The sequence below is a fragment of the Xanthomonas sp. D-36-1 genome (assembly GCF_017746155.1).
Classification (GTDB): domain Bacteria; phylum Pseudomonadota; class Gammaproteobacteria; order Xanthomonadales; family Xanthomonadaceae; genus Xanthomonas; species Xanthomonas cissicola.
In genome coordinates this window covers 57,672-110,633 of record NZ_JAGHWR010000022.1, presented here as the reverse complement: position 1 = coordinate 110,633, position 52,962 = coordinate 57,672, and the positions used below count along the sequence as shown (strand labels likewise).

Annotated in this window: 38 protein-coding genes and 1 tRNA gene (1 of these 39 cut by a window edge); 17 read left to right on the top strand and 22 right to left on the bottom strand. The window is 64.3% G+C overall.

Annotated elements, in window-relative coordinates; translation table 11 throughout:
• Positions 1-17: 17 nt before the first annotated feature.
• A complete protein-coding gene (locus tag J7367_RS07260; RefSeq protein WP_057661137.1) occupies positions 18-1,283 on the bottom strand; it encodes a PAS domain-containing sensor histidine kinase in 1,266 nt (421 codons plus the stop codon).
• A gap of 84 nt (positions 1,284-1,367) precedes the next feature.
• Here J7367_RS07260 and J7367_RS07255 point away from each other — a divergent pair, with 84 nt between their 5' ends.
• A complete protein-coding gene (locus J7367_RS07255; protein WP_057661183.1) occupies positions 1,368-1,736 on the top strand; it encodes a response regulator in 369 nt (122 codons plus the stop codon).
• A 572-nt stretch (positions 1,737-2,308) separates the two neighbouring features.
• Positions 2,309-2,860: a CPBP family intramembrane glutamic endopeptidase gene (locus J7367_RS07250; protein WP_057661184.1), complete on the top strand. Its 552-nt coding sequence runs from the start codon at positions 2,309-2,311 to the stop codon at positions 2,858-2,860.
• A 445-nt stretch (positions 2,861-3,305) separates the two neighbouring features.
• Here J7367_RS07250 and J7367_RS07245 read toward each other — a convergent pair whose 3' ends face one another.
• Complete coding sequence (locus tag J7367_RS07245) at positions 3,306-3,701, bottom strand: H-NS family nucleoid-associated regulatory protein (RefSeq protein ID WP_007975745.1); 396 nt, start codon at positions 3,699-3,701, stop codon at positions 3,306-3,308.
• A 266-nt stretch (positions 3,702-3,967) separates the two neighbouring features.
• Between J7367_RS07245 and J7367_RS07240 the strand changes: the two genes are divergently transcribed.
• Positions 3,968-4,231 carry a hypothetical protein gene (locus J7367_RS07240; RefSeq protein ID WP_131438931.1) on the top strand — a complete coding sequence of 88 codons (264 nt, stop codon included), beginning with the start codon at positions 3,968-3,970 and terminating at the stop codon, positions 4,229-4,231.
• Here the strand turns inward: J7367_RS07240 and J7367_RS07235 are convergent.
• The 4 genes from J7367_RS07235 to J7367_RS07220 all read right to left on the bottom strand — a co-directional run bounded on the left by J7367_RS07235 (position 4,228) and on the right by J7367_RS07220 (position 8,323).
• The gene (locus J7367_RS07235; protein ID WP_139792767.1) at positions 4,228-4,689 is read right to left on the bottom strand and encodes a hypothetical protein; all 462 of its coding nucleotides are present in this window, start codon (positions 4,687-4,689) and stop codon (positions 4,228-4,230) included. The genes J7367_RS07240 and J7367_RS07235 overlap by 4 nt on opposite strands.
• 71 nt (positions 4,690-4,760) lie before the next feature.
• A complete protein-coding gene (locus J7367_RS07230; RefSeq protein ID WP_057661139.1) occupies positions 4,761-6,095 on the bottom strand; it encodes a site-specific integrase in 1,335 nt (444 codons plus the stop codon).
• 251 nt (positions 6,096-6,346) lie between these two features.
• A tRNA-Gly gene (locus tag J7367_RS07225) sits at positions 6,347-6,420 on the bottom strand.
• A 118-nt stretch (positions 6,421-6,538) separates the two neighbouring features.
• Positions 6,539-8,323 (bottom strand): autotransporter domain-containing esterase, encoded by a 1,785-nt coding sequence (locus J7367_RS07220; RefSeq protein ID WP_014090904.1) that lies wholly within the window; start codon positions 8,321-8,323, stop codon positions 6,539-6,541.
• Between the two features lie 187 nt (positions 8,324-8,510).
• Here J7367_RS07220 and thiS point away from each other — a divergent pair, with 187 nt between their 5' ends.
• The 4 genes from thiS to J7367_RS07200 all read left to right on the top strand — a co-directional run bounded on the left by thiS (position 8,511) and on the right by J7367_RS07200 (position 12,476).
• The gene (gene thiS, locus J7367_RS07215) at positions 8,511-8,711 is read left to right on the top strand and encodes a sulfur carrier protein ThiS (protein ID WP_022558627.1); all 201 of its coding nucleotides are present in this window, start codon (positions 8,511-8,513) and stop codon (positions 8,709-8,711) included.
• A 49-nt stretch (positions 8,712-8,760) separates the two neighbouring features.
• Positions 8,761-9,555, top strand: a complete 795-nt coding sequence (locus J7367_RS07210; RefSeq protein WP_007964565.1) for a thiazole synthase — start codon at positions 8,761-8,763, stop codon at positions 9,553-9,555.
• A gap of 222 nt (positions 9,556-9,777) precedes the next feature.
• The gene (gene trmB, locus J7367_RS07205) at positions 9,778-10,536 is read left to right on the top strand and encodes a tRNA (guanosine(46)-N7)-methyltransferase TrmB (protein WP_057661141.1); all 759 of its coding nucleotides are present in this window, start codon (positions 9,778-9,780) and stop codon (positions 10,534-10,536) included.
• Between the two features lie 77 nt (positions 10,537-10,613).
• Positions 10,614-12,476 carry an SLC13 family permease gene (locus tag J7367_RS07200; protein WP_057661143.1) on the top strand — a complete coding sequence of 621 codons (1,863 nt, stop codon included), beginning with the start codon at positions 10,614-10,616 and terminating at the stop codon, positions 12,474-12,476.
• Between the two features lie 58 nt (positions 12,477-12,534).
• On the opposite strand, the gene J7367_RS07195 is transcribed toward J7367_RS07200, so the two are convergent.
• Positions 12,535-12,876 (bottom strand): Rieske (2Fe-2S) protein, encoded by a 342-nt coding sequence (locus J7367_RS07195; RefSeq protein WP_007964568.1) that lies wholly within the window; start codon positions 12,874-12,876, stop codon positions 12,535-12,537.
• A 260-nt stretch (positions 12,877-13,136) separates the two neighbouring features.
• On the opposite strand from J7367_RS07195, the gene J7367_RS07190 reads away from it, so the two are divergent.
• The 5 genes from J7367_RS07190 (at position 13,137) to J7367_RS07170 (ending at position 17,940) form a co-directional block, all read left to right on the top strand.
• Complete coding sequence (locus J7367_RS07190) at positions 13,137-13,412, top strand: hypothetical protein (RefSeq protein ID WP_057661145.1); 276 nt, start codon at positions 13,137-13,139, stop codon at positions 13,410-13,412.
• Between the two features lie 463 nt (positions 13,413-13,875).
• Entirely contained in the window at positions 13,876-14,589 is a 714-nt protein-coding gene (locus tag J7367_RS07185; protein WP_007964570.1) for a fumarylacetoacetate hydrolase family protein, read from the top strand.
• 60 nt (positions 14,590-14,649) lie between these two features.
• Positions 14,650-15,081 (top strand): large-conductance mechanosensitive channel protein MscL, encoded by a 432-nt coding sequence (gene mscL, locus J7367_RS07180; RefSeq protein WP_022558624.1) that lies wholly within the window; start codon positions 14,650-14,652, stop codon positions 15,079-15,081.
• A gap of 123 nt (positions 15,082-15,204) precedes the next feature.
• Positions 15,205-16,623, top strand: coding sequence for a M28 family peptidase (locus J7367_RS07175; protein ID WP_057661147.1), 1,419 nt, complete (start codon positions 15,205-15,207; stop codon positions 16,621-16,623).
• A 264-nt stretch (positions 16,624-16,887) separates the two neighbouring features.
• Positions 16,888-17,940 carry a LacI family DNA-binding transcriptional regulator gene (locus J7367_RS07170; protein ID WP_007964576.1) on the top strand — a complete coding sequence of 351 codons (1,053 nt, stop codon included), beginning with the start codon at positions 16,888-16,890 and terminating at the stop codon, positions 17,938-17,940.
• Positions 17,941-18,309: 369 nt separating this feature from the next.
• On the opposite strand, the gene J7367_RS07165 is transcribed toward J7367_RS07170, so the two are convergent.
• Positions 18,310-21,246, bottom strand: a complete 2,937-nt coding sequence (locus J7367_RS07165; RefSeq protein ID WP_057661149.1) for a TonB-dependent receptor — start codon at positions 21,244-21,246, stop codon at positions 18,310-18,312.
• 139 nt (positions 21,247-21,385) lie between these two features.
• Complete coding sequence (locus J7367_RS07160) at positions 21,386-24,781, bottom strand: LamG-like jellyroll fold domain-containing protein (RefSeq protein WP_254894402.1); 3,396 nt, start codon at positions 24,779-24,781, stop codon at positions 21,386-21,388.
• 289 nt (positions 24,782-25,070) lie between these two features.
• Here J7367_RS07160 and J7367_RS07155 point away from each other — a divergent pair, with 289 nt between their 5' ends.
• On the top strand, positions 25,071-27,035 hold the full coding sequence (locus J7367_RS07155) for a glycoside hydrolase family 97 protein (protein ID WP_007974028.1): 1,965 nt from the start codon (positions 25,071-25,073) through the stop codon (positions 27,033-27,035).
• A 137-nt stretch (positions 27,036-27,172) separates the two neighbouring features.
• On the opposite strand, the gene J7367_RS07150 is transcribed toward J7367_RS07155, so the two are convergent.
• The 8 genes from J7367_RS07150 to cysD all read right to left on the bottom strand — a co-directional run bounded on the left by J7367_RS07150 (position 27,173) and on the right by cysD (position 40,881).
• Positions 27,173-28,678 (bottom strand): carboxylesterase family protein, encoded by a 1,506-nt coding sequence (locus J7367_RS07150; protein WP_057661151.1) that lies wholly within the window; start codon positions 28,676-28,678, stop codon positions 27,173-27,175.
• On the bottom strand, positions 28,678-29,595 hold the full coding sequence (locus J7367_RS07145; RefSeq protein ID WP_057661153.1) for a TrmH family RNA methyltransferase: 918 nt from the start codon (positions 29,593-29,595) through the stop codon (positions 28,678-28,680). Before J7367_RS07145 ends, J7367_RS07150 begins: the two co-directional genes overlap by 1 nt.
• 290 nt (positions 29,596-29,885) lie before the next feature.
• Positions 29,886-30,455 carry a GNAT family N-acetyltransferase gene (locus tag J7367_RS07140; RefSeq protein ID WP_007964589.1) on the bottom strand — a complete coding sequence of 190 codons (570 nt, stop codon included), beginning with the start codon at positions 30,453-30,455 and terminating at the stop codon, positions 29,886-29,888.
• Positions 30,456-30,522: 67 nt separating this feature from the next.
• A complete protein-coding gene (locus tag J7367_RS07135) occupies positions 30,523-33,198 on the bottom strand; it encodes a M1 family metallopeptidase (protein WP_209028904.1) in 2,676 nt (891 codons plus the stop codon).
• A gap of 344 nt (positions 33,199-33,542) precedes the next feature.
• Positions 33,543-36,668: an efflux RND transporter permease subunit gene (locus J7367_RS07130; protein WP_057661158.1), complete on the bottom strand. Its 3,126-nt coding sequence runs from the start codon at positions 36,666-36,668 to the stop codon at positions 33,543-33,545.
• On the bottom strand, positions 36,665-37,735 hold the full coding sequence (locus J7367_RS07125; RefSeq protein WP_007964558.1) for an efflux RND transporter periplasmic adaptor subunit: 1,071 nt from the start codon (positions 37,733-37,735) through the stop codon (positions 36,665-36,667). The genes J7367_RS07130 and J7367_RS07125 overlap by 4 nt, the downstream gene beginning before the upstream one ends.
• 261 nt (positions 37,736-37,996) lie before the next feature.
• On the bottom strand, positions 37,997-39,910 hold the full coding sequence (gene cysN / locus J7367_RS07120) for a sulfate adenylyltransferase subunit CysN (RefSeq protein WP_176215022.1): 1,914 nt from the start codon (positions 39,908-39,910) through the stop codon (positions 37,997-37,999).
• A gap of 62 nt (positions 39,911-39,972) precedes the next feature.
• Positions 39,973-40,881 carry a sulfate adenylyltransferase subunit CysD gene (gene cysD / locus J7367_RS07115; RefSeq protein ID WP_007964555.1) on the bottom strand — a complete coding sequence of 303 codons (909 nt, stop codon included), beginning with the start codon at positions 40,879-40,881 and terminating at the stop codon, positions 39,973-39,975.
• 179 nt (positions 40,882-41,060) lie between these two features.
• Here cysD and J7367_RS07110 point away from each other — a divergent pair, with 179 nt between their 5' ends.
• From J7367_RS07110 to J7367_RS07100, 3 genes are all read left to right on the top strand, one after another.
• Positions 41,061-42,908: an assimilatory sulfite reductase (NADPH) flavoprotein subunit gene (locus J7367_RS07110; RefSeq protein WP_057661161.1), complete on the top strand. Its 1,848-nt coding sequence runs from the start codon at positions 41,061-41,063 to the stop codon at positions 42,906-42,908.
• A gap of 108 nt (positions 42,909-43,016) precedes the next feature.
• Positions 43,017-44,738, top strand: coding sequence for an assimilatory sulfite reductase (NADPH) hemoprotein subunit (cysI, locus tag J7367_RS07105; RefSeq protein ID WP_081027790.1), 1,722 nt, complete (start codon positions 43,017-43,019; stop codon positions 44,736-44,738).
• A complete protein-coding gene (locus J7367_RS07100) occupies positions 44,735-45,460 on the top strand; it encodes a phosphoadenylyl-sulfate reductase (RefSeq protein ID WP_022558611.1) in 726 nt (241 codons plus the stop codon). The genes cysI and J7367_RS07100 overlap by 4 nt, the downstream gene beginning before the upstream one ends.
• 134 nt (positions 45,461-45,594) lie before the next feature.
• Here J7367_RS07100 and J7367_RS07095 read toward each other — a convergent pair whose 3' ends face one another.
• The 3 genes from J7367_RS07095 to J7367_RS07085 form a co-directional block, all read right to left on the bottom strand.
• A complete protein-coding gene (locus J7367_RS07095; RefSeq protein WP_057661164.1) occupies positions 45,595-47,196 on the bottom strand; it encodes a PepSY domain-containing protein in 1,602 nt (533 codons plus the stop codon).
• Positions 47,196-49,199, bottom strand: a complete 2,004-nt coding sequence (locus tag J7367_RS07090) for a TonB-dependent receptor (protein WP_057661188.1) — start codon at positions 49,197-49,199, stop codon at positions 47,196-47,198. Before J7367_RS07090 ends, J7367_RS07095 begins: the two co-directional genes overlap by 1 nt.
• Positions 49,200-49,394: 195 nt before the next feature.
• Positions 49,395-49,832 carry a DUF2946 family protein gene (locus tag J7367_RS07085; protein ID WP_057661167.1) on the bottom strand — a complete coding sequence of 146 codons (438 nt, stop codon included), beginning with the start codon at positions 49,830-49,832 and terminating at the stop codon, positions 49,395-49,397.
• 302 nt (positions 49,833-50,134) lie between these two features.
• On the opposite strand from J7367_RS07085, the gene J7367_RS07080 reads away from it, so the two are divergent.
• Positions 50,135-51,331: a GAF domain-containing sensor histidine kinase gene (locus J7367_RS07080; protein WP_057661169.1), complete on the top strand. Its 1,197-nt coding sequence runs from the start codon at positions 50,135-50,137 to the stop codon at positions 51,329-51,331.
• 850 nt (positions 51,332-52,181) lie between these two features.
• On the opposite strand, the gene J7367_RS07075 is transcribed toward J7367_RS07080, so the two are convergent.
• Positions 52,182-52,463 (bottom strand): hypothetical protein, encoded by a 282-nt coding sequence (locus J7367_RS07075; protein ID WP_022558606.1) that lies wholly within the window; start codon positions 52,461-52,463, stop codon positions 52,182-52,184.
• Positions 52,464-52,471: 8 nt separating this feature from the next.
• On the bottom strand, positions 52,472-52,962 hold the final stretch of the coding sequence (locus tag J7367_RS07070; protein WP_057661171.1) for a LysR family transcriptional regulator. It continues 493 nt past the right edge of the window; 491 of the gene's 984 nt are visible here — the last part of the coding sequence; its start codon lies beyond the right edge, outside the window; the stop codon is at positions 52,472-52,474.

Sequence of the window (52,962 nt, the reverse complement as noted above, 5' to 3'; positions counted from 1 at the left end):
GATTGTTCAGAGTTTCCCTAAGTGCAAGGCACGGCCAGAGTAAAGCAAGCTCCCTGCCCGGGCTTCGATTCCACCTCGATGAATCCGTTGGCACGACGGATAGTGCCGTAGACCTGAGAAAGGCCAAGTCCCGTGCCTTTTCCCGGAGGCTTGGTGGTGAAGTAGGCTTCGAACAGCCGCCCCAGCACCTCTGGCGCTATGCCTTGCCCCGTATCGTGAACCTTCACAAGCACATAGCGGCCAGGCGAGTGGGATGCGCCGTCGGGCACACGCCCGATGGAACAACTCTCCGTAGTAATGGTGATGTTGCCTGCATCGCCGCACGCATCCCGGGCATTGACCACTAGGTTCATGATGGCTCGTTCTAGGCTGTGCAGATCTACCATGGCCTGAGGGAGATTGGGCTCCGTATGAAAATCAAGCGTGATGCCCAGTCCGACAGCTTGGTTCAGTAGAGGCAGCATCCCCTGTACGACTCGGCCTATGTCGACATTCTCAGGCAGATAAGGATGGTGCCGGGCGAAGCCGAGCAGCCGCTGCGACATGGTCGCCCCTTGCTGCAACGCGCTTTCTGCCATCCCTAAGAGTCTGCGATTCTTATCGTCGATACCCTGGCTTAGAAGCACCATCTCCACCGCGCCGGATGCCGCCTGCAGCACATTGTTGAAGTCGTGCACCATCCCAGCCAACAGTTGACCAATCGCGTCCCCCTTCTGCGCCTGCTCCGCGACAGCCTCGGCCAGACGCTGGGCAGCCCTCGCGATGTTGAGCTCCCCCTCTAATTGCTGTGCCCGCTGGTTAGCATTGCCCAACTTCTCATCAATAGCATGGGCCAGCTCGGCGTGGACTAAGGCCAATTCAGGCTGACTACTCAGGCTGTCATTGAGCGTGCGTAGCGCCACTTCAGCCTGGCGGCGTTCCGTGACGTCTCGGTTAACGGCCAGGACGGCCTCGATTTCCCCGTCGACGTTGGTTAGCGGGCTAGTAGAAACTAGCCAGAAACGGCGCTCACCGCTGGGGGTTGTGCAGGCTGCATCGAACTGCCGCCGCTCCCCACGAGAAGCAGCTGAGATGGCCTCTTCAACGGTCTCGCGGACTTCTTCAGGCCATAGAGACGCCCATTGTTGCCCGAGCACGCGCTCGGCGTTTTCCGCAGCGATCCTTGCAACCCCGTGAGAGTTCACAAAGCGAACTCTTCCGTCCAGGTCAATTTCTTTGATGGAGTCCGGAGACAACTCGACGATCTGGCGATATCGGTCCGGGGAGGAAAGCGTATGATTCATTCAGCAAGGGCAGTTCGGCGATCACGCGCATTTTGCACCCTAGGGGCCAATGTGAGTAGCCTCACCCATAATCAGATGACCCAAATGGTTTCTCTTGCTGAATGCGTCATCCTAATCGTCGATGACGATGAGCTTACTCGTGAGTTAGCGAAATTGCTGCTGACCGAACACGGCTACTGCGTGGTGACCGCAGTCGATGCAAGCCAGGCACTTGAGCGGCTCGCTGCTCACCCCACGATAGGCTTGATTTTCACTGACTTGCAGATGCCGGGGGCCATGGACGGGAAGGAGATGCTCCATCACCTCCGGTTGGACGGATGCGACCTTCCTGCCATTCTTACCTCGGGCATTGGCTACATTCCTGGCGACTTGCCCAGTCGAACAAGGTTTCTGAGCAAGCCCTACAAACGCGCTCATCTGGTTAGCCACATTCAGGAATCGCTAGCGGCCTGATTTGACCTTAGGCGCGCTTATCCGTCTCCTCGGCTTACAACAAGGGCAGGACCATGGCAGGGCGACTCTAGCTTAGAGGGCCGAGGGCTCAAACTACCGACATTGAAAGATGCGATGTCGGCCAAGTCACGCGCACACTTCTGACGGCTGCAAGAAACGCGCAAGAACTTAGCAACGTGGGAGTCGTCATCGAGCAGACGGCTTTTTGGGGTAGCGGCATACGTAAAACGTGGCTCTCACCAACTCACAATCATCCAGAGCTTTGGATTTTTTTGCCAAGTTTTTTGACTAAAACATCAGTAGAGCACCGACATTTACAGATAGGTCTTGGCAAGAGGGGACTATGCCAAGAGCATCGAACGTGACCCTGCCTTCTGGCACGGTGCCACTCTTCAGCAGCCCGATACCATCGTGTGCCCACGACGAAATCGTTCGGCATGCCTCACTCTAATCACCCTGTTTCCCTTCCTCGCAACAGCTTTTCCAAGATGAGCCATCCGGTTAGCCGACTCGTGATGATCGGTGCAATCATGGCGCTCGCCTACTTTTCTTGGCTGCCCTTTCCTTGGCGGATGCCAGTCGTCGGTCTGATGGGCCTTGCGCTGGTATGGCTGGAGACCCGAGATCGACATGCTTGCGGCCTAGCATGGCGAGGGGTAGGCCCCACCCTCGGGTGGGCAGCACTGCTGGTGCTCTTCGTCACCGCAATCATCACACCGCTTTTCCAGCCGCTGATCGACTACCTGACAGGCACCAAGACCGATTACAGCGCCTACGGCGCGCTTCGCGACAACGCATCAGCAGCCATGCAGCTGATTGGGTATGCCTGGATCAGCGCCGCCGTTGGAGAGGAGCTTGTGTTTCGAGCGTTTCTGATGCACCAGCTTGAAGCGCTTTTTAACCGCGTTGGACTTGGCCGCATTGGAGCAGCCGTTGTCGGCGGCGTTGTGTTCGGCGTCATGCACGCAAGTCAAGGCGTTTCGGGAATTCTACTGACGGGCCTTGTTGGTGCAGGGTTTGGGTATGCATACCTGCGCTCAAACCGGAACCTGTGGGCGCTCATCTTGGCGCACGGGTTGGTGGATACATGGGGCGTCACGACACTCTACCTTGGGTGGTATTGAGCCTACTCCGGCTTACTTGGAGGGCGAGCCGGTCTCCCAGGAACAAGGGTTCAAGCTGCAATAATGGACATTCCCTTATTTACCGGAGTGGAGCCCCCAGCCCATTGGTGCCATTACTTGACGCATCAAGGTGACCGGGCAATCCTTGGCGCCACACTTCAACATTTCATCGCGTGGCGCAAAAACTGCAGGGCTGCACCCCCAGAACAGCCCTATCTTCAACATGTGGCATTCTGCGGACCCTGCGGTTTGAGCTTGGTCGTATCGCTTTAGGAAATCACTAAACGACCGGCTACCATGGTGCCTGCGAAGTGGTGCGCTGATGCAAAAAAAATTTTCTGCAGCCAAGCAGGCGTGATGTTAGTTGATCGCCGAAAAGAGCCACAGTTAAAGATGAGTGCCCGGAACGCTTTTCGAGCACTCATCGTCTTGGCTTTTGAGAGCATCAGCCCGGGAAAGCCGGAAACTTCTCATCCGGGTGCTTGGCTTTCCACTCCTTGTAAGACGCACTGCCCTGCCAGATGGTGAAGGCCTTAGGTGGACGGCCGCGCCCTGACCATGTCTCTTGGTTGTGGGGCAACCAATACTTGGGCGCTACTTCCTTTCTCGTAGAAGCAGCCTTCTTCGGCTTAGCCACATCAGCACCGATCAGCGCCGCAATCTCCGACTTCTGCTTTGCACTGAAATGCTCGGTGTATTGGTCGAGCAACTTGACGATCTCTGAATAGGCTTCAGATGATTGCTGCTGGCGTAGCTGAGCTTCCTGCTCTTCCAACTTCCGAATTTCTGCTGCCAATTTTTCCTTGGCAGCGGCAAGGGCACTCAGAGACGCGGTTCTCATTCGAAATTGATCCAGTCAATTGATTAGTAAATTATTCGCAAAAATTCGAGCCCAGTAAAGCCCTACTTTTCCGATCACCAAGCTTAACTTGCGTTCTCGATAACTGAAATTGTTACGCAAGCCTTACGCCGCTTGACGCTTTTTTTCTAGGCGAAATGACATTGCATTTCTGTCGCCACTGGAACATACATTATATATAACCAACGGCTTGACATGCTCCATCATTCGATTACAAAAAGCAAACCACCCTCATCGATACCATCCATATGAAAGTTGAACAATTTTGGAATAAGGCATTTCTTGCCGCGCTTACCCGCTTGCCTGCCGACGAAGCAAAGGCAGAAGCCGACAAAGCCACTGATCTATGCATTCAACATTGGCAGTCAAATTACCGCCATTTTGCTCCCCAATACCGGACACGCTGGCAAGACCAAAACATTGCAAGCGTCCCTGGCCCTTTGAAACCTTCGGTCCGACTAAGCGAGGAAGAGCCAGCAGAACCGGCAAGAGAGAAGAGCAAGGTCAACTAGGGCGACCGCCTCGGGGACTTTAGTTGGTTTGAGTCTTGTTTTGGTGAGGAGGCAGCCTTCTCATGTGCCAGAGGTAGAGCATCCTGGAGCAGAACCTTGACTCCACTCACATCGCCATGCTCAAAGCGAACGAATCCTACAGTCTCAGTTTCCAAACTTCCATGAACATACTTAACCAGCCGCCTTACTGTGGTTCCGGAGGATTCGTCATAAAACACGCTCACTGGATCGAAATCCTCAAACGCCGATTGGAACCAATTTTTTGTTACTTGCTCGACGGAAAAATGATTGTCATCCAACTCGAATTTTCTTGAAAGCTCGTCCAGACAATCGATAAAATCTCCGGCAACGGATTCGACATTCATTTGATTGTCATTTGTGATCGCGATCGCCCCAACCTCCTGCCCTTCTTCATCTTGGACGCAAAGCGCGACAGCGCTCGGTTTTTTCTGATCCATGTCCGCTCCTTGAAATAAGTTGATTCGCTGATTAACCCACGGGCAGAGGTTTGGCTCTTCCCCTATTCCGCCTACTTCGTCATATCCGCAAACAGCCAGGGAGTATAGGCAGGGAGAGAAACGGGAGGAGTGAACTTCGCAAGCGTGACCACCCGATCCGGGAGGGTCCGCCGGTCAATATAGAACTTCTCCAACACTCCCTGCCCCCGCGCATGACCTGTGATTGCCGCGATGGCTGAGGCCGATACACCCGCCTCATCCAAACGCGACGCGATGGTGTGGCGAAAGCCATGAAAGCCTTGCCCCTTCGCCATGATCCCTTGACGTTTAATGTAGACCGAAAACTGGCGACTCAACTGTCGACCAAAGCCCAGTCCGGTGCTATTGGGTAGATGCGGGAAGATTTGCGTGTGTCCCGCTTGGCGGACCTCGTCGATGTAGACCAGAAAACCGGCATCGATCACCGGATTGGCTAACGGCACAAAGCGACGACTGTTCTTGTTCTTGACGCTCTGCCCCTTTCCGCCTTGTCGCACGAAGAACCCTGGCACACCATCGATCGTGTCGATGTCCTCCACCCGAAGCTGCGCGATCTCGTTCACGCGCGCTCCTGAGTAGAGTCCAAGCATCGGACCAAACCACCTGTGCGGATACTTCTTGGCCCACGCAGGAAAGGCCACCGGATCGAAGATAGCCTTCAACTGGTCATCGGTGAAGGGCTCACCCGTGTCGTCTGCGTCAGGCGTCGAAATCGCCCGGATACCCGCCAACGGATTGCTCGACAAAAGCCCTGCCGAGACCAGCGACACGAAGAACACCGACAAGCGCTGCCGGTGCTTGGCAACGGTCCAGGCAGCAGGCTCTGGAACTTGATGGGCTCGGGCAAGCGCCACTACATCCATGACTGCAAGGCCCTTATATGGCTCGCGCTTGGTCGCATTCGACGGCCACCACCGCACGACATCGAAAAATGCCCGCACATGGTCTGCCTTCAACTCGGACACTGCCAAGTCTTGCCCCACCGCACCAGCAAACAAACGCAATGAGTGGCGGCTTTCAAGCACTGTCTTGCTGTGGAGCTTCGCGCGACCCAAGTCCCCCAAGTGATCCGCAATCGCTTTGGACAGCAGCGGGCCAGACGCCTTGGCCTTCCCCGTGCGCCAACCGCTTGGCTTGGCAGGTGCGGCAAGCCCGGTGGCAGGCTCACGCAACAACTCAGCAAACAGCGCTGCGTCCTCGGGCGTGTCGATCTGGGCCTTGCCCAGACGCGTGCCATTAGGCAGCGTCACATCGGTCAATGTGAGTTCGCGCAGCCCTTGTTCTCGGATGCGCCGCAGCACTTCGTCCAGATCCACCGGCTTCCCCTGCCTCAATGCTTTGAACGCGTTCGATAGTGCCATCCCCATGCAGGCAGACACCAGACGCGCAGTATCGCCGGGGCGAAGATGGAGAGGACGAACCAGAAAACGCGAGCCGACCTGTTCCCGCAAATCAACAGGAACCAAGAAGCGCACGTAGAGGCCTGACGGCCGATGCAGCAAGAGGGGCTTTGGCAAAACGATACCTCAAACGATACCTTGGGAGGTCGTTCAAGGCGGTCTTCAGTCAGGCGAAATAGTCAGCACAATCAGGAGCTTAGCGCTGAACTTCGCAAGACTGGAGCGGGCGATGGGAATCGAACCCACGTCAGTAGCTTGGGAAGCTACAGCTCTACCATTGAGCTACGCCCGCATGGCGCTGGCAGAGTTTATGCGGGTGCAGGTGTCCGGCGCAATGTGCGCCGATAAGACGAGGGCCGGTTGCCCGGCCCTCGTGTGTTGCGTGTGAGCCAACTGCGGCCTACCGCGCCTCAGAAGTTGCCGCTGAAGTTCACGAACAAGGTGGCATCGCGGGCGCTGCGCTGGGCCGTGGTGGTGCTCAGGCCGATGTTGCTCTGCAGGCCCCACAGCCCGGTACGGGCACCCAGCACGACGGTGGCGTAATTGCGATCGAAGTTCTGCCCCGGGACGGTGTACATGCCCACTTCCGGCATCGACTGCAGCCAGGCGCTGGCTTCGCCGCCGTCCTTGAACTCGTGGTCGTAGGTTGCCTGCAGGTACGGCTTGACCATGGCACCGTCCAGACGCACCTGGAAGCCGACTCGGCCGACCAGGGAATCGATGTCCTGGTTGGCGTAGCCCAGCGCGGTGGCGCTGTCGTTGCTTTCCGTATAGCCGTCGAGCTTGATCTTCTGCCAGGTCAGGCCGGCCACCGGGCCGTACTTGAGGTTGCCTTCGCCCAGCGAATACCCGGCGTTGAGGGCGGCGGTAAGGTTGCTGCCGTCGGGGGAGCCGCTGTGCACGCGGGTCGCTGGCCCAAGCTGGACTTCGCGGTCCACGTCGTAGCTCAGCCAGCTGTAGCTGACCTGGGCATTGACCCACACCGGGCCGGTATACCAGCCGAAGAAGCCGCCCAGCGTGGTGTCGTCCTGCTTGAAGCTGCCGTTGCGGTTGCCGAAGTCGGCGTCCATGCGGCCGAAACCGGCAAAGCCACCGAACACCAGGTCGCCTGCAGTCCAATCCACGCCGAACAAGCCGGCCGGCGCCATGCCGTCATACAGGTCGGCGTGGTCGTAGCGCTGCATGTCGCCACGCACGCTGCCCCACCAACGCATGCCATCGGCGTCCGGCTTGCCGTCCAGATGCCAGGCCACCTGGTCGGCGCGCGCGCGGCCGCCGGCCTGCGCCGAATGCGTCAGCACCTGCTGCAGACGCGGCGCTTCCAGCAACGAGATGGCGTATTCGCCCAGGATCTGGTGCACTGCCGTGGTCGGGTGAATGCCATCGGCGAACACATAGGTGTTCTGCGCATTGGCGGCGACCAGGCTGGTCGGGTTACAGGCAGGCAGCGGCACGGCCGGGTTGCAGGCGGTACTGGTGACATTGCTGAAGCCATAGGTGCCCGGGTTGGCGACGATTTCCTGCAGCATGTGGAAGGTGTCGACCGGAATCACGCGCAGGCCGGCGGACTGCAGGCCATTGAACAAGGCGGTGTTGTAGGCGGTGGCCGCAGCGGTGCCTTGCGCCATTCCCACGGCGCCGCCGGCGCGGAAGCGCGGGGTGAGGCCGACGTCCGGAATGGTCGGCACCATGACGTAACGCGCGCCGGCATTCTGCAAGGTGGCCACGGCACCGACCTGGGCGGTCACCGCGCTGCCGATGATGGCCTGCGCCTGTGCCGGGGCGAGCGACGCGGCGAGCAGGTCGTTGGCGCCGCCCCACACGGTGTACAGCGCATTGGGGTTGGCGCGGCCGCCATTGGCGGTGAGGTAGGTGTTGATCTGGCTGGTTACCGACGGTGCAGCGCCGAGCGCGCTGACCGAGCTGGCCTGGATGCGCGCACCGCCGGCAGCGTAGTTGTCGCCGGTCTGGCCGTTGCCGTTGGGCGCGGCATTGGTGCCGAAATGGTCGCCGACATATTCGGCCCACACCCAACCCGGGTTGGTGGTGAACTTGCCGGTGACCGCGCGCGAAGCGGCCGGCAGCAGCGGGTTGTAATAACCGCTGTCGGTGAGGCTGTCGCCGAAGAACACGGTCTGGTCGAAGGCCGACTCGGCCATGGCCGGGGCGGCCGCGATAGCGATGGCCATAGCCATCAGGGAGCGGATCGGGCGAAGTGTTGAAGCCATCGGAATGCCTGCTTGAGTGAGTGGGACCGGGCCGGCGTGCATACGTACGCTGGCGAATGGCACATGGTTTCACCCTCGCCGCCCGCGCTCACGCTGCATTGCCGCATAACGCAAAAACGCGCGCCGGAGTGGCACGCGATGCAACAATGATGACATGAACATCCAACTCAACGGCACTCCGCGCGCACTTCCGGACAACTTGCCGCTGGCCGCCCTGCTGGAGCAGGAAGGCCTAGCACAACGCCGCGTCGCGGTAGAGGTCAATGGCGAAATCGTGCCGCGCGGACGGCATGCAGAACATGCGTTACGCGAGGGCGATGTGGTGGAAATCGTGCACGCGCTGGGCGGCGGATGATGCGCCGCGCAGGCCGGCGCATCCGCGCCCGATCGGTGATAATTGCCGCATGACGAATCCCGCCCCCTCTGATGCGCTGGTCATCGCCGGCAAACACTACCGTTCGCGCCTGCTCACCGGCACCGGCAAGTTCAAGGATCTGGACGAAACCCGCCGGGCCACCGAAGCCGCCGCGGCCGAAATCGTCACCGTCGCCATTCGCCGGGTGAATATCGGCCAGGACCCCAACGCGCCCAACCTGCTGGATGTGCTGCCGCCGGAGCGTTACACGCTGCTGCCCAACACCGCCGGCTGCTACACCGCCGAAGACGCGGTGCGCACCTGCCGGCTGGCGCGCGAGCTGCTGGACGGCCACAACCTCACCAAGCTGGAAGTGCTCGGCGACGAGAAGACGCTGTACCCGGATGTGGTGCAGACGCTCAAGGCCGCCGAACAACTGGTCGCCGATGGGTTCGAGGTGATGGTCTACACCTCCGACGACCCGATCCTGGCCAGGCGCCTGGAAGACATCGGCTGCGTGGCGGTGATGCCGCTGGCCGCGCCGATCGGCTCGGGGCTGGGCATCCAGAACAAGTACAACCTGCTGGAAATCATCGAAAACGCCAAGGTGCCGATCATCGTCGACGCCGGCGTGGGCACCGCCTCGGATGCGGCGATCGCGATGGAACTGGGCTGCGATGGCGTGCTGATGAATACCGCCATTGCCGGTGCGCGCGACCCGATCCTGATGGCCAGCGCGATGCGCAAGGCGATCGAGGCCGGACGCGAGGCGTTTCTGGCCGGGCGGATTCCGCGCAAGCGCTACGCATCGGCGTCGAGCCCGGTGGATGGTGTGATTGGATGATGGGGTGGTCTGCTGGCGTCGTGCGTGCGACCGGCTGCATTAGGCAACCGCCAGGCAGTGGCCGCTCGACGATGGGCGTGATCGCATCCGGCGCCGCGTCGTCTTTCCCCTCGCACCAACCCCTCTTCTATTGGAAGAGGGGCTTTTCACCTTCTGCGTGGGCGCGCGATGTGGTTGTCGCGCACGCGCGAGGCCTTTGTTTGCTGACCTGACCGACCTTTCATGACCGACCCGTTTACCAGCGACGGCGCCAAGATGCCGCCCAAGCCTTTCACCATCGAAGAGGGGCGCCGCCAGGTGCGCAGCTTCGTGCTGCGCCAGGGCCGCTTCACGCCGGCGCAGCAACGTGCGTTCGATGCGCTATGGCCACGTTTCGGGCTGGATTACCTCGGTAAGCCGCGCGATCTGGCTGCCACCTTCGGACGCGATGCGCACAAGGTGCTGGAGATCGGCTTCGGTAATGGCGCTGCATTGCGCTTTGCCGCGCAACAGGACCCCAGCCGCGATTACATCGGCATCGAGGTGCATGCGCCCGGCGTGGGCCGCCTGCTCAACGCCCTGGATGAAGACGGCAGCACGCATGTGCGCCTGTATCACCACGATGCGGTGGAAGTGCTCGAACACGAGATCGCCGACGGTGCGCTGGACGAAGTACGCATCTATTTCCCCGATCCATGGCACAAGAAGCGGCACAACAAGCGCCGCCTGATCCAGCCGGCGTTCGCGCAGTTGCTGGTGCGCAAATTACGCGACGGCGGCCGCCTGCATGCGGCCACCGACTGGGCCGATTACGCCGAACAGATGTGGGACGTGCTCGATGCCACCCCGGGCCTGGTCAATCGCGCCGGCCCGCGCGGCCACGTCGAACGCCCCACCTGGCGCCCGCAAACTCACTTCGAGACGCGCGGCCAGAAGCTCGGCCACGGCGTGTGGGATTTGCTGTATGACCGGGATTCGGGAATCGGGATTGGGGATTCGTAACGGCGGCATCCCCGGCAACCAGACGCTTCAGCGCTTTTAACCAATTCCCACTCCCGAATCACGAATCCCGGCCCCCAATGGACACCGCGCTGACGCTGACCAACGATATGAAGCTCGTCCTCGGGCTGGTCGGTTTCACGATGGCGATGTTCCTGTTCGAGCGCATCCGCGCCGACGTGGTGGCGTTGATCGTGCTGGTGGTCTTGGGCGTCACCGGGCTGGTGGCGCCGGAAGAACTGTTCGGCGGTTTCTCCGGTAATGCGGTGATGAGCATCATCGCCACCACCATTCTGGGCGCGGGGCTGGAGCGCACCGGTGCGTTGAACCGGTTGGCCACCTGGTTGTTGCGGCGTTCGCACGGCAGCGAGCAGCGCCTGATGATGATGACGCTGGCCATCTCCGGCTTGAACTCGTCGTTCATGCAGAACCCGTCGGTGATGGCCTTGTACCTGCCGGTCGCCTCGCGCCTGGCCGCACGCACCGGGCTCACCTTGCAGCGCATGCTGCTGCCGATCGCCGCTGCCATCGTGATGGGCGGCGCGCTCACCATGGTAGGCAATTCGCCGCTGATCCTGCTCAACGACCTGCTGGTCTCGGCCAACAACAACCTGCCCTCGGGCATGGCCAGCATCGAGCCCTTGACGATGTTCGCGCCGCTGCCGATCGGCGTGGCGTTGCTGATCGCGGCGTTGCTGTACTTCCGCTTCTACGGCGACCGCAAGTTGATCGAAGAAGAACGCCTGATCAACGAAGGCGTGACGCCCTCGCGCACCGAAAGCTATTTCGCCAAGACCTACGGCATCGACGGCGATGTGTTCGAGCTGACCGTCACCGCCGAAAGCCCGCTGGTGGGCATGACTCTGGGCGAAGCCGAAGCCTTGCACGATGCGCCGTTGCTGCTTGCGCTCAAGACCGGCAACGACACCCGCCTGGCACCGCCGGCCGATATGCGCATCTGGGTCGGCAGCGTGCTCGGCGCGATGGGTCCGCGCCAGGAAGTAGCCGATTTTGCGCAAAACCAGTTCCTGCGCATGTCCTCGCGCCTGCGCAACCTGGGCGACCTGTTCAACCCCAGCCTGGCCGGTATCTCCGAAGCATTGATTCCGCCCAACTCGCGGTTGATCGGCAAGAGCGCCGGCCAATTGCGCCTGCGCAAGCAGGCCGGCATCAGCCTGCTGGCGATCAACCGCGACAAGCAGGTCATCCGCGAAGACGTGCGCAACGTGCCGCTGCGCGCCGGCGACATGCTGGTCTTCCACAGCATCTGGCAGGACCTGGCGCAGGCGGCGGAAAGCCGCGATTTCGTGCCGGTCACCGACTTCCCCAAAGGCGAGCAGCGCCCGCACAAATTCAAGATCGCGATGGCGATCTTCGCCTTCACCATCCTGATCGCGCTGACCTCGCGCCTGCCGGTGGCGCTGACGCTGATGACCGGCGTGGCCTGCATGCTGCTCAGCGGCGTGCTGCGCATGGACGAGGCCTACGCGTCGATCAACTGGAAGACCATCTTCATGATGGCCGGGCTGATTCCGCTCGGCTGGGCGATGGACAGCAGCGGCACCGCGGCCTGGGTCGCCGGCCATACCATCGACCGCCTGCCCGAAGGCATCCCGGTGTGGGCGCTGGAAATCAGCCTGGCCTTGCTGACCACCGCGTTTTCGCTGGTGATCAGCCATGTCGGCGCCACCATCGTGATGGTGCCCATCGCGGTCAATCTGGCGCTGGCCGCCAACGGCAACCCGACCGCGTTCGCGCTGATCGTGGCGTTGTCGGCGTCCAACAATCTGATGACCGCGTCCAACCCGGTGATCTCGATGGTGGCCGGCCCGGCCAACTATCAACCGCGCGAGTTATGGCGGGTGGGCGCGCCACTGTCGCTGATCTACATCGTGGTGATGGTGTCGATGATCAACCTGATGTTCTGGTGGGCGGCGCGCTAATCCGGCGTTGCGCTTTCAGCGCGGCTGACAACATGTCATCGGCAATCGTCCTTGGCGCTTACCCAAGCAGCACCTGCTCATCCTCGACCCGTACCGGCACCGCGAACAGCGATTGACCGCGACACGGGCCGCTGACGCATTCGCCGCCACTCAATTCGAATGCCGCACCGTGCGCGGCGCAGACCAACTGCCCTTCCTTGGTCTTGAGAAATTGCCCCGGCGCCCAATCCAGCCGGCGGCCGGCATGCGGACAGATGTTCAGCCAGGCACGGACCTGGGTCCCTTCGCGATACAGCACCAGCGACTCGGCACCGCTATCCAAGCGTGCTTCGACCTCCAAAAACCCGGCATCGGGAATCTGCGTCAACGTGGCAAGCGTGGTGAGCGATGGCGACGACATGCAGGGGACCGGGCAACGACGGGCCTGGATTGTGGCATGCGGGCCTGGGCGGCACGGAACCTCAGGCGTCGGCTACGGGATGAGAAGCGACAACACCATCCCCCAGCCAACCGGCCACAACTGGGCGTATGCGCTCTCATCCACGCTTGCTGCATGTGATCGTCTTCGCATATCGCAGCATCGATTAACGAACTTTTCACTCAATGACATGAAACCGCAACGATACTGCGCGCTCGTTTCCTGCCCGGCAGCCCACCGCCATGCCCGCACGCCTCTTCCAATTCGGCAACTTCCACCACCTGTTTGCGCCGCGCAAGCCGCGTCACCCGTTGGTGCGCGTTGCCGCCGGCCTGGCTGGTCTGGCGATCCTTGCGGTGCTGATCTTCTTCAGCGTGTTCGTTGGTGCAGCGATGATCCTGGGTGGCATCGCCTGGAAGCTGTTGAGCAAGTCGAACCGCCGCACGCCGCAGCAGGCACGCGTGGTCGACGCCGAGTACCACGTGGTGCGCAAGCCCGCGTTGCCGTTGTCGCACTGACACCTGGCTGACTGCATTGCTGCATCTCTCGGCCTGCGCAGCAGGTGCCGGATGCGTGGATGGCTGCATCGATGATGTTTTTTCTTCCAGCAAGCCAGACCTGGCGTGCGGCAGTTTGCCGCGTTCTAAGCACGGCTATCGGCTGGGTGATGCGCTGCGCTGATGGGCCAGACGCGCATATGGCGCTGCCTCGAACACCGGTTCACTGGCCTGCGCCCTTCTGAATCAACGCCGCATCAATGCGCACTGCGCTCGCATTGAAGGCAAGCGGAGCGCTGTCAGCGCTGTGGTGGGTGCGCAATCGTCTCGTTGCACGCGTTGCCACTCACGCGTCGATGCGGCTGTCTGACGCCCTGCACGCGCTGCCAGCCCGGCCATGCCGTGCACTGGATGCGGGCGTCACGGTTCCGTCGTACACGGGCAAACCGCTAGACTCACCTGCCCATACGTTGAGGATGCGCGCATGACCCACGATGTGATTCCCGCCGCCGATGTTCCGCGCATTCCAGTGGTGGGCGGTGGCAGTTTTCCGGTGCACCGCATCTACTGCGTAGGGCGCAACTTCGCCGACCATGCGCGCGAGATGGGCGCCACCGCACCGGCCTCCAAGGACGAGCGTGGCCAGCCGACTTTTTTCATGAAGCCTGCCGATGCCATCGTGGTCGGCCACGGCGACCACATCCCCTACCCACCCGGCACCAGGGAACTGCACCATGAAGTGGAACTGGTGGTGGCGCTGGGCAGCGATGCGCCCGCTGGCGAGTTGCCGGTGGAACAGGCCGAGCGCTTGATCTACGGCTACGGCGTGGGCCTGGATCTGACCCGTCGCGATCTGCAGGCCGCTGCCAAGGCAAAAGGCTTGCCCTGGGATATCGCAAAGGGCTTCGATCACTCCGCGCCGGTGAGCGAGCTGGTGCATGCCGGCGAAGTCGGCGCGCTGGAGGCGCTGAATCTGTCGCTGGAGGTCAACGGCCAGGTGCGTCAGCAGTCATTGCTGGATCAAATGATCTGGAACGTGCCGGAGATCCTGCACGAGCTTTCCAAACTGTATGCACTGCGCGCAGGTGATCTGATTTTCATGGGCACGCCGGCCGGCGTCGGCCCGTTGCTGCCAGGCGACCAGTTCAGTGCGCGCCTGGAGAACGTCGCCGAGCGCCACGGCATCATCGCGGGCTGACATCGGGCCGGCTACGATCCGGCTGCGGCAGTTGGTCCGCGACCGCAGTTGGAGTGCACTATGGGAATGGTCAGCGAATTCAAGCAATTCGCAATGCGCGGCAATGTCATCGACCTGGCGGTCGGTGTGGTCATCGGTGCGGCGTTCGGCAAGATCGTCACCGCGCTGGTGGAGAAAATCATCATGCCGCCGATCGGTTGGGCCATCGGCAATGTGGATTTTTCGCGCCTGGCGTGGGTGCTCAAGCCGGCCGGCGTCGATGCCACCGGCAAGGAGATCCCGGCCGTTGCGATTGGCTACGGCGATTTCATCAACACCGTCGTGCAGTTTTTGATCATCGCCTTCGCGATCTTTCTGGTGGTCAAGTTGATCAACCGCGTGACCCATCGCAAGCCGGACGCCCCAAAGGGCCCGAGCGAAGAAGTACTGTTGCTGCGCGAAATTCGCGACACGCTCAAGAACGACACGCTCAAGCCGCCGGGCGCGCTGTAAGCGGGCACAACCCAGTGGCGCATCCTGTGGCGCAACTTCGCGCAGAAGGATGACCTTTCGCACGCAGACGGGGGACGTCGCGCTGATAAGCTCGGGGTCCCCTTGTCGTTGGAGCCGCCCTGCATGCGTCGTCTCGCTGTTGCCATCTCTACCCTACTCGCCTGCTCCTCCGCACTCGCCGCACAGACCAGCATCCCCGACAGCGCATTGCGTACCGCAGCGCAGTTGCGCGAGCAGGCGTTGGCCGACAACACCGGCTTTGCGGTGGTCCAATCGTTGACCACCGAAGTGGGCCCGCGCATTGCCGGTGGCGAAGCAGACCCGCGTGCGGTGGCCTGGGCCAAGGCGAAATTCGCTTCGCTGGGTTTCGACAAGGTGTGGACCGAGCCGGTGACCTTTCCGAAATGGGAGCGTCGCAGCGAACACGCTGCCGTGCTCGGCGCGCATGCGCAGCCGCTGACCATCACCGCACTGGGCGGCAGCCCGGGCGGCATCGTCGAAGGCGAGGTGGTGCGTTTCGAAACGTTGGCAGCGTTGCAGGCCGCGCCGGCTGGCTCGCTGGCCGGCAAGATCGCATTCGTCGATTACCAGATGGTCAAGGCGCGCGACGGCAAGGACTACGGCAATGGCGGCGCCGTGCGTAGCAAGGGACCGTCCGAAGCGATACGCAAGGGTGCCATTGGATTTGTCATGCGCTCGGCCGGCACCGATTCGCACCGCGTGCCGCATACCGGCATCACCCGTTTCGACGAAGGCCTGACGCCGGTGCCGGCCGCAGCGCTGTCGGTGCCCGATGCCAACCAGCTCGCGCGGCTCACCGCACTGGGCAGCACGCGCGTGCGTCTGGCGCTGGATTGCGGCTGGGACGGCACGGCCACCTCGTACAACGTGATCGGCGAAATCACCGGGCGCAGCAAGCCCAAGGAAGTGGTGGTGATCGGCGGGCATCTGGATTCGTGGGATCTGGGCACCGGCGCCATCGACGACGGTGCCGGCGTGGCGATCACGATGGCTGCCGGCCACCTGATCGGCCAACTCAAGCAACCACCCAAGCGCACCATCCGCGTGGTGGCCTTCGCCAACGAGGAGCAGGGTCTGTACGGTGGCAAGGCGTATGCGGCAGCGCACGGCAACGATGCCAAGGACATGACGCTGCATCAGATCGGCGCGGAAAGCGACTTCGGTGCCGGGCGCATCTATGCCTTCAACACCGGCGCGGCGGCGCCGGACGACTCGCGCGCGGCGACCAAGCAGATTGCCGAGGTACTGGCACCGCTGGGCATCGCGTACGAACCGGGCAAGGGCGGCCCCGGCCCGGATGTCGGGCCGATTTCGGCCAAGGGTGGAGCCTGGGGGTGGCTGGCGCAGGATGGCACCGACTACTTCGATCTGCACCACACCGCCGACGACACGTTGGACAAGATCGACCCGAAGGCGCTCGCGCAGAACGTGGCCGCCTACACCGTGTTCGCGTATCTGGCCGCAGAAGCCGATGGCGATTTCGGCAGCCGCGCCAAGAGCGTGCAACCGCCGAGCGAATGATTGCGAGGACGATGCGGTGCATGCGCCGAACGCTGGATGTGGCAGTGATTTGCTCATTTTCAGGCGGCAGGCGCATGCAGGAATCGCACGATGCCTGGCGCTGCTGATTGCGTAGATCGGCGCGTTCGTCTGGCGAGTGTGCAGTTGCGATGCAGCGGCTGCCGCTGGTACTGCGTGAGGTGATTGGTCGGTTGCTTTTCGTGGTCGCTTCACACCTCGAAGCGGTAGCGCGCATTCGCTCTTACCCCAGGATGAGCACACACAATGGTGGCCAAGCGGCAACGCAGTGCGAACAATGCGGCGACGTTGTTGGATGTCGCCAAACACGCTGGCGTCTCGCCGATGACCGCTTCGCGTGTGATCAACCGTCACCCGCATGTGGGCGAAGCGATGCGCGCGCGCGTGGAGGCCTCGGTACAGGCATTGGGCTACCGGCCCAATCTCGCCGGTCGTTCGTTGCGGACCAGCGGGCTGCTGCGTATCGGCGTGCTGTACAGCAACCCGAGCGCCGCGTACCTCAATCAATTCATGCTTGGCCTGCTCGAGCAGAGCAGCCTCACCGGCAGCCAGGTCATGGTGGAGAAGTGCGGCGCCATCCGCAGCCAGCGTGCGGCCACCGAGCGCCTGCTCGCTGCCGGCGTCGATGGGGTGATCCTGCCACCGCCGTTATGCGACTCGCGTCAGACCATCACCGAACTCGATGCGCGCGGCATTCCGGTGGTGGCGGTGGCCAGTGGCGCACCGATGGCGCAAATCAGCTCGGTGCGGATCGACGACTACCAGGCTGCGCGCGCCATCGTCGACCACCTGATCGAGCTCGGGCATCGTCGCATTGCGTTGATCAAGGGCGACCCGAAACACACCCCGAGCGCACTGCGCGCAAATGGCTATCTCGACAGCCTGCACGCTGCCGGCTTATCGGTCGCAGATGGCTTGATCGCAGAGGGCTTGTTCACCTATCACTCCGGGCTCCTCGCCGCGCGCAGCCTGTTGGCGCAGCCGCAGCCAGCCACTGCGATCTTCTGCAGCAACGACGACATGGCGGCCGCAGCGGTCGCGGTCGCGCATGGATTGGGCTTGCGCGTGCCCGAAGATGTCTCCATCGCCGGCTTCGACGATACGCCGGTGGCCACCACCATCTGGCCCGAGCTCACCACCGTGCATCAACCGGTCACCGCCATGGGGCGCGCTGCTGTGTCACTGCTGGCCGACGCGGTCCGTCAACGCCGCAAGGGCGACACCGCACCCGGCGTGCATCAGGTGATGAAATACACGCTGGTCAAGCGTGGCTCGACGGCAGGGCCGCCGAAGACATAGCGCGACAGCGCACCATCACCATCCCGGTTCGGCACAGACGCACCACATCCATCTGCGCGCACGCTGCGCCGTCGCAGCCGACCGCTGCCCTTTCAACGGCAATCAGACTCACAGTTGCAGCATTCCACTGCCGCCATGATGCACAGTCGCCCATGCAATCACGCAAAAAAACGGCCACATCGCTTCCCGACGATGTAGCCGAATGGGAGGGTATTCGACGTCGCCGCCGAACGTACTGCAACGCCGTATCGCACGGCGACGGGAAGAACGCGCAATGACCGCTTGGAGAGGAACGAGGAGAACCGCATGTGCGGCACGGCGCGAGCATGCGCCGTTCCGCACATCAGTGTCTTGCATCAGCGCATGGCATCAGAAGCGCAAACGCAGACCCGCGTAGTAGCGACCCTCGAAGATGTTCTGGTCGAAGTAGTGATTGGTCCACTGCGCGTAACGGCGTTCGCTTTCGCCGGTGAGGTTGGTGGCCTGGGCGTACAGGGTCAGGTGGTCGTTGACGTCGTAGCTCAACGACGCGTCCAGGTAGCCGACGTCGTCGTTCCAGATCGCCAGCTCGTCGCCCCATGCGGAACTGTTGACCTGACTGAAGCGCTTGCTGCGCCAGTTGTAGGCCACGCGCGCCTGCAGCTTGTCCTTCTGATACCACAGCACCGCGTTGGCCTGATGCTTGGAGTTGTCGCCGATCGGCAGCGTGTTGCCGTCGATATCGGTGTTGTCGGTATCGGCGTCGGAGAAGGTGTAGTTGATGTTGGTCCCGAAGCCGCTCAGCCAGCCTGGCAGGAAATCGAAAGCCTGCTGGTAGCCGATTTCGAAGCCCTTGATCTTGCCGCCGCCGCCATTGACGATGCGCTCCACCGGGCCGCCCGCGCGCACGACGCCATCGGCATCGGGCAAGGGCTCGATGTTGGTAACGGTGGTGGGGAACGACTTCACGTCGATCAGGAACGCACCCACGCTGATCAACGAGGCATCGGCGAAATACCATTCCCACGAGGCGTTGTAGTTGGTGGCGCGATACGGATCCAGATCCGGATTGCCCGAACGGCCATTGAGGAACAGCACCGCATCCGATGGCAGCGACGGATTACGCGGCGGCGTGCCATTCACGGCGTAGAAGCTCACCAGACCACGGCCGAGATCGGGCAGATCCTGACGCGCAACCGCCTTGTTGTAGGCGAAACGCAGCTTCTGCGCGTCGGTGACGTCCAGCGACAGGTTCGCGCTGGGCAGCACATCGGTGTACTGGCGATTGAGACGGTTGGTGCCGATCGCCGGGCTGACGCCATTCCATTCGACATTGCCGATGTAGACGTTGCCGCTGCTCAAATACTGGTCGATCGCCAGCTTGGTCTGCACGATGCGCGCACCGATGTTGGCCGTCCACGGCACGCGCGTGCCGGTACCGCCCTCCAGATTGGCCATGAAATAGGCCGATCTGGTTTTTTCGGTGACCTGGTAGGAATCGGCCGCCTGCTGATACGCCACGTTGCCCGGATACAGGCTGTTGAGATAAGCCACCGGGTCTTTCATCGCCTGCGGATTGATGGCAGGCAGACCCTGGCGACCGAGGCCGGTGACCTTGAGCGGATCGAAGTCGTTGAAATACGCCCAATAGCCGGGAATCGAATTGAACGGCAGCAAGCGCGCCTCGGACACGCCACTGCAGGTATCCACGATCAGCGGATCCTTGTAGTAGTACAGCGAACGGTTCGGGTCGGCACAGCTGGACGACACCGGCGACAGATAACGATAGGTATCGAGCTTGAAATCGCGCTCGCCATAGCGAATGCCGAACTGGAAGCCGCGCACCACGCCCTCGTCGAACTCGAAGGTGCCGTCCGCGCGGAATGCGTCCATCTTGGCCTCGATCTTGTTGCCCTGCGCCCAGGTGGACATCAGCTGCCAGTTGTCTGGGTTGGACACATCGGTAGCGAGGTTGACCGCCGGATAGGTGCCGCGAAAATCCACCGATGCATCCACGGTGGGCAGGCCGTTGACATTGGCCCACTGGGTCACGCCGCCGGCACGTGGGATCTGGTCGCCGCGCGTCACCGCTGCATCGGCACGCGCTTCGTCGTAGGTGCGCTGCGCATCGCCGTGCACCCAGCGGAACGAGGCACGGAACGGACCACCATCGTCGTAACGCAATTCCAGATTGGTGTTGAGCGCATCCGAATCGGCTACGCCGGCCATCGAATGCGCCTGAAAGCGGTTGTAGCGGAACTGGCCGTACTCCAGCACGCCGTTGGGGTCGACGACCGAGCCCGGCTGCAACTGGTTGGTCGCCCAACCGGTATGCAATTGTGCCGCCACCGAGGTGTCGTGGTCTTCGAGCTTGGTGTAGGCGGCGTCCGCCAGCACCGTCCACGAATCGTTGATGTTGAACTGGAACGAGCCGTTGACGCCGGTGCGCTGGCGATCGGTGCTGCGGTTATCCAGTTCGGTCGCCACCCAATTGTAGAAGTAGTCGCGCGGCAGATTGCCCGGGTCGGTATTGCTGCCGATACGTCCATCGCCGTTGAAGTCGAAGCCGACGTTTTGTTCGGTGGATTTCTGTGCGCCATTGGAATAGACGCTGGGATGCTTGTTTTCCAGCGTGGCATCCGAATACGACACCGCCAGCAACGCGCCCCAACGCGCGGTGCGGAAACTGGCCAACCCCGAATACAATTCGTTGGCTTTCTGCACGCGATCGCCGTACGAGCCTTCGGCCTGCCCGCTGAAGGTCCAGCCCTCGGGCAGATCGAACGGGCGCCGCGTCTTCAGCGAGACGGTGCCGCTGATGCCGCCATCCAGATCGGCCGCAGTGGGCGACTTGATCACGTCCACGCCACTGAACAGCGTGGGCGGAATATCCACGAAATCCGGCTGCGCGCGACCGATGTTCGGCTGACCATATTGATCGCCGCCGCCGGCACTCAAGTACAACTCGCCGTTCATGGTGGTCTGCACCTGCGGCATGCCACGGATATTGAGCTGCGAACCTTCGCCGGCCGAGCGCCGGATCTGCACGCCAGGCACGCGCTGCAGCGAATCGGTGATGGTGACGTCGGGCAACTTGCCGATGTCTTCGGCAGAGATCGAATCGATGATCTGCGCGGCGCTGCGCTTGTTCTCGATGGCTTCGGCCTGCGCACCGCGCACGCCCTTGACCATCACCTTGTCCAGTTCGGTTACGCCTGGAGTGGGGGCGGTGTCCTGCGCGCTTGCGCTGCCGGCAAGCAGGGTGAGCGCAGCCGCAAGTGCGGCCGCCAATGGGGTGTGACGGGTATTCGAATGCAGCTTGTTCATGGTCCCCTCCCAGGGATGACAAATCCACGACCGTTTCGACTGGCATTACCGGCAGGGCAATGCGGTATTGGCCGACGCACCAGGCGGTGCGTCAGTGAGAGCGTCGTGCACGGCACGGCGCGGCAACACGCAGACGTCGCTACGGAGACCCGTTGGCGACACCTGTCGATGGTTCGGCATTCCAGCCACGCAATTGCAGCGTGGCGTTGCGCAAGGCGGCAGCAGACGGGCCGCGAATTTCCACCACGCGTTCTTCGCCTGGCGCCAGGCTCAGATAATTGTCGCTGTAATAGGCTGGCAGGATGCGTTGGCCTTGCGCATCCACCAGGGTCAACTTGGTGTTGAGGGCCACCTGCTGCGACGGGTTGCGGACGGTGGCGCGCAGCACGGCCTCGTTGCCCTGCTGCAATTGCGTGGTGAGCTGCAGCGGCACCTTTGCGAGCGCGTCCAGCCCACGCATCGCCACCGCATCGCGCGCCACCCAGTAAAAGTTGCGCGAACGCACCACCGCGTCGCGATCGAGCAACTGCAGCCGCACAAAGCCCAGCCCGTTGGTGTCCTTCAGCGATGGTGCCAACTGCAGCACGGGTGCCGACACTGCCACTGCAGCGGCGTCCAGCGCCTGTTCACGCTGTTGCAGCAGCTTGCCGTCACTGGCGTACACCTCTGCACGCACACGCAATCCACGCACCGGCGTGGCAGCGTTGTTGACCACGACCACTTCGTACCCCGGCAGATTCATCTGCACATGCAGGGTCTCGGCTGCATTGCGCACGCCGTAATACGCGGCGTGGGTGTCGTAATCGTGGCTATACACCTGCCACATGTTGCTCGGCCACGCCGGATGGCTCATCCACAGCAGGCGACCGCTGTTCTTGCTCCACAGTTGCGCGTTGAAGCCTTCGAAAATGGCGCGGTGGGTTTCGTAATTGAGCAGCTGCGCCTTGCGCTCGAAATCGGCCAGGCCGGTCGGTGCACCCAGCTTGTCGGTCAGCGTGCGCATGAAACTATTGGTATCGCCGTTACCGGACTGGTGCCAGTCGTGGTACGCCCAGGCGTCGCTGATTGGCCATTGGTCGCCAACGGCCGGCACCGAGGCCTTGAACGACTCCAGCGTGGAGAACGATGGCGTGCCCACTTCCACCGAGAAGCCCTGCGCCAGCTTGTTGAAGTAGGCCACCGGCTCGCGATAGTTGTACGGCCCACTGCCCTGCAAATTGATCTCGTTGGAACTGCCGGTGTACCAGCGCGTGCCGTCGAGTTCGGCAACCAGCTTGTCCAGGCCTTCGTTGAGGATGGGGGCCGGCACGCCTTCGTTGCGCCCGAACCACAACACGATGGACGGATGATTGCGGAAGCGCTTGATCACCTCGGCCGCGTTGTCCAGGAACAGCGCCGCATCGGCCGGTTCCATGTTGTAGTTCTGCGTGGACTGCCAGAAATCGTTGAGCACCAACATGCCGTACTCGTCGGCCAGCTCGAAGAAACTTGCTTCGGTGTTCTGCCCGACCCAGTTGCGCACCACATTGAAGTGCGCATCGCGCTGCAGGCGGAAGTACGGCTCCAGCCGCTCACGCGACACGCGCTTGCGCCAATCGTCCATGCCCCAGTTACCGCCTTTCACGGCAATGCGCACACCGTTGATGCGGATGACCAGATGCGGGGCCAGCGTGGAATCGTCCAGCTGCTGAACTGCCGGCGAGCCCAGCGCACCGGGATATAGCGACTGCGCGTTGCCGCCGGGTACTGGCCGGATCGCCGCATGGCGTACATCGACGATGCGTTCGCCACGCTGGCGGGCCTGGTTGAGATCGACCAGCACACGGCGCAATGCGCCATCGTCGTCGAATAACGACAGCTCGTAGGTCACCTCGCGAATACCGAAGCGCAGCTGCTGCGCATCCGAGCGCGCGCCTGCCACATCGACGCTGGTATGCAATGTATACAGCGCAGGCTCGCCGTAGCCGTTGGGCCACCACAGCCGCGGGTTGACGAGGCGCAACTGTGGCGTATCGCCCGCAGTGAACTTCAGCGTACTGCCGCCGGCCGGCACCATGACCTGGCGCTGGATGGTCACATCGCCGAAGACCAACTGCACGCTGCCCTGCACTGCGGCAGGCGTGTCGTTGCGCAGCGGCACGTTGATTTCCAGTTCGGCACGTTGATGATCCGGCGCCAAGCGCGCGGTCAGCACCTGGATGTCGCCAAGTGCGAGCGGGCCGCTGGCGTGCAACTGCACGTCCTGCCACAGACCGGCATTGCGGTCGCGTACCGCGGGAATCCAGTCCCAGCCCTCGCTGGCGATGAAGGTCGGGCCATCCAAGGCCTGCATGCCGCCGTTTTCGCCGACGCCTGCGCTCATCGATTGTTCGTGCGCAATGCCCGGATGCGGTGGCGGCGACACCCGTACCGCAATGACGTTGCGACCTGGCTTGAGCCGCGTGCTGACATCGAAACGACCGCGTGCGAATGCGCCGCGCGTACGCCCGACCTGCACGCCATTGACCCAGACTTCGCCGGCATAGTTGATGCCGTTGAACAGCAGTTCCAGACGCTTGCCTTGCGCGGCGGCAGGCAGATCGAAACTGCTGCGGTACGACCAGTCCTGACGGCTCAGCGCTTCGGGAATGGCCATGTTGTTGAGACCGATGTCCGGATCCGGATACACGCCACGGTCGACCAGCGTGGTGAGCACGGTGCCGGGCACGGTCGCCGCACGCCATGACGCATTGCCGGTGGTGTCATCGCGACGCGACAGCGTGGCGCCGGTCGCTTGACCAAGCTCCGGTGCTGCGGCCAGCTGCCATGCACCCACACGCCAGGAAGTGGCATCCAGCGACTGCAATGCCGGCGCGTTCGCCACCGGCTTTGCAACCGGCGTCGAGAACGCTGCACTACTGCGCGGCAGCGTTGCAGCCGGCTGCGGCGCAAGCTGGCCGGCCATCTGCTTGACCTGCAAGCGCCAGCCTGGCGATGCGTCTTCGAAGCGTTGCAGTGCCGGATCCGGCGCATTTTCGGCAAGCTGTGCAATGGCCTGTGCATCCAGCGCGCCCGCCTGTACCGTAAAGCCGGCGAGATCGCCGCCGAAGTGTTGCGTATACGCCGCCGGCTGCTGGCGTGGCCCGAATACGAGCGTCGGCGCGATGGCCGTCCGCTGCACAGGACCGCTGGCGACCTTGCGGCCGTTGGCATACAGGGTCAGGCGAGCGCCCTGGGCAACTGCGGCCACTTGCGTCCAGCTGTCTGCACGCAGGGTTTGCGTACTGCGCAACACATTGCCGGCGCCCTGCGCAAAGCCGAGTGTGCCGCCATCGATCACGAAGTAGCGGCCTGTGCCTTGCGGATCGCCCACGCCTGCAATCAATGCAGGACCTGTGATCGACCGTGATGGGCGCACCCAGCCAGAGACGCTCCAGTCCGCATCGGCAGACAACCACGGCGTCGGGGCAGCGAGCTTCTTGGTCAGCGCAACGCCACCGGCAAGCACGCGCACGTCATACGGACCGGGCGAATCGTCGGCAGGCGCTGCCTCCACTGCAGTTCAACCCATGCATGCACACAACACCCACAGCGCTCCGCGGCGGAACGCCCTGCGAACCATCAGCATTAGAGGCCTCTCCCAAGCTCTACTGCCACACAACGGTGCACATCGCTTCGATGCAATCGGCAACCCGTCGCGCAGACGTTTGCGTCATGACCTCCGTGATGCCGCCCGTGGCTGCCGCCCCTGTTTCAGCGGCCATGGTGCGAGGTAACGTTACCCCAGCTGGATATCGACAACAACCTTTCTGCGCTAGGGTTGGCAATCCCAGGAGGAGGGAATCATGCGAAACCTGATCCAGTCCGCAGTCCCCGCGGCATGTGCGTTGTTGTGTTTGATCGCTGCACCCGCTGCAGCACAGAGCTTGCGCGTGCAATCGCCTGATGCACGCACGCAAGTGGAATTCACGCTACGTGCCGGTGGCGTGCCCAGCTATCGCGTGCTGTATCGCAACACATTGGTGCTCGACGATGCGCCGCTCGGGCTGGATCTGGGCCGAGGCAACAAGCTCGGCCGTGACATGACGCTACACAGCAGCACGACCGAACTGCACGACAGCCGCTTCACCTTGACGGTCGGAAAGACGCGACAGGCGCGCGACCACTATCGAGAACTGCGCGTGCAACTGGCCGATACGCAACATCGCAAGCTCAGCATCGAACTGCGTGCGTACGACGACGGCGTTGCGCTGCGTTACGTCCTGCCGGATGCAGGCCAGGTGCACATTCGCGACGAACTCACCAGTTTCGCGTTCCCGCACGATTACCGCTGCTGGAACTTGAATCTGGGCCGTTTCGGAACCAGCCACGAGGGCGAATACGATGCAATCGCCGCATCCAAATTGCGCGCGCATAATTTGATCGAGTTACCGCTGGTGTGCCAGACCGATGCCAACGGCACCACGCTTGCGATCGGAGAAGCGAACCTGCGCGATTACGCCGGGTTGTATCTCACCGGTCGTTCCGAAGGCGGTCTGGGCGTATCGGCAAAACTGTCGCCGCGCCTGGACGACCCCACATTAGCGGTCAGCATCGATGCCAAGGGCCGCGATTTCGCCACGCCATGGCGGGTGATCATGCTGGCCGACAACCCCGCAAGCCTGATCGAATCCAACCTGATTTCCGCGCTGAATCCGCCGCCCGCCTTCGATGCGAGTTGGGTGCGCGCGGGTAAATCGGCGTGGGATTGGTGGTCGGGCAGCTTGGCCAGCGGGGTAGCCAACCCGGGTATGAATACCGCCACCATCCAGCGCTATATCGATCACGCGCAGCAGTTGAAACTGCAATACATGCTGATCGACGACGGCTGGTACTACGGCAGTACCGGCGATGGTCAGTACAACGCCGATGCGGATATTCGCCGGCCCGTCGCGCAACTCGATCTGCCCGGCCTGGTGAACTACGCACGCGAGCGCGACGTAGGGCTATGGCTCTGGGCGCACTGGCGCGCGCTCGATGCGCACATGGACGAAGCGCTCACCTGGTATCAGCAACTGGGCATCAAGGGCATCAAGGTCGATTTCATGGACCGCGACGATCAGCAGATGGTGGACTTCTATCACCGCCTGCTGCGCAAGGCTGCCGAGCACAAGTTGTTGGTGGATCTGCACGGTGCGTATCACCCGACCGGGCTGACCCGCACTTATCCGAACTATCTCACCCAAGAGGGCGTGCTCGGCGCCGAGTACAACAAGTGGAGCGCACGCATCACCGCGACCCACAACCTCACCTTGCCATTTACGCGCATGTTGCTTGGGCCGATGGATTACACCCCTGGCGGCTTCCGCAATGTCCGCCCGGCCGACTTCAAGCCACAGCACTTCGGTCCCCAGGTGATGACCACACGCGCGCAGCAATTGGCGATGTACGTGGTCTATGAGAGTCCGTTTGCGGTAGTTGCCGACAGTCCCGAGCAATACGAAAACGTGCCTGCCGCGCAGTTCTTGCGTGATGTGCCTGCAAGCTGGGACCAGACGCGTGCGCTGGATGGCGCCATCGGCGAGCACATCGCGCTGGCGCGGCGGCGTGGCAAGGATTGGTATGTGGGTGCGATGACTAACGAGCAGGCGCGCACGATGCAATTGCCGTTGTCGTTCCTGGGCAAGGGCAACTGGACAGCCACCATCTACGCCGATGGCCAGGCGCCGACGGACGTGCGCATCGAGACCCGCACACTCACCCGCAACGACACCTTGCAGCTGAACCTGGCGGCAAATGGCGGCGCGGCCATCAGGCTGCAAAAGAAGTAAAAGCCGATAAGCCGAGGTGACGTGACCAGGCGTACGTTGCGCAAGCGCTTTGGCGTGAGCGCGGGTGTGCTTGCGGTTCGATTCGGCGTCAAACGTGCGCACCGCGGCGGTGCGCACGTTTTGCAGCTGCGATTACGTTATGGCAAATCCACTGCCGCACACACCGCCGGACGCGCCTCCTTGATGGGTTGCACGCCACGCGCATCGAACTGCAGCCCTGCATGCGCCGGCGTGAATGCCGGCCAGGCCGGCAGGCCCTCGGCATTCGGATTACCCTGCTGCACGAACGCGGCCCAATAGCGCTGCAGGGACACCGGCGGCTGGCCGATCGACAGGTTCTTGAACAGGAACGGCAACTCTGCGCTATGCGTCACCTGCCCACCGGGAACGGCGGTATCGAACACGTAATGCCATACCGGCACGCCCAGCGCAGCCTGGCGCTGCGCCACGGTCACCGCCGGGCAGCGGAAGGTGAGATCGGTGGACAACTGCATGGACGCATTGCCTTGCCGTTCGGCGCGCTGCGCGATAGCGGCGCGATGCGTTTGCAGGATGGCGCCGGCGTGGTCGGGATAGTCGCGGCGCACCCGCCTCTCGGCGCCGTCCTCGCCGCCATAGCGCAGTTCCTGCACCACGTAACCGATCAACAGTGGCACCTTTGCCTGCGCGCCAGCAGCGAGCATCTGCGCTGGCGCATGCGGCAGCACGCGCCCGTCGACCACCGCCTGCAGCCAGATATAGCCGTCGTCATCCAAGGCCGGCACATCCACGCCCTGCGCGGCCTTGAGCAGTTGGTTGACCGGCAACGCGCGCAGTTGCGCCAGACGCGTTGCCGGATCGTCGATGCCGGCGCGTTTGGCAATGCTCGCGCCCAGCGCGCGATTGTCTTCCAGGCTGCGCGCCGGCAGGCCGAAGCCGGCGGTGCCGCTCTGTTCGATGGCTGCCGAGAACAGGCCGCGTGCGAGCGGGCTAAGCATCAGCAAGCCCACGTCCTGGCCGCCGGCCGACTGCCCGGCGATGGTCACCCGCGCGGGGTCGCCGCCGAACTGCGCGATGTTGTCGCGTACCCATTGCAGCGCCGCGATCTGATCGAGCAAGGCGTAATTGCCGGCAGCTTCGTTGTCGCCATCGGCCAGCTCCGGCAACGACAGGAACCCCAACGCGCCCAGCCGGTATTGCAGCGTCACCACCAGCATGCCCTGCGCCACCAGGTTGGTGGGCAGATGTCCGTCGGCGCCGCCCGCCACGTTCGCGCCACCGTGGATCCACACGAACACCGGCAGCGGCTTGGCCGGATGCAGCTGCGGTGTCTGCACTTCGACATAGAGGCAATCTTCGGTGCCGCGCCTGGCCATGGCGTTATTCCACCCAAGCGCCGGCTGCACGCACGGCGTGGCGGCCACAGTGGCCTCGCGCACCTGCGTCCATGCGGCGATCGGTTGCGGCGGGCGCCAGCGCAGCGCACCCAATGGCGGCGCAGCGAAGGGGATCGCGCGGAAGACCGCGCTGCCATCGTCCTGCCATTGGCCACGCACCGCACCATGATCGGTACGCACCTTGGGTGGTGCCGCCGGCGTGGTGGCAGACGCGCTTGCACCGAAGAAGCAACCGGTCGCAAGCAACAACGCAGAAAAACGCACCATCAGTGTTCTCCGGTGAGCATGCGCGCGTGCCAGGCGGCCTGGAAGACCGCGGTGGCCGAGGCAACGTTGAGACTTTCCACCTTGCCGCTGCCGCGGATCGACAACTGCAGATCGCAATCGCGCGCAAATGCCCGGTCCATCCCTTCGCTTTCTGCGCCCATCACGTACACCAGGCGCTGCGGCAACGCGGCGGCGAAGACATCCTGGCCACCGTCGACCAGTGTGGCAGCAATCGCAAAACCGGCCTGACGCAGCTGCGCCAACGCCGTTGCAGTGTCGGGCAATTGCACCAGCGGTACCGCTTCGGCGCCGCCTTCGGCCACGCGTGCGGCCGCGCCCGACAGGCCCAGCGTGGAGCCAGCCGGCAGCAACAGACCGGCCACACCGAAGTGCGCCGACGAGCGCAAGATCGCCCCGAAATTATGCGGGTTGCCCACCCCGTCCAGCCACAGCGCCAGCACCGGGCCCTGCGGCAACGCGGCCAGCCATTCCTGCAAAGGTTGCGGGGTGACGCGCAGCACCTCGGCCACCACTCCCTCATGGTGCGCACTGGCAGCGAGCTTGCTCAGATCGGCCTCGTCCACCACGCGATAACCGATGCGCCGGGTCACGCACCAGGCCAGCAGCGCCTTGAATTGCGGAATGCGCGCCTCGCTCAGGTACAGCTTGCGCAGCGCCTCCGGGCGCGTCTTGAACACGGCCTGGACGGCATTGATGCCGTACAGCCGCACCTCACGCGCGTTGCCGCTCGCTGCAGCGGCAGGTGGCGTGGCGGCCGGAGCGTGCTGCGCTGGAGCACGGGGTGCGGCGCTGCGCGGCGCCGGGGTGCGCGGCGCAGCGCGGCCCCACGGATTGTGCGAGGGGCCGGAGCCGCCATCGCGTGGCGGCCGTCCGCCGCGTCCATCATGCTGTGTCATTGTCGGATCCAGAAGTTCGTGTTGCTTGCAGTGCCAAACGGCTGTTTCCGGCCGTTTCGCCGTATGCGTGTCGATCGTGTTGCAGCACCCGCAGGGCCGCTGCCGCACAAGCAGTGACGACGATGGTAAGCCACTGGCGCGATGGTCCGTCTACGGCGGCCGGGCCGAAGCATGTCGAACGTCGTGCCGCCCTGCCGGGGCGACGTTGAAGTGACCGACTGCGCGCAGGCTCTACGAGACTCCTGCGGCCGCTATTTCACGTTCCGCAGCTCGCAATCATGGGCGTGCAGTCACGCAGGGGCGGATGCGCATCCGGGCACGCAAACCGCAGCGGGTGGATTCACCCGCGCGAACACGCGCAGATCGTGCAGCCCATCCGGCTTGAGCAGCGCACAGCGGCTGACGCCTTCTTCGACGAAGCCATTGCGCAGCAACACCGTGGCCGATGCAGGATTGGTATCGAGCACGGTGGCCTGCACGCGATACAGCGGCAGGGTCTGCATCGCCCAGGCGACATACGTGCCCACGATGCGTGTCATCCAGCCGCGACCCCAGTACGTGCGACCGATCCAATACCCCAGTTCGGCCGAGTAACGACGATCGCCCTGCCCTGGGCGCACGGCGATCGTACCGCAGGCCTGGCCATCGATCACGATGGCCAGCACCGGGTCTTGCAAATCGACAACCCTACCGGCTAGGAACGCTTCGCCGTCGGCACGGGTATATGGGTGAGGGAATCGCTCGCTCAATCCGCGCGGCACCAGCGGGTCGTTGGCATGCCGCAGCAAGGCATCCAGGTCGTCCTGACGCCAGCGGCGCAGCACGAAGCCTTCCCCGTGCACGATCAGCGACTCGTCCATTGCGGTGGTCATGGCATGCGCAGCATTCACTCCCGCGATACTGCGCACGCTGGCCGCACGCCGCAACTCAGCGCTGGACGGTTTGCGCCTGTTTCAACGCAGCGCACAGGCGGATGGTCTCGCCGGTCTGGGCCAGGCCACGGTCGGCGCCACTGAGCTTGGCCAGGCGCGGCTTGAAGAACGCATCCAGGCGATCGGCCTCCTCCACGCTGCAGCCGCCGGATGCACCCAGCGCCGGCAACCCGCCGCCATCGAACGAGCCACTGCGTTGCACGAGGCGGTCGAAGTTGGCGGTGAACCAGGCCCACATCGAATCATGCGAACGCTCGTTGCTGTGCCCGCGCATCAGCAGGCTCTTCATCTCGCCCACCTTGATCGCATCGGTCAGCGCAAAATCGCGCACCTGCTTCAGCAGCGCCGGGTCCTGCACTGCACCCAGTGCGGCGATCATGCCGTTGCGCTGGGCCGGGTCGGCATGCGTGCGCAGTGCATCGATCAGCGCCTGCACTGCCGGCGCGCCGCGTTCCTGGGCAGTCACGGCCAGTACGGTGCCCAGCAGGTCCGGGTTGGCGGCGGAGAAATCCAGCGCACCCTTGCCGCCGGCCAGCACCGCATCGCCTTGCACCAGCAGGGCCTTGCGTACCTCAGCGTTCTGCAGACGCAAGGCGAACACACTGGCCAGCGACGTGCGCAGCGCAGTGTCGTCGATCGACTCACCGCTGCGCCGCGCGTAACCCAGCGCACGCAGACGCGGCAGATACGCCTGTTCGGCAGCCTTGCGCAATGCGCCGCGCTGCGCCTCGGTGGTGGCCTGGTAACGCCAGATCCACCCGAAACGGTCCAGTAACGCGGTGGACACATCTGCCGATGCCGACGGCGCCAGCTGCGCGAGCGCTGCCAGCACGGCCGCGTTGTCGGCATCGCCGTGACGGTACGCCGCATTGATCGCATCGGCGTAGGCGAGCTGTTCGTTATCGTCCAGCTGGCCGACCTGCTTGCCCAGCGCCGCCAATTGCTTCTTGGGCAGCGAAAAGCGGTAATAGCCGGCGCCGCGCGCATTCGGGAACACCCAGGTGTTCTTGCCGGCGCCTTCCAGCACGATGCTGCCGCTGCCGTCTTCAAGCAGCTGGCAGGCGGTACCGACCTGGTTCTTGCCCTTGCCGTACTTCACGCACACCGGCACGCCCCATTGCTGCGCGGCAGACCCGCTGGACCCCAGCGGCAGGTAGCGCTGCTGCTGCAGTTTGACCACGGTCTTGCCGCCTTCGCGCGCCACCTGGGTCTGCAGATACGGCACGCCCGGCTGGTTGAGGAAGCTGCGGAACGCGGCCTTGAAATCGTCGCCCTTGCCGGCCGCTTCTGCGATGGCATCGACCAGGTCGTCGGCAGTGGCGTTGCCGAACTTGTGCTTGGCGATATAGGCGCGCATGCCCTCGCGGAACACGTCTTCGCCGACGAAGGCTTCGAACATCGCCAGCACCGCCGCGCCCTTCTGGTAGGTGATGCCATCGAAGGCGGTTTCGATATCGCCATTGCCGGTGATCGGCTGGCGGATCTTGCGTGCGCTCACCAGGCTGTCGTTCTCCATCGCATGCTGCGCACCGCCGATACGGTCCAGATTGGCGTGGTATTCCGGATGCAGCTGCATGGTGATCTTCTGCTGCATCCAGGTGGCGAAGGCTTCGTTGAGCCACAGGTCGTCCCACCACGCCATGGTCACGGTGTCGCCGGTCCACTGATGCGCCAGTTCGTGCGCATTGACGTTGAAGGAGCGCTGCACGTTCTCGGCCGGCGAATCCTTGTCCAGCAACAGCAGCCAATCGCGGAAGGTCACAAACCCCGGGTTTTCCATTGCGCCGGCACTGAAGTCCGGTGCGGCGACCAGATCGAGCTTGTCGAACGGATAACCGAAGGCGTAGTAGTCCTCCAGCGCGGCGATGATGGCGGGGGTCTGGTCCAGTGCCGGGGTGATGCGCGGGCCCTGGCCCTTGGCGGCAATGCCGCGCAACGGCGTGGCGTTGGGGCGCTGCGGGGTGGCCGCCATCGGCGCCACATCCACCACGTCCCACGGGCCGGCGGCGTAGGCGACCAGATAGGTCGGCAGCGGCACGGTCGGGGCGAAGGTCACCGTCTTCCAGCCCTTGCCGGCCGGCTTGGTCGAGGTCGCGATGGTGTTGGCCAGCGCCTGGTCATCGCTGGGCACGGTTAGGCTGATGTCGAACGGCGTCTTGAACGCCGGCTCGTCGAAGCCCGGGAACGCGTAGCGCGCACTGATCGGCTCCATCTGCGTCATCGCATACGCCTTGCCCTGGTACTTCACCTGGTACAGGCCCTGCAGCTGCTGGTTGAGCGGCGCGCTGTAGGTCATGTCCACGGTGAGCGTCTGCGGCGAGAGCGTGCGGCCGAAGTCCAGCCGCGCCACACCGGTCTGCGCATCGGCTTCCACGTAGCGTGCAGTCAGCGCCTTGCCCCTGCCGGGCTTGACGGTGACCTTGCTGACCTTCAATTCCTTGCCGTGCAACCAAAGATGGTCGGATGCCTGCTTGAGCTGCACGCGAATGGTGGTGCGGCCGCTGAATTGGGTCTGCTCCGGGTCGATCTTGAGCGCGAGGCTATAGCGCTCGGGCACTGCCCAGGTCGGCAGGCGACCATTGGGAACCGGCTCGGCGGACGACTGTGCCAGCACGTTGCCGCAGCACAACGCGAGAAGAGAAGGGGCAAGCAGGCAGGCAAGACGACGCATCGACAACTCCGGGGATGGCAATCGCCGAAGTGCACCATATTCATCCATGCCTGTCATGGGCCATTGGTTGGCGACCGGCTCGCATCCGCGCCGCACCTACACGGGCCACAACGCGCACCCGTTCTAGCTGGGTAGCGTGACGAGGATTCGCAGCGACTGCCTACCGTGCACAGCCGTACGAGACGCATTGCAGCGCGCGGCATTGCTGCCGCATGCAACGAATTGCGCAGCGCAGACGCCGGCCGCTCAGATGGACGAATGCACACGCCGGCCCGGCGCATCGATGACCTGACGCCATCCTCCGCATCGACGAATGCCGGCAGCCGTTGCGCCGCCGACCTCATTCACGCATGCCCACCCACCGACGGCGTCTGCGCTTCCAGGGTTTCCAGCTGGCGTGCCACCGCTTCGGGCGACTTGGTGTACGGCGCGATCAGGCTATAGAACGCCGGCACCACGTACAGCGACAACAACGTGGACAGCGAGACGCCGAAGATCACCACCACGCCAATCGTGGCGCGGCTGGCCGAACCGGGCCCGCCGGCCACCACCAGCGGAATCGCGCCGACTACCGTCGCAATCGAGGTCATCAGGATCGGGCGCAAACGCACCGATGCCGATTCCACGATGGCCGCATGCACACTGCGCCCTTCGTCGCGCAACTGGTTGGCGAATTCCACGATCAGGATGCCGTTCTTGGCCGCCAGGCCCACCAGCATCACGATGCCGATCTGACTGAACAGGTTGAGGGTGCCGCCGGTCAGCCACAGCCCCACCAGCGCGCCCAGCACCGCCAATGGCACCGTCAGCATGATCACCAACGGGTGCGCGAAGCTCTCGAACTGGGCGGCCAGCACCAGATACACCACCAGCAGCGCCATGCCGAAGGTCAGCAACACCGCACTGCCCGATTGCTGGTACTCGCGCGATTCGCCTTTCCAGTCCACCTGCGCATAGTCGGGAAGCTCTTCCTGCGCGGCCTGCTGCGCCCAGGCAATGGCATCGCCAAGCGGATAACCCGGTGCCAGGCCGGCGGTGATCGTGATCGCGCGCAGGCGATTGAAGCGGTTCAAGGTGCCGGCTTCGGCCACTTCGCTCAAGGTCACCAGGTTGGAGAGCGGGATCAGTTCGCCGCGGTTGGACCGCACGCGAATGGCGGTGAGGTCTTCCGGCGACATGCGGCCTTCGCGCCCGGCCTGCAGCATCACGTCGTATTCCTCGCCGTTGTCGACGAAGGTGGTGACGCGGCGCGAGCCCATCAGCGCTTCCAGCGCGCCGCCAATGGCAGCGACCGGCACGCCCAGATCGGCCGCGCGCAGGCGATCGATATTGACGCGCATCTGCGGGCGGGTTTCCTTGTAATCCGAGTCCGGGCCGACCAGGCCGGGGTTGGCTTCCATGCGCTGCAAAATGCGATCGCGCCACTGCGCAATCTCCGCGTAATCCGGCCCGCCCAGCACCAGCTGAAACGGCTGGCCGCGGCTACGCACCAGCCCGCCGCTCACCTGCGTGCGCGCACGCACGCCGCTGAGCACGTTGAGTTTCTGCTGCACCTCATCGGCCACTTCGGTGGTGGGGCGGGTGCGCTTTTCCCAATCCTGCAAGAACACGCTGACCCGGCCGGTGTGCATTTCCTCGCTGCTGCCAAAGCCACCGGGCACGCGCGGGTTGGCGCGCACGATGGGTTTGTCCGGCCCCACGAAGGGGCGCAGGATGTCTTCCACCTGATGCATCTGCCCCACCGTGTAATCGAAGCCGGCACCTTCCGGTCCGTCGATCATGATCTGGAAATTGCCGCGGTCTTCGGCCGGCGCCAGTTCGGAGGGAATGCGGCCCATCAGCCATGCGCTGGCGCCCAGCGCCAACAGCATCAGCAGCGCAAAGATCCATGTGCGGTGCACATGCCGCTCCAGCGAGCGCCCATACGCACCGGACACCGCCTGCATGCGCCCATCGAACCAGTGGTGGAAGCGATTGGGCTTGGCCTGCCCATGCGCGCGCAACAACTTGGACGACATCATCGGCGTCAGCGTCAGCGCCACGAAGGCCGAAATCGCCACTGCCGCCGCCAGCGCCACCGCCAACTCGCGGAACAGCCGCCCGGTATTGCCTTCCAGAAAACCGACCGGCAGAAACACCGCCACCAGCACGGCCGTGGTCGCAATCACCGCGAACGCCACCTGCCCGGTGCCGCGCTTGGCGGCCACCAGCGGCGGTTCGCCCAGATCGATCCGGCGCTGGATGTTTTCCACCACCACGATGGCGTCGTCCACCACCAAGCCGATACACAACACCAAGGCCAGCAGGGTGAGCAGGTTGATCGAAAAATCGAAGGCGTATAGCGCAATGAACGCGGCAATCAGACACACCGGCACCGTCACCGCAGGAATCAGCGCAGCGCGTGCGCTGCCCAGAAACACCCAGATCACCACCAGCACCAGCACCACCGCTTCCACCAGCGTGTGATACACGCGCTCCACCGCCGCATCGATGAAGGTGGTGGTATCGAAGGCGACGAAGATGTTGGTGCCCTTCGGTAGAGACTTCTGCACTTCTTCGGCTTGCGCGCGCGCTTCGCGCGCCACGTCCAGCGCATTGGCGGTGGAGTTGCGCACGATGCCCAGCCCCACGTTGGGCACGCCATTGCTCTGGAAATAGGCGCGCAGCTCGGCCGAGGTCAGCTCCACCCTGGCCACATCGCCCAGCCGTACCACGTAACCGCCCTCGCCCTTGTTCAACGGCAGCTTGGCGAAATCTTCGGGCTTGAGATAACTGCGCTCCACACGCAAGGTAAAATCGCGCTGCGCCGATTCGATGCTGCCGGCCGGCAACTCCACGTTTTCGTTCTGCAGCGCCGCTTCCACATCGGCCACGGTGAGTTCGCGTGCGGCCAGCTGGTCGCGGTCCAGCCAGATGCGCATCGCATAGCGCTGGCGCCCGCCGATCCGCACCTGCGCCACGCCGTCCAGGCTGGAGAAGCGATCGACCACATAGCGCTCGGCGTAGTCGGACAGCTGCAGCGTGTCCATCGTGCTGGAGCTCATGTTGAGCCAAAGGATGGGGTCGGCGTCGGCTTCGACCTTGGAAATCTCCGGTGGACGCGCCTGGTCGGGCATGCGGTCGGACACGCGGCTGACCGCATCGCGCACGTCGTTGGCAGCCGCCTCCACATCGCGCGACTGCACGAATTCGATGCTGATATCGGAGGAGCCATTGCGGCTGCGCGCCTCGATGGTGGAGATGCCCTCGATGCCGGCCAGCGCGTCTTCCAGCACCTGGGTGATGCGGCTTTCCACCACTGCCGCCGAGGCGCCGGTGTATTCCACATCCACCGACACGATGGGCGGATCGATGGCCGGCAATTCGCGCAACGTGAGGCGGGTGAACGACATCACCCCCAGCACGATCAGCAGCAAACTCATCACCACCGCCATCACCGGGCGGGTGATCGACAGGTCGGAGAGTTTCATTGTGCGGCCGCCTGCGGGCGGGGTGCTGCGGGTGGCGCCTGATCGGCAACCTTCACGCCCGGGCGCAGCTTGCCGGTGCCATCCACCACGATGCGCTCACCGGCCCTGACGCCTTCGAGAATTTCCACCTTGCCATCGCGGCGCTCGCCCAGCCGTACATCGGCGCGCTCCACGGTGCCGTCGGGCTTGACCCGGAACACATATGATTCGCGCCCCACCTGCACCACCGCAATTTCCGGGATCACCATCGCCTGCCGCGCCGGCTGGAACAGCCGCACATCCAGCAACATGCCCGGGCGCAGCCGGCGATCGTCGTTGGGAAAGTCAGCACGCACCGTCACCGAGCGCGTGGTTTCGTCGATCCGCGAATCGATGGTCACCACCTCGCCCTGGAACTGTGCGCCCGGATACGCCGCCGCGCTGCCGCTCACCGCATTACCGAGTTGCACCAGGCCGAACTGCGATTCCGGCACCTGGAAATCCACGTACATGCGCGCCACATCGTCCAGCGTGGCGATCACCGTGCTGGAGGTGATCAGCGAGCCAGGGCTGATCTGGCGGATGCCCAGCACGCCGGAAAACGGCGCACGCACTTCGCGGTCGGTGATTTCCGCGCGCATCTGCTGCACGCGCGCCTGCGCGGCATCGCGTAGGGCGCGTTGCGTGTCCACGGTGGACTTGGCCACCAGTTGCTGGCCAACCAGACTCAACTGGCGGCGGTACAACTGGTCGGTTTCTTCGAAGGTGGCCTGTGCGGCGGTCAAGGCGGCCTGCTGCGAATTGCCGCGCAGACGCAGCAGCAATTGCCCGGCCTTGACCTCGTCGCCGCTGTCGAAATACACCTGCTCCACCACATCGCTGACCGCGGCGGTGAGCGCCACCGATTCGCGCGCGCGCACGGTGGCGATCGACTGTACGGTCGAGTTCCAGGGCTGGGTGGCCACCGCCTGCACAGAGACCGGAATGGGTTTGGCAGCGGCCGGCGTGCTGGCCTGACGGCTACAACCGACCAGCACAACGGCCAACAAGAGCGCGGCGCAAACGCGCGCGCTGGGCAGAACAAGCATCAGGACATCCTGGCGGGGTACGTCGAAAGTTTACCGACCTAGCCGCCATGAATTGACAGAAAGGGCGCGCTTTGCACCATGACCAAAGACCCTTGCTGTCCTTGGCACGATGCGCTGGTTAGCGTGACCAAGACGTGGCGGCGGATTCGCCAGACGGGCGCAACCGGTCTGCAGCAACGGCATGTATGGGGTCATACACCGCCGCTGCACACGCGTACCGCGCTTGCCTGAGGACCGCCTGCCCTGCCGTGTTGGCCGCGCTTAGCGTTCCAGCCCCAGATATTCGAGCACATGGTGCGCCAGCGCCTCTACATTCTCACCATCGGCGTGAAGATGGATCTCCGGCGTCTGGGGTGCCTCGTATGGCGAGTCGATGCCGGTGAAATTGGGAATCTGCCCGGCACGCGCCTTGCGGTACAGCCCCTTCACGTCGCGCGCCTCGGCAACCGCCAGCGGCACGTCCACGAAGACCTCGACGAACTCGCCCTGGTCGAAGCGCTCGCGCGCCAGTTGCCGCTCGGCGCGGAACGGCGAAATGAAACTCACCAGCACGATCAGGCCGGCATCGGCCATCAGGCGGGCCACTTCCGCCACACGACGGATGTTTTCCACGCGGTCTTCATCGGTGAAGCCCAGATCGCGGTTGAGCCCGTGGCGCACGTTGTCGCCATCCAGGATGAAGGTGTGATAGCCCAGGGCGTGCAGGCGCTTGTCGACCAGGTTGGCGACAGTGGACTTGCCGGCACCCGACAGGCCGGTGAACCACAACACGCGTGGCGCCTGGCCCTTGATGCGCGCACGTGCGCCGCGATCCACGTCCAGATGCTGCCAGTGCACGTTGCCGGCGCGGCGCAACGCGAATTCCAGCGTGCCGGCGGCCACGGTGGCATTGCTCTGCCGGTCGATCAGGATGAACCCGCCGAGCACGCGGTTGCGCGCGTAAGGCGAGAACGCGATCGGTTCGTCCAGCGCCAGGTTGCAGTAACCCACTTCGTTGAGCTCCAGCCGTTTGGCGGCCAGCCGCTCCTGCGTGTTCACATCGACCTTGTGCTTGATGTCGCTGATGCTCACGGTCACCGTGCGGGTGCCGATCTTGAGCCAGTACGGGCGGCCGGGCAGCAACGCAGCATCGTCCATCCACAGCAGATGCGCGGCGAACTGGTCGGCCACTTCCGGCGGGTCGTCGATGGCGGCGATGATGTCGCCACGGCTGATATCGATCTCATCGCGCAAGGTCAGCGTCACCGCCTGCCCGGCGCGTGCGCTGCTCACCTCGCCGTTGGCATCGCGCACGCTCGCCACCTGCGTGCGGCGCCCGGACGGCACCACCACCACTGCATCGCCCACCTGCACCTGGCCGGCCGCAATCGTGCCCGCATAGCCACGGAACTGCGCGTTGGGACGGTTGACCCATTGCACCGGCAGGCGCAGGCCGCTCGCGGCGTCCGGCGGCTCCAACTGCACGGTGTCCAGGTGCTGCAGCAGATACGGGCCGCTGTACCACGGCATCCGCGTCGAAGCGCTGGACAGATTTTCGCCCGCCAGCGCCGACAGCGGAATGCACTGCACCTGGTCGATGCCCAGCTGCGCGGCGAGCGCGGCGTAGCCTTCCGCAATATCGGCGAACACCTGCGCGTCGTAGTCCACCAGGTCCATCTTGTTGACCGCCAGCACCACATGCCGGATGCCCAGCAACGACACGATGTAGCTATGCCTGCGGGTCTGCGTCAGCAGGCCCTTGCGCGCATCCACCAGCACCACCGCCACATCGGCAGTCGACGCGCCGGTGGCCATGTTGCGCGTGTACTGCGCGTGCCCGGGGCAATCGGCCACGATGAATTTCCGTCGGTCGGTATCGAAATAGCGGTACGCCACATCAATGGTGATGCCCTGCTCGCGTTCGGCCGCCAGCCCATCCATCAGCAGTGCATAGTCGATGCCCCCACCCTGGGTGCCATGCCGTCGGCTGTCGCTTTCCAGCGCGGCAAGCTGATCGTCGAACAGGCGCTTGCTGTCGTACAGCAACCGCCCGATCAGCGTGCTCTTGCCATCGTCCACGCTGCCGCAGGTGATGAAGCGCAGCAGCGGCTTGGATTCGTGTTGATGGAGGTAGGCACCGATGGTGCCGGGATTGGGGAGTGGGGAGTGGGGATTCGCAAGAGCGCTCCCCTCCACCTTCCCGCTCGCCGCGGGTTGCTCTTGCCAATCCCGAATCCCGAATCCCGAATCACTGCCCATCAGAAATACCCCTCAAGCTTCTTCTGTTCCATCGAGGCGCCCGGGGCGTGGTCGATCATGCGGCCCTGGCGCTCGGAGCTGGTGCTGACCAGCATTTCGGCGATGACCGCTTCCAGCGTGTCGGCGTTGGAGTCGATGGCGCCGGTGAGCGGGTAGCAGCCCAGCGTGCGGAAGCGCACCGAGCGCAGTTGCGGGGTTTCGCCCGGGTGCAGCGGCAGGCGCGCGTCGTCGACCATGATCCAGGCGCCGTCGCGCTCCACCACCGGCCGCGGGGCGGCCAAGTACAGCGGCACCACCGGAATCTTCTCGCGGTAGATGTACAGCCAGATGTCCAGCTCGGTCCAGTTGGACAGCGGAAACACACGCACGCTTTCGCCCGGACCGGTGCGCGCGTTGTACAGATTCCACAACTCCGGGCGCTGGTTCTTCGGATCCCAGCGGTGGCGCGCAGTGCGAAACGAAAAGACGCGCTCCTTGGCGCGCGATTTCTCTTCGTCGCGGCGTGCCCCGCCGATCGCCGCATCGAAGCCGCCATGCTCCAGGGCCTGCTTCAGGCCCTGGGTTTTCATGATGTCGGTGTGCACGGCGGCACCGTGACTGATCGGGCCAACGTCCTGCACAACCCCGTCGGGGTTGATGTGCACACGCAGGTCCACCCCGGTCTCGGCCGCGCGGCGGTCGCGGAAGGCGATCATCTCGCGGAACTTCCAGCGTGTATCGATATGCAGCAGCGGGATCGGCGGCCGCGACGGCGCGAACGCCTTGAGCAGCAGGTGCAGCAGCACCGAGCTGTCCTTGCCCACCGAATACAGCATGACCGGAACCCGGAACTCAGCGGCGACTTCGCGCAGGATGTGGATGCTTTCGGCTTCGAGCCGGTCGAGATGGGAAAGCGGCGGCAGAGTCATCGGGATGTCGTGGATGTCGGCGGGCAGACCAGCCGATGGTAGGGCAAGGCGCGGCAGTGTGTGCCGCCCTGATGAGTGCACGAAATAAGCGCCCGGCATAACGCGATAACGGCAATTCCTTTCTGGTGGGCACAACGCTTCCCTAACATCGTCACTCTCATCAAACTCCCCGGATCCGAATGACCGCCGCCAGTTCCGCGCTACCGCCCAGCCCCTTGCCCGACGAGCGCAAGGTACTGCTGGACCGGTTGGTCGACGGCCTGGACACCGCATCGCTGTGGTGGCTGTCCGGCTACGCTGCCGGGCTGGCGCAGGGCCATCCGCCGCGCTCGCTGGCGGTGTTGCCGGGCGGACAGGCGCACGCACTCGCCCAGGAAGGCCAACGCCTGACCGTGGTGTACGGCAGCCAGACCGGCAATGCCCGTCGCGAGGCAGAGCACCTAGCCGCCGAGGCCGAGGCCGCGGGTCTGAGCGTGCGCCTGGTGCGCGCCGACGCCTACCCCACCCGAGAGCTGGCCAGTGAGCGGCTGTTGTATGTGGTGATCAGCACCCAGGGCGAAGGTGACCCGCCAGACGATGCGATCGGCCTGGTGGAATTCCTGACCAGCCGTCGCGCGCCCAAGGTGCCCGAGCTCAAGTACGCGGTCCTGGGCCTTGGCGATTCCAGTTATGCCGATTTCTGCGGTATTGCCCGGCGCATCGACGAACGCCTGGCCGAACTGGGCGGCAGCCGCGTGCAGCCGCGCGGCGAAGCCGATCTGGACATCGACAGCGTTGCCGTGCCGTGGCGCGCACAGGCACTCACGCACGCGCGCGAGCAGCTCAAGGGCGGCCTGCACTCGGCCACGGTCACGCCGCTGCGCAGCAGCCCGACCACGCCGGTGTGGTCGCATCAGCAGCCGTTCGCCGCCGAGTTGTTGTCCAATCAGATCATCAGCGGACGCGACTTCAAGGGCCCGGGATTTCGCGTCTATGCGGCGCCCGGCAAGCGCGTGCGCCATCTGGAATTTTCGCTGCAAGGCAGCGGCCTGAGCTATGAGCCGGGTGACGCACTGGGCATCCGCCATCGCAATCCGCCCGCGTTGGTCGATGCGGTGCTGCAGACCTTGCGGTTGGACGGCGATGCCGCAGTCACCGTCGGCGAGCAGACCCTGGCATTGCATGCATGGCTCGCCACCCAACGCGAACTGACCAAGCTGTCGCGGCCGTTTCTCACCGCACATGCCGAGCGCGCAGGCGCGCAAGAGCTGCAAGCGCTGCTCGACCCCACCCAGACCGCCGGCCTGGCGTCGCTGCTTGCCGATCATCAAGTGATCGACGTGCTGCGCCGCTGGCCGGCGGATTGGGACCACGCCGGCCTGCTCGCCGCGCTGCGTTCCCTCAACCCGCGGCTGTACTCCATCGCCTCCAGCCGCAAGCGCGTCGGCGATGAAGTGCATCTGGCCGTGGACGAGGTCACCTACCAGGCGCATGGGCATGCGCATCTGGGTGCGGCCAGCGGCTTTCTGGCCGCGCTTGGCGAAGGCGACACCGCGCCGGTCTACATCGAACCGAACGAGCGCTTCCGGGTACCGGCCGATGCCGATCGCGACATCCTGATGATCGGCCCGGGCACCGGCGTGGCGCCGTTCCGCAGCTTTGTGCAGGAGCGAGCGGAAACCGGTGCCAAGGGCCGTAACTGGCTGTTCTTCGGCGCCCAGCATTTCAATACCGATTTCCTGTATCAGGCCGAATGGCAGCAGGCCCTGCAACGCGGCGAGTTGCACGGGCTGGATCTGGCGTTCTCGCGCGACCAGGCCGAAAAGCTCTACGTCCAGCACCGCCTGCGCGCGCGCGGTGCCGAGGTCTATGCCTGGCTGCAGGGCGGCGCGCATGTGTATGTATGCGGTGCTATCAGCATGGGCAAGGACGTGCATGCCGCCCTGCTCGAGATCGTCGCCAGCCACGGCGCGCTCGATGCCGAGGCCGCCAGCGCGTACCTCACGCAACTCCAGGTGGAGGGGCGGTATGCGCGGGATGTTTATTAGTGCCGGGATTGGGGAGTCGGGATTGGGGATTCGTGAGAGCAGGTGTCCGCGATCTTTGTGCTGTGCGGGTAATGCCCGCGCTTTGCTGTTGCTAATCCCCAATCACGAATGCCGAATCCCGTCATGAGCCACTCTGTAGAAGACATCAAATCCGAAAGCCGCCGTCTGCGCGGGTCGCTGGAACAGAGCCTGGCCGATGCGGTGACCGGTGCATTGCGTGAGGACGATCAGACCCTGATCAAGTACCACGGCAGCTACCAGCAGGACGACCGCGATATTCGCGACGAGCGGCGGCGGCAGAAGCTGGAGCCGGCGTACCAGTTCATGATCCGCACGCGCACGCCGGGCGGGGTGATCACGCCCACGCAATGGCTGGCGCTGGATGGCATCGCCACCCGCTACGCCAATCATTCGCTGCGCATCACCACGCGCCAGGCGTTCCAGTTCCATGGCGTGATCAAGCGCGAACTGAAGGCCACCATGCAGGCCATCAATGCCACCTTGATCGATACGCTGGCCGCCTGCGGCGATGTGAATCGCAATGTGCAGGTGGCCGCCAACCCGCTGCTGTCGCAGGCGCATGCCACGCTGTATGCCGATGCCGCGCGCGTGTCCGAGCACCTGCTGCCCAACACGCGGGCGTACTACGAAATCTGGCTGGACGAAGAGCGCGTGTCCGGCTCCGGCAGCGAAGACGAGCCGATCTACGGCGAGCGCTATCTGCCGCGTAAATTCAAGATCGGTTTCGCCGCACCGCCGCTCAACGATGTGGACGTGTTCGCCAACGATCTGGGCTTTATTGCCATCCTGCGCGATGGGCAGTTGCTGGGCTACAACGTCAGCATCGGTGGCGGCATGGGCGCCTCGCACGGCGATGCCGAGACCTGGCCGCGCGTGGCCAACGTGATCGGCTTCGTGACCCGCGACCAGTTGCTGGATATCGCCACTGCGGTGGTCACTACGCAACGCGACTTCGGCAACCGTGCGGTGCGCAAGCGCGCACGCTTCAAGTACACCATCGACGACCACGGGCTGGACACCATCGTGGCCGAGATCGCCCGCCGCGCAGGCTTCGCACTGCAACCGGCGCAGCCGTTCGCGTTCGACCACAACGGCGACCGCTATGGCTGGGTCGAAGGCGAAGACGGGCTATGGCATCTGACCCTGTCGCTGCCGGCCGGCCGCATTGCCGACACCGATACCGCAGCGCATCTGAGTGGGTTGCGCGCAATCGCGCAGTTGAACGTTGGCGAGTTCCGCATGACGCCCAACCAGAACCTGGTGATCGCCGGCGTACTGGCCAGCGAGCGCGCACGCGTCGATGCGCTGGTCGCGCACTACGGGCTGGATGCCGGCAACCAGTCCGCCACTGCCTTGGCGCGCGGCGCAATGGCCTGCGTGGCACTGCCAACCTGTGGCCTGGCGATGGCCGAGGCCGAGCGCTATCTGCCCGATTTCAGCGCGGCGCTGCAGCCGCTGCTGCAACAGCACGGCCTGGCCGAGACGCCGATCGTGCTGCGCCTGTCCGGCTGCCCCAACGGCTGCTCGCGCCCGTATCTTGCCGAGATCGCGCTGGTCGGCAAGGCGCCCGGGCGCTACAACCTGATGCTGGGTGGCGACCGTCGCGGGCAGCGGCTCAATACGCTGTATCGCGAAAACATCACCGAGCCGGAGATCCTGGCCGCGTTGGAACCGCTGTTGGCGCGCTATGCCGCCGAACGCGACCACGCCAACGATGAAGGCTTCGGCGATTTCCTGCATCGCGCCGGGGTGATCGCATTGCCGCCCTACCCCACGCACCGTCGCCTCGACCTGGAATTGCTCGCATGACCGCGCTGCCTGCTGCATCGATCACGTCTTCCGCGTTCGACGATCTGGACGCGCTCAATGCGCAGCTGGAAGGGCTGCGTGCCGATCAACGCGTGGCCTGGGCGCTGCAGCACGGCCCGCAGAACGCGGCCTTGTCGTCCAGCTTCGGCGCGCAATCGGCGGTTACCCTGCATCTGCTCAGTCAACAACGTCCGGACATCCCGGTGATCCTGATCGACACCGGTTATCTGTTTCCGGAAACCTACCGTTTCGCCGATGCCTTGACCGAGCGACTCAAGCTCAATCTCAAGGTGTATCGCCCGTTGGTCAGCCGCGCCTGGATGGAAGCGCGCCACGGCCGCCTGTGGGAGCAAGGCATGGTCGGCATCGATCAATACAACAATCTGCGCAAGGTCGAACCGATGCGCCGGGCCTTGGACGAACTCGATGTGGGCACCTGGTTTACCGGCCTGCGCCGCAGCCAGTCCGGCGGCCGAGCGCAGACGCCGATCGTGCAGAAGCGCGGCGAGCGTTACAAAATCAGCCCGATTGCCGACTGGACGGATCGCGATGTGTGGCAATACCTGCAAGCGCACGACCTGCCGTATCACCCGCTATGGGAACAAGGCTACGTGTCCATCGGCGATTTCCACACCACGCGTCGCTGGGAGCCCGGCATGCGCGAAGAAGACACGCGCTTTTTCGGTCTGAAGCGCGAGTGCGGCATCCACGAAGATATCTAGCGGCAACGGCCAGTTGCCAGTTGCGCTTGTACGGGGGTGACGCTTCACCAGCATGTGCGCAGCTGCATGGGCACGCTGCATCCAGCATGCAACGGCAGTGCGCTGCGAGCTGCACTCATGCACCGGCGCACGCATCACCCCGCCGAGGCATCGGCGTGAGCGCGCCGCATCCAGTAACGGTCGAACACCCACATCAGCAACAACGACAGGCCGACCAGCGGGAAGATCAGCCCGCACAGCGCCAGCAACGCCATCAGGCCGCGTAGCGTGCGCGGGTCGGCCGGCAACGGCGGTACGCCCAAGCTACCGCTGGGGCGGCGCTTCCACCACATCACCGCCGCGCTGACGCATAACAGCACGATGGCGATGCAGGCGAGCAACAGGATCAACTGATTGGCAGTGCCGTATTGCTGGCCCAGATGCACGTTGATGCCCCATTCCAGCAGCCTGGCCAGCGGCCCGTAGTCCCGATAGCGCATGTCCAGCAGTAGCGCACCGCTGTACTGATCCAAATGGATCACCCGCTGCCGCTGCAGATCGGCCGGGTACACCGACGCGGTATAGACCCCGGTCGCACCACGCGGCGGCGCCACGCTATATCCCGGCAGGATGCCGCGTGCCTCGAAACGCGCCATCGCTGCATCCAGACCGATCGCGCCGCGTCCCGGCGCAGCGAATCCAGCGGAATCGCCGTGATCGGCATGTGCGTTGTCTGCCGAGTGCGCGTGCTGGGCCGCGTGCCCCGACTGGCCAGGGTGCGCTGCGTGGTCTTCGTGGCCTGCATGCGCTGCGCTTGCTGGGAGCGCTCCGTGCCCGGAGTGCTCGAAATGCTCGTCGCCCATCTGCAACGCATGCGCTTGCTGGCCATGCGCGCGCTCATCCACCGCGCCGGTTCGCTGTGCAGGTACCACAGATTCCGGCAGGCGCGCCTGCTGCAACGACCACGCCGGCTCGCCACTGTCGGCCAAGCGCTGCTGCGACATCGGCTGCTGCACGCGCAACCCGGCCGGATAGCCGAAATCATGTCCATTGGCCCACCGATTGACCTGCGCCCCCCATAGCCACGACCACGGCATGCCGGTCAGCGCCAGAAACAGCAGGATCGCACCGACCCCGGCACCGGTCACTGCGTGCAGGTCGCGCCAGAACAGCCGCTGTTTCGGTTTGCCACGCACACTGATCACGCCGCCGCGTCGCCCGCGCGGCCACCACAGATACACACCCGTGAGCACCAGCACGATGGCCCATCCGCCGGCCATTTCGATCAGGCCGCGGGCATATGGGCCCACCAGCGCAAGACTATGCAGCCGGCGGATCGTCCAGCCGAGCGTGCCATGCTCGGGCAGGGCGCCCAACACCTGCGCACGGTACGGATCGACATACGCCACCTGCCGCACGCCGTGCGCATCCACCAGCCCGATCTCGGCGCTCGCATCCGCGCATTTGGGCGTGGTGTACACAAACAAGCTGCCGCCGTAGCGCCCTTGTGCAGCGGCAACCAACTGCTGTGCGGGCAGACGCGCATCGCCTATCGGCACCACCTTCAATCCGTGGTGCACGCTGCGATCGATGGCGTCCTGGTACAAGAACGCAGCCCCGGTCACCGCCAGCCAGATGATGAAGGGCAGCACGAGCAGCCCGGCATAAAAATGCCAGCGCCACACCGCGCGATAGAAGCGCCATCGGCTACCTTGGCGCGCGTCGTCTACGCGACCCTGGTCAGTCGTTGCATGCATCAGAAGCTCCAATCCCACGACACCGACAACGCACGCCCATCGCCGGGCGAGTAACCGGAGCTGCCACTGTCGTACCAGGCGTACACATACGCACGATCGGTGACATTGCGCAGCTGCAGGCTGAGCGCATTGCGCGCATCCACGGCCCAGCGCGCGCCCAGATTGAGCAAGGCGTAGCCACCGGTGCGGCCCAGCGTGTTGGTGCGTTCCAGGTAGTAATCGCCTTGCGCATTGCCCCAGGCGCTCAACTGCACCGACGAACCGACCTGCCACTCCAGCCCGGCGGTGGCCAACCAGTGCGGCACGTTTTCGATCTCCTTGCCGCGCGTGGCCGGGGCGCTCGGATCGGGCGTGGCGATGCTGGCCTTCTGCCGCGAATACGAGACCCACGCGCGCCAATGCTCAGCCGGCTGCAAGTTGAGCTGCGCATCCCACCCGCGCCGCAGCGTGCGGCCGACATTGGCCACATCGCCGATGCCCACCACGCCATTGACGCCGAGAACAGTCGCCACCTCCCCGGATGCGCGCTGCTCCCAATACGCCAGGCGCCCATCCAGCAGGGACGACGGTGCGAACTTCAAGCCGGTCTCCCAGCCGTCGTTGATCGAGGGCCCCAGATTGCCGGGCTGGCGGCGGTAGGCGCCATCGCCGCTGCCGATCTGGAACGTGCGCCCCCAGTTCGCATACACGCTGCCCTGCTCGCCCACGCGGTAGCTGGCACTGAACTTGGGTTGCTTGATGGTGCCGTAGTCGTAGGTTGGCGCGACGACGCCGGCCAGCACGTCGTGCAGCTGTCCATCGACACGATCGATGCGATACCCCGGCACCAGCTGCAGGCGTGCAATCGGGGTCAGCACCGCCTGCACATACGCACCACGCGTGCGCAGGTCGTAGTCCCAATCGCGTAGTTGTGCCCCGCGCACACGCGCCACGGTGCGATACCGCTGCGATTGGTTGTCCTGCCACTGCGCATCCACCCCGGCTTCCAGGTTGGCCTGCAGCGCGCCCCAGTCCGGCTGCCAGTTGCTACGCAGCAGCAGCCCGCGATGGGTTTCGTCGGTATCGCGTTCCTGCTGCAGCCCGGCCGCAGAAAACCGTACCCAGCGTTGATTGTGGTAGTCGTTCTGGTAGGCCTTGGCGCTCCATTGCGCCTGCTCGCCGAGCGCACCGTCCGCATGCAACGCAGTCTGGCTCGTGCGACGCTCGCTGCGGTCGTCCTGCGCATAGTCCGGCGAGCTGCGCGGCGCCGCACGTGCGGTGGCGGCATCCAGATAGCCGGCTTCCAAGGCATGGTTGTCGTAGTACCGCGTGGTGAGCCCTGCGCGGAATGCACCGTCCGGGTCGGTGTAGAACCACTTGCCCGCCACGCTGCGTTTGCGTGCGTCGGCATGATCGCGATAGCCGTCCGAGTCGCGCCAGGCCAGCACATAGTTCTGGCTCCAGACGCCCTGTTCGAACCCCTTGCTCAGTTGCACCTCGCGCGCATCGAAGCTGCCGGCCGTCACGCTCAAGCGGCCGTCGTTGCCGCCGGTACGGGTGAGCACGTCCACGCTGCCGGCAATGGCATTCAAGCCATAGCGCGCGTCGTTGGTGCCGCGCACGATCTCGATGGCGCTGATGTCCTGCGGAAATACCGCGTCCAGATACGGCATGGCGCCGGCGTTGTCGTTGCTGGGGATGCCGTCGATCAGCAGTTTCACCGCATTGATGCGTCCTTCGCCATTGAATCCGCGAAACGAAAAACGCCCTGCATCGGTACCCATGCGGAACTGGGTAACCTGCACCCCGGGCGCGCGCATCAGCAGCTCCCAGCTGTAGTCCACATGCTGATCGTGCAGCAGCTCGCCACCGATCACATCCACCGAGCTCAGCACGCGCACCGTACTCGGGCTGCGCTGCGCATGCTCGCTCACCTGCAGCTTGCCCAGGGTGAGTGCCGCGTCTTGCGCCTGCACATCACATGCAGGCCCCCACACCAACGCCAACGACGGCGCGCACCACATCGCTTTCAACAACCGCAGACGCATGACCAACCCTTCGCCGTGACTGCACGGCCGCACAGCCGTGCGCTGCCACCGTCGCGGCGCGCATCGGCATCACTGGATAAGAAGCGAGTCGCCCGCACTGCCCGGCAGTGACGCCGACAACCTCAGGCGCGCACGGGGCATTGCTGCATGGACGCCCGCACAGGGGCCAGCTTATGCAGCCAGCGGTGGTCCGCGTGCGCCGAGTGCGGCCCATCGAAAGACCGCGCGTGCGCTTGCCTGGGTGACCGCCGGAGCCGGCGTCGGCCGCAGCTGCAGCAGGCACAGCAACGCCACGATGAGCACTGGCAGCAAGCGTGCGGCCAAGACGCAGTAATCGCAGGCTTCACCATGCGTCGCTGCGTCGTGGCTGCCGGCGTGCTGCGTGTTCACTACGGCGCCGGGCTGCGCGTCCACGGCCATAGCTGGCGGCTGGGTTCGATGGCCGGCATGCAGCGAGCTCTCTGCCGACAGGGCCGGAACGCCCATGCACATCGGCTCGCTCGGCTGCGCCTGGCTCCAGCGGCTGATCAGCGGAGCGACCAGCATCAGCACCACCGCCAGACAGGCAAGCAGGGGCAACAACCGGTGGCGACGGGACAAACGCAGCATGCCTGGAAGTGTAAGCCGCCACGCAAGCCGGGGCGATGGTCGCGGCCGATGCGCGACCGGATGTCGCACCCGGTTGCACCGGTCGCCCCGAATGATCCGCGCCCAGGCATGCGCCGGAACCGGCGCGCCAGAATCGGCTGGGCCTGCCGCTTCAGCTTCCGAGCCCGTTGACCGCACGCCGGACGCGTCACGCGTCGCCGTGCTGGTCGGCAGTCACACTTTCGTCCGGCCTCTGTGACCGTAGACACATGATGAGCCTTGGCATGCCCTATGCTTGCCGCTTCCACCTTGTAGCTGCGCGCATGAGCACCATCCTGTCCGATCGAGCGGCCGAACCGCTTCCCTGCGCACCCAAGCCTCCCAGCGAAGCATTGCGTCTCCAGGCGCTGCGCAGCTACGGCATTCTCGACACCCCGCGCGAAGCGGCCTTCGAAGACATCACCCGGCTTGCCTCGATCATCTGCCAGACGCCGATCGCGCTGATCAGCCTGGTCGACGCGGACCGCCAGTGGTTCAAGAGCGAGCTCGGGATGGGCGAGCGCGAGACCCCGTTGTTCAAGTCGATGTGCGCGCACGCGCTGCTCGACAACGATGTGCTGGTGGTGCCGGACACGCGCGAAGACATCCGCTTTTCGCGCAACCCGCTGGTCACCGGCGAAGCACCGCTCTATTTCTATGCAGGTGCCTTGCTGAAGACGCCCGACGGCCTGCCGCTGGGCACGGTCTGCGTCCTGGACCGGAAACCACGCCAGCTCACCGACGAGCAGGTGGAAGCCCTGCGTGCACTGGCACGCCAGACCATGGCGCAGCTGGAACTACGCCGCGCACTGGCCATCGCCGAGGAATCGGATCGCTACCGCAGCCGCCTGATGGCCATCGCCGGACATGATCTGAAGACCCCGCTGCGCACTGCCGCCTATGCCATCGACAAGATGCGTCGGCATGCCAACGTCGACTCCATTCCGACCTTGGTGACCGCACGCGATGCGATCAGCCTGGTCGGCCGCAGCCTGGACGAGCTGGCCACGCTGGCCGCCGCGAGCGAGGCCGCCATGCCGGACCTGCAGCCGCTGCAGCTGGAAGACGTGCTGCATTCGGTTCTCGGCGTGTGGCGTCAACCGGCCATCGACAAGTACCTGGCCCTTCGCTACGTGCACACCTCGCTGCGCGTGCGCAGCCACCCCACACTGCTGACCACCTTGATCGGCAACCTGGTCGGCAATGCCATCAAGTACACCGAGCGTGGCCGCGTGCTGGTCGGCACTCGTCGCCGCCCCGGTTTTGCGGAAGTGGACATCATCGACAGCGGCATCGGCTTGAACATGGACCATCCCGAGCAGGTCTTCCAGGCGTTCCGCCAGGCCGACCCGCGCAGCGACGGTTTGGGCATCGGCCTGTGGATCGTGCATCGCACTGCCGAGACGTTGGGCTGCGAGGTGGACGTCCGGCCACGGCCGCAGGGCGGCACCTGTTTTTCGGTGCGGATTCCCTTGGCTTGACGATGCGTGGCTCGCAGCGTGTTCGGGCTGCGCGGCGTACGCCTGGGGTCGCACCGGTTTGGGCAGCGATCTGCGGCCAGACCAGAACGCGCGGCCACTCCGTCCCGTCGCGCCGACGTTGCAGCAGCCGATAGCAGATGCCATGCGAAAACCCGCGTCAGCGGCGACCGCTGAGACCCGGCAACTCGCCGCAGGCATGCAAACCAGCACCGGCCTGGATCGCGCACTGTCTGCTGTGGCATGGCAGGTCTAGGCGGTGTTCCATCTTCAAGCGAGGTGCCGCTGCGGAACACAAAAAAAGGCGGACCCAGGCTCCCGACCCGGATCCGCCGCCAAGCATGCCGGGCCTCTCCCCAGGGACCCGGATGCGCCAGCCGCTCTGTGCACAGCCTCGCGCAACAGCGATGCGACAGCGCTAGCAACCTTCGACGACACCGCGAAACACACCGGCAATGCGATCACCTGCATCGCCAGCTCTGCGCCGTCCACCCCTAGACGTCCGAGAGTGTCGCGTCATGATTGCTATAAGGGTTTTCGACAACGCAGCGCGCAACTTGATGCGCCCGGTAGACGCCAACTGCATCGCCCTGACACGGGTAGGGAAAATCACCCACAGCACACGCTGCGGCGCAGTTGGGCCCATGCGCATCACCTTGATTCTACAGGCATTTTTTCCGGACAATTGCGCTGCAGCGCAGCACCGGCGTCATCGCGAACGCACCGATTGCAGCGCCAGGCAGCCAGTACCTGGAACGGCTATGCACACACGTCCACTCCCACCACTCCTGTGCGCCGTCCATACCGCCTGACAACTGCTCGCGAGGGTGTGCTAGCCGCCCATATCGCAGCGTCAGACGTCGGACGCAGCCGCATCCTGGCGCGCGAACCACTCCGCCGAATGCACATCCTCGGCCGCAACGTCCAGCGCCTTGCGCAGCACCTCCAGCGGAATCTGCACGCGCGTGCTGCCCGCCTGCACCGCCACCCATAACGCTTCGTCGCGCGGGTCGGCCAGCACCGTCATTACCTCATGCTCGCGGCCCTCGATGCTGGCCGATAGTTGCAGCGACATGCCGCCGTCCGGCTCGGACGACCACAGTCTGCTCAGTGCCGGACGCAATGGCTCGGTCATCGTGCCGCTCAGCTGGTGATGATCTGGGTCAGCGATTCCCAGGTCGGCGGCAGTGGCCAGTTCGGTGCCTGATTGCCGTCCAGCACCCGGCGCAGATCGCGCTTGTCGATTTGCGGCGCGAGCACATGCACCAGATCCAGGGCGTAGTCGCGCAGCACGCGGTCGCGCGGCAGCACCGCCCAGGCGATGCACTCGGCAATCGGCGCGGGCGCCGGCCAGGCGCGCAGATCCTCGTCGAAGGCATTGACCGCCATTTCCGCGACCAATCCCACGCCAAGCCCTGCGCGCACATAGGTCTTGATCAGGTCGGCATCCAGCGCGGTCAGCGCGATGCTCGGCTCCAGCCCCACCTGCGCAAACGCGCGCTGCAGCGAGGAACCCGGCCGGGTGGAGGATTCGTAACTGATCAGCGGATGTTCGGCCAGCGCGTGCATGTCCGGCGCCGTGCGTGGGTGATCCAGTGCATGCCCCCGCGGCACCACCACCAGCCGCCGCCAGC

Excerpts from the sequence above, each read along its gene's own strand:
- J7367_RS07220 (WP_014090904.1), bottom strand. The coding sequence starts at position 8,323 with ATGGCTATGGCCATCGCTATCGCGGCCGCCCCGGCCATGGCCGAGTCG.
- J7367_RS07245 (WP_007975745.1), bottom strand. The coding sequence starts at position 3,701 with ATGAGAACCGCGTCTCTGAGTGCCCTTGCCGCTGCCAAGGAAAAATTG.
- J7367_RS07230 (WP_057661139.1), bottom strand. The coding sequence starts at position 6,095 with ATGGGGATGGCACTATCGAACGCGTTCAAAGCATTGAGGCAGGGGAAG.
- J7367_RS07095 (WP_057661164.1), bottom strand. The coding sequence starts at position 47,196 with ATGCATGCAACGACTGACCAGGGTCGCGTAGACGACGCGCGCCAAGGT.
- J7367_RS07140 (WP_007964589.1), bottom strand. The coding sequence starts at position 30,455 with ATGGACGAGTCGCTGATCGTGCACGGGGAAGGCTTCGTGCTGCGCCGC.
- J7367_RS07080 (WP_057661169.1), top strand. The coding sequence starts at position 50,135 with ATGAGCACCATCCTGTCCGATCGAGCGGCCGAACCGCTTCCCTGCGCA.
- J7367_RS07135 (WP_209028904.1), bottom strand. The coding sequence starts at position 33,198 with ATGCGTCGTCTTGCCTGCCTGCTTGCCCCTTCTCTTCTCGCGTTGTGC.
- J7367_RS07075 (WP_022558606.1), bottom strand. The coding sequence starts at position 52,463 with ATGACCGAGCCATTGCGTCCGGCACTGAGCAGACTGTGGTCGTCCGAG.
- J7367_RS07190 (WP_057661145.1), top strand. The coding sequence starts at position 13,137 with ATGCCCGCACGCCTCTTCCAATTCGGCAACTTCCACCACCTGTTTGCG.
- J7367_RS07240 (WP_131438931.1), top strand. The coding sequence starts at position 3,968 with ATGAAAGTTGAACAATTTTGGAATAAGGCATTTCTTGCCGCGCTTACC.
- J7367_RS07200 (WP_057661143.1), top strand. The coding sequence starts at position 10,614 with ATGGACACCGCGCTGACGCTGACCAACGATATGAAGCTCGTCCTCGGG.
- J7367_RS07210 (WP_007964565.1), top strand. The coding sequence starts at position 8,761 with ATGACGAATCCCGCCCCCTCTGATGCGCTGGTCATCGCCGGCAAACAC.
- J7367_RS07170 (WP_007964576.1), top strand. The coding sequence starts at position 16,888 with ATGGTGGCCAAGCGGCAACGCAGTGCGAACAATGCGGCGACGTTGTTG.
- J7367_RS07175 (WP_057661147.1), top strand. The coding sequence starts at position 15,205 with ATGCGTCGTCTCGCTGTTGCCATCTCTACCCTACTCGCCTGCTCCTCC.
- cysD (WP_007964555.1), bottom strand. The coding sequence starts at position 40,881 with ATGACTCTGCCGCCGCTTTCCCATCTCGACCGGCTCGAAGCCGAAAGC.
- J7367_RS07085 (WP_057661167.1), bottom strand. The coding sequence starts at position 49,832 with ATGCTGCGTTTGTCCCGTCGCCACCGGTTGTTGCCCCTGCTTGCCTGT.
- J7367_RS07110 (WP_057661161.1), top strand. The coding sequence starts at position 41,061 with ATGACCGCCGCCAGTTCCGCGCTACCGCCCAGCCCCTTGCCCGACGAG.
- thiS (WP_022558627.1), top strand. The coding sequence starts at position 8,511 with ATGAACATCCAACTCAACGGCACTCCGCGCGCACTTCCGGACAACTTG.
- J7367_RS07235 (WP_139792767.1), bottom strand. The coding sequence starts at position 4,689 with ATGGATCAGAAAAAACCGAGCGCTGTCGCGCTTTGCGTCCAAGATGAA.
- J7367_RS07130 (WP_057661158.1), bottom strand. The coding sequence starts at position 36,668 with ATGAAACTCTCCGACCTGTCGATCACCCGCCCGGTGATGGCGGTGGTG.
- J7367_RS07185 (WP_007964570.1), top strand. The coding sequence starts at position 13,876 with ATGACCCACGATGTGATTCCCGCCGCCGATGTTCCGCGCATTCCAGTG.
- J7367_RS07195 (WP_007964568.1), bottom strand. The coding sequence starts at position 12,876 with ATGTCGTCGCCATCGCTCACCACGCTTGCCACGTTGACGCAGATTCCC.
- J7367_RS07125 (WP_007964558.1), bottom strand. The coding sequence starts at position 37,735 with ATGCTTGTTCTGCCCAGCGCGCGCGTTTGCGCCGCGCTCTTGTTGGCC.
- trmB (WP_057661141.1), top strand. The coding sequence starts at position 9,778 with ATGACCGACCCGTTTACCAGCGACGGCGCCAAGATGCCGCCCAAGCCT.
- J7367_RS07260 (WP_057661137.1), bottom strand. The coding sequence starts at position 1,283 with ATGAATCATACGCTTTCCTCCCCGGACCGATATCGCCAGATCGTCGAG.
- J7367_RS07155 (WP_007974028.1), top strand. The coding sequence starts at position 25,071 with ATGCGAAACCTGATCCAGTCCGCAGTCCCCGCGGCATGTGCGTTGTTG.
- J7367_RS07255 (WP_057661183.1), top strand. The coding sequence starts at position 1,368 with ATGGTTTCTCTTGCTGAATGCGTCATCCTAATCGTCGATGACGATGAG.
- J7367_RS07145 (WP_057661153.1), bottom strand. The coding sequence starts at position 29,595 with ATGACACAGCATGATGGACGCGGCGGACGGCCGCCACGCGATGGCGGC.
- J7367_RS07165 (WP_057661149.1), bottom strand. The coding sequence starts at position 21,246 with ATGAACAAGCTGCATTCGAATACCCGTCACACCCCATTGGCGGCCGCA.
- J7367_RS07100 (WP_022558611.1), top strand. The coding sequence starts at position 44,735 with ATGACCGCGCTGCCTGCTGCATCGATCACGTCTTCCGCGTTCGACGAT.
- J7367_RS07090 (WP_057661188.1), bottom strand. The coding sequence starts at position 49,199 with ATGTGGTGCGCGCCGTCGTTGGCGTTGGTGTGGGGGCCTGCATGTGAT.
- mscL (WP_022558624.1), top strand. The coding sequence starts at position 14,650 with ATGGGAATGGTCAGCGAATTCAAGCAATTCGCAATGCGCGGCAATGTC.
- cysI (WP_081027790.1), top strand. The coding sequence starts at position 43,017 with ATGCCGAATCCCGTCATGAGCCACTCTGTAGAAGACATCAAATCCGAA.
- J7367_RS07150 (WP_057661151.1), bottom strand. The coding sequence starts at position 28,678 with ATGGTGCGTTTTTCTGCGTTGTTGCTTGCGACCGGTTGCTTCTTCGGT.
- J7367_RS07250 (WP_057661184.1), top strand. The coding sequence starts at position 2,309 with ATGCCAGTCGTCGGTCTGATGGGCCTTGCGCTGGTATGGCTGGAGACC.